This is a genomic window from Citrobacter sp. Awk 2 (assembly GCF_028069815.1).
In the GTDB taxonomy this organism is placed as follows: Bacteria; Pseudomonadota; Gammaproteobacteria; order Enterobacterales; family Enterobacteriaceae; genus Citrobacter.
The window spans coordinates 1-49521 of sequence record NZ_JANEWL010000025.1; the positions used below are offsets into that span (position 1 = coordinate 1).

The 49521-nt window shown below is 52.6% G+C and carries 38 protein-coding genes; 13 read left to right on the forward strand and 25 right to left on the reverse strand.

The genetic code is table 11. The features are described 5' to 3' along the window. Positions 1-142: 142 nt before the first annotated feature. From artM to NNO02_RS09020, 5 genes are all read right to left on the reverse strand, one after another. On the reverse strand, positions 143-811 hold the full coding sequence (gene artM, locus NNO02_RS09000; RefSeq protein WP_137382221.1) for an arginine ABC transporter permease ArtM: 669 nt from the start codon (positions 809-811) through the stop codon (positions 143-145). After that, complete coding sequence (artQ, locus tag NNO02_RS09005) at positions 811-1527, reverse strand: arginine ABC transporter permease ArtQ (RefSeq protein ID WP_271441341.1); 717 nt, start codon at positions 1525-1527, stop codon at positions 811-813. The genes artM and artQ overlap by 1 nt, the downstream gene beginning before the upstream one ends. 6 nt (positions 1528-1533) lie before the next feature. Continuing rightward, entirely contained in the window at positions 1534-2265 is a 732-nt protein-coding gene (artI, locus tag NNO02_RS09010) for an arginine ABC transporter substrate-binding protein ArtI (RefSeq protein ID WP_003027298.1), read from the reverse strand. 16 nt (positions 2266-2281) lie between these two features. After that, positions 2282-3010 (reverse strand): arginine ABC transporter ATP-binding protein ArtP, encoded by a 729-nt coding sequence (gene artP / locus NNO02_RS09015; RefSeq protein WP_137382222.1) that lies wholly within the window; start codon positions 3008-3010, stop codon positions 2282-2284. A 310-nt stretch (positions 3011-3320) separates the two neighbouring features. After that, positions 3321-3836 (reverse strand): lipoprotein, encoded by a 516-nt coding sequence (locus NNO02_RS09020; RefSeq protein WP_200000890.1) that lies wholly within the window; start codon positions 3834-3836, stop codon positions 3321-3323. Positions 3837-3962: 126 nt separating this feature from the next. Between NNO02_RS09020 and NNO02_RS09025 the strand changes: the two genes are divergently transcribed. Both NNO02_RS09025 and NNO02_RS09030 read left to right on the forward strand, forming a co-directional pair. Next, the gene (locus tag NNO02_RS09025; protein ID WP_108474624.1) at positions 3963-4286 is read left to right on the forward strand and encodes a heavy metal-binding domain-containing protein; all 324 of its coding nucleotides are present in this window, start codon (positions 3963-3965) and stop codon (positions 4284-4286) included. Then, positions 4283-5113, forward strand: a complete 831-nt coding sequence (locus NNO02_RS09030; RefSeq protein WP_271454615.1) for an N-acetylmuramoyl-L-alanine amidase — start codon at positions 4283-4285, stop codon at positions 5111-5113. The genes NNO02_RS09025 and NNO02_RS09030 overlap by 4 nt, the downstream gene beginning before the upstream one ends. 111 nt (positions 5114-5224) lie before the next feature. On the opposite strand, the gene NNO02_RS09035 is transcribed toward NNO02_RS09030, so the two are convergent. The 4 genes from NNO02_RS09035 to poxB all read right to left on the reverse strand — a co-directional run bounded on the left by NNO02_RS09035 (position 5225) and on the right by poxB (position 10652). Further along, positions 5225-6238, reverse strand: a complete 1014-nt coding sequence (locus NNO02_RS09035) for an NAD-dependent epimerase/dehydratase family protein (protein WP_137382225.1) — start codon at positions 6236-6238, stop codon at positions 5225-5227. Between the two features lie 97 nt (positions 6239-6335). After that, positions 6336-7766, reverse strand: a complete 1431-nt coding sequence (locus NNO02_RS09040; protein ID WP_271454616.1) for an SDR family oxidoreductase — start codon at positions 7764-7766, stop codon at positions 6336-6338. 10 nt (positions 7767-7776) lie between these two features. Beyond that, positions 7777-8778 (reverse strand): low-specificity L-threonine aldolase, encoded by a 1002-nt coding sequence (ltaE, locus tag NNO02_RS09045; RefSeq protein ID WP_271454617.1) that lies wholly within the window; start codon positions 8776-8778, stop codon positions 7777-7779. Between the two features lie 155 nt (positions 8779-8933). After that, positions 8934-10652, reverse strand: coding sequence for a ubiquinone-dependent pyruvate dehydrogenase (gene poxB, locus NNO02_RS09050; protein ID WP_271454618.1), 1719 nt, complete (start codon positions 10650-10652; stop codon positions 8934-8936). A 153-nt stretch (positions 10653-10805) separates the two neighbouring features. Between poxB and NNO02_RS09055 the strand changes: the two genes are divergently transcribed. Beyond that, a complete protein-coding gene (locus NNO02_RS09055; RefSeq protein ID WP_040231860.1) occupies positions 10806-11240 on the forward strand; it encodes a DoxX family protein in 435 nt (144 codons plus the stop codon). An 87-nt stretch (positions 11241-11327) separates the two neighbouring features. Here NNO02_RS09055 and hcr read toward each other — a convergent pair whose 3' ends face one another. The 4 genes from hcr to aqpZ all read right to left on the reverse strand — a co-directional run bounded on the left by hcr (position 11328) and on the right by aqpZ (position 15853). After that, positions 11328-12296 (reverse strand): NADH oxidoreductase, encoded by a 969-nt coding sequence (hcr, locus tag NNO02_RS09060; protein WP_202038973.1) that lies wholly within the window; start codon positions 12294-12296, stop codon positions 11328-11330. Positions 12297-12306: 10 nt separating this feature from the next. Next, on the reverse strand, positions 12307-13959 hold the full coding sequence (hcp, locus tag NNO02_RS09065) for a hydroxylamine reductase (RefSeq protein ID WP_137382230.1): 1653 nt from the start codon (positions 13957-13959) through the stop codon (positions 12307-12309). A 155-nt stretch (positions 13960-14114) separates the two neighbouring features. Continuing rightward, on the reverse strand, positions 14115-15014 hold the full coding sequence (locus NNO02_RS09070; RefSeq protein WP_271454619.1) for a lysine exporter LysO family protein: 900 nt from the start codon (positions 15012-15014) through the stop codon (positions 14115-14117). Between the two features lie 143 nt (positions 15015-15157). Next, positions 15158-15853 (reverse strand): aquaporin Z, encoded by a 696-nt coding sequence (gene aqpZ, locus NNO02_RS09075; RefSeq protein ID WP_048212061.1) that lies wholly within the window; start codon positions 15851-15853, stop codon positions 15158-15160. A gap of 363 nt (positions 15854-16216) precedes the next feature. On the opposite strand from aqpZ, the gene NNO02_RS09080 reads away from it, so the two are divergent. After that, positions 16217-17875, forward strand: coding sequence for an ATP-dependent endonuclease (locus NNO02_RS09080; RefSeq protein ID WP_271441347.1), 1659 nt, complete (start codon positions 16217-16219; stop codon positions 17873-17875). On the opposite strand, the gene NNO02_RS09085 is transcribed toward NNO02_RS09080, so the two are convergent. Further along, positions 17872-18822, reverse strand: a complete 951-nt coding sequence (locus tag NNO02_RS09085) for a VirK/YbjX family protein (protein ID WP_271441348.1) — start codon at positions 18820-18822, stop codon at positions 17872-17874. The two genes, NNO02_RS09080 and NNO02_RS09085, sit on opposite strands and share 4 nt — an antisense overlap. Positions 18823-18984: 162 nt before the next feature. Here NNO02_RS09085 and macA point away from each other — a divergent pair, with 162 nt between their 5' ends. Beyond that, a complete protein-coding gene (gene macA, locus NNO02_RS09090; protein WP_271441349.1) occupies positions 18985-20100 on the forward strand; it encodes a macrolide transporter subunit MacA in 1116 nt (371 codons plus the stop codon). Continuing rightward, positions 20097-22043 (forward strand): macrolide ABC transporter ATP-binding protein/permease MacB, encoded by a 1947-nt coding sequence (gene macB, locus NNO02_RS09095; protein WP_271454620.1) that lies wholly within the window; start codon positions 20097-20099, stop codon positions 22041-22043. Before macA ends, macB begins: the two co-directional genes overlap by 4 nt. 84 nt (positions 22044-22127) lie before the next feature. Here macB and cspD read toward each other — a convergent pair whose 3' ends face one another. Then, a complete protein-coding gene (gene cspD, locus NNO02_RS09100; RefSeq protein ID WP_005128369.1) occupies positions 22128-22352 on the reverse strand; it encodes a cold shock-like protein CspD in 225 nt (74 codons plus the stop codon). A gap of 322 nt (positions 22353-22674) precedes the next feature. On the opposite strand from cspD, the gene clpS reads away from it, so the two are divergent. Together clpS and clpA are read left to right on the forward strand one after the other, a co-directional pair. Next, positions 22675-22995, forward strand: coding sequence for an ATP-dependent Clp protease adapter ClpS (gene clpS, locus NNO02_RS09105; RefSeq protein ID WP_271441351.1), 321 nt, complete (start codon positions 22675-22677; stop codon positions 22993-22995). Positions 22996-23025: 30 nt separating this feature from the next. Beyond that, on the forward strand, positions 23026-25302 hold the full coding sequence (gene clpA / locus NNO02_RS09110) for an ATP-dependent Clp protease ATP-binding subunit ClpA (RefSeq protein ID WP_040231864.1): 2277 nt from the start codon (positions 23026-23028) through the stop codon (positions 25300-25302). Positions 25303-25571: 269 nt separating this feature from the next. On the opposite strand, the gene trhP is transcribed toward clpA, so the two are convergent. The 7 genes from trhP to NNO02_RS09145 form a co-directional block, all read right to left on the reverse strand. Next, positions 25572-26933 (reverse strand): prephenate-dependent tRNA uridine(34) hydroxylase TrhP, encoded by a 1362-nt coding sequence (gene trhP / locus NNO02_RS09115; RefSeq protein WP_271441353.1) that lies wholly within the window; start codon positions 26931-26933, stop codon positions 25572-25574. Between the two features lie 166 nt (positions 26934-27099). Further along, on the reverse strand, positions 27100-27822 hold the full coding sequence (gene baeR, locus NNO02_RS09120) for a two-component system response regulator BaeR (RefSeq protein ID WP_137382236.1): 723 nt from the start codon (positions 27820-27822) through the stop codon (positions 27100-27102). Beyond that, positions 27819-29222: a two-component system sensor histidine kinase BaeS gene (gene baeS, locus NNO02_RS09125; protein WP_137382237.1), complete on the reverse strand. Its 1404-nt coding sequence runs from the start codon at positions 29220-29222 to the stop codon at positions 27819-27821. The genes baeR and baeS overlap by 4 nt, the downstream gene beginning before the upstream one ends. Beyond that, positions 29222-30634, reverse strand: coding sequence for an MFS transporter (locus NNO02_RS09130; protein WP_271454621.1), 1413 nt, complete (start codon positions 30632-30634; stop codon positions 29222-29224). Before NNO02_RS09130 ends, baeS begins: the two co-directional genes overlap by 1 nt. Next, positions 30631-33711, reverse strand: coding sequence for a multidrug efflux RND transporter permease subunit MdtC (mdtC, locus tag NNO02_RS09135; RefSeq protein ID WP_271454622.1), 3081 nt, complete (start codon positions 33709-33711; stop codon positions 30631-30633). Before mdtC ends, NNO02_RS09130 begins: the two co-directional genes overlap by 4 nt. Further along, entirely contained in the window at positions 33712-36834 is a 3123-nt protein-coding gene (locus tag NNO02_RS09140; RefSeq protein ID WP_271454623.1) for an MdtB/MuxB family multidrug efflux RND transporter permease subunit, read from the reverse strand. It lies immediately after the preceding gene. Next, positions 36834-38081 carry an MdtA/MuxA family multidrug efflux RND transporter periplasmic adaptor subunit gene (locus NNO02_RS09145; RefSeq protein ID WP_271449361.1) on the reverse strand — a complete coding sequence of 416 codons (1248 nt, stop codon included), beginning with the start codon at positions 38079-38081 and terminating at the stop codon, positions 36834-36836. The genes NNO02_RS09140 and NNO02_RS09145 overlap by 1 nt, the downstream gene beginning before the upstream one ends. Positions 38082-38360: 279 nt before the next feature. On the opposite strand from NNO02_RS09145, the gene NNO02_RS09150 reads away from it, so the two are divergent. After that, complete coding sequence (locus NNO02_RS09150; protein ID WP_109017525.1) at positions 38361-38420, forward strand: type I toxin-antitoxin system Ibs family toxin; 60 nt, start codon at positions 38361-38363, stop codon at positions 38418-38420. 99 nt (positions 38421-38519) lie between these two features. Here the strand turns inward: NNO02_RS09150 and yegD are convergent, their stop codons facing one another. Then, a complete protein-coding gene (gene yegD / locus NNO02_RS09155) occupies positions 38520-39872 on the reverse strand; it encodes a molecular chaperone (protein ID WP_271454624.1) in 1353 nt (450 codons plus the stop codon). Between the two features lie 136 nt (positions 39873-40008). Here yegD and alkA point away from each other — a divergent pair, with 136 nt between their 5' ends. Continuing rightward, on the forward strand, positions 40009-40878 hold the full coding sequence (alkA, locus tag NNO02_RS09160) for a DNA-3-methyladenine glycosylase 2 (protein ID WP_271454625.1): 870 nt from the start codon (positions 40009-40011) through the stop codon (positions 40876-40878). Here the strand turns inward: alkA and NNO02_RS09165 are convergent. Next, on the reverse strand, positions 40846-44175 hold the full coding sequence (locus tag NNO02_RS09165) for a diguanylate cyclase (protein ID WP_271454628.1): 3330 nt from the start codon (positions 44173-44175) through the stop codon (positions 40846-40848). The two genes, alkA and NNO02_RS09165, sit on opposite strands and share 33 nt — an antisense overlap. A gap of 315 nt (positions 44176-44490) precedes the next feature. Here NNO02_RS09165 and udk point away from each other — a divergent pair, with 315 nt between their 5' ends. From udk to asmA, 3 genes are all read left to right on the forward strand, one after another. Further along, on the forward strand, positions 44491-45132 hold the full coding sequence (udk, locus tag NNO02_RS09170; protein WP_005128328.1) for a uridine kinase: 642 nt from the start codon (positions 44491-44493) through the stop codon (positions 45130-45132). Positions 45133-45223: 91 nt separating this feature from the next. Further along, complete coding sequence (dcd, locus tag NNO02_RS09175; RefSeq protein WP_003036774.1) at positions 45224-45805, forward strand: dCTP deaminase; 582 nt, start codon at positions 45224-45226, stop codon at positions 45803-45805. A gap of 26 nt (positions 45806-45831) precedes the next feature. Then, complete coding sequence (asmA, locus tag NNO02_RS09180) at positions 45832-47685, forward strand: outer membrane assembly protein AsmA (protein ID WP_271454626.1); 1854 nt, start codon at positions 45832-45834, stop codon at positions 47683-47685. Between the two features lie 43 nt (positions 47686-47728). On the opposite strand, the gene NNO02_RS09185 is transcribed toward asmA, so the two are convergent. Continuing rightward, entirely contained in the window at positions 47729-49312 is a 1584-nt protein-coding gene (locus NNO02_RS09185; RefSeq protein WP_271454627.1) for a TerC family protein, read from the reverse strand. Between the last annotated feature and the right edge of the window lie 209 nt (positions 49313-49521).

The window sequence follows — 49521 nt, forward strand, 5'->3', positions numbered from 1 at the left end:
AAATATTTTTATTGGCATAAAAAAAGACGGACAATTTAGAATGTTGTCCGTCTTTATGTTTTTGCATTATGCACATTCTTCGGATGACGGCGCTGGCACCTTATCCGGCCGACATCGGCGCAAAAACCGCAGCGGCATCGACTTAATTCCGGTGTTCAAACGCCAGGGCTTTACGTTCGATCAAGCGCATCATCAACGTCAGCAAGCCATTGACGATCAGGTAAATCACGCCAGCTGCACCAAAGACCATGACGTCATAGGTACGGCCGTACAGCAGTTGGCTGTAGCCCATGACTTCCATCAGTGTGATGGTGTACGCCAGTGATGTACTTTTAAAGACCAGTACCACTTCGTTGGAATACGAGGAGAGGGCGCGTTTGAAAGCATACGGCAGCAGAATGGCCAGCGTATCCTTTTTGCTCATCCCCAGCGCACCACAGGACTGCCACTGGCCTTCCGGGATTGCTCGAATCGCACCATAAAACAGTTGCGTGGTATAGGCCGCGCTGTTTAAGGACAGTGCGATTAACGCGCACAGCCATGGTTCGGACAGCAAATGCCAGAGCACTGGATATTCCTGCAGCGCAGGGAACTGCCCTGGACCGTAGTAGATCAGGAATATTTGCACCAGCAGCGGTGTACCGGTAAACAACGTGATATAGGCGCGAACCAGCCACACCAGTACCGGCGTTTTCAGTGTCAGGATAACAGTGAAAACCAGCGCCAGAACCAGTGCCACCACAATCGAGGCGACCGTCAGCGTCAGGCTGGTGTGCAGCCCTTTCAGTAGTTCAGGTAAATACTCAAGCATTAGCCTGGTCTCCGCTCAAAACGTGTCGCGCGCAGGTCAATGCGTTTGAGAATGTACTGACTCACCAGCGTAATCACCAGGTAAATAGCCGCCGCGACGATGTACCAGGTAAAGGGTTCCTGAGTACGGGTCGCAATGCTCTTGGTTTGTAGCATCAGATCGTTCACGCTGATGAGGCTAACCAGTGCGGTATCTTTCAGCAACACCAGCCACTGGTTACCCAGACCCGGCAGGGCATGGCGCCACATTTGCGGCATCACCAGGCGAAAGAAAATCGCGGTTTTAGATAAACCCAGCGCCTGGCCTGATTCCCATTGTCCAAGCGGAACCGCTTTCAACGCACCGCGCAGCGTTTGTGAGGCATAGGCTGCATAAAGCAATGACAGTGCAATCACACCGCACAGGAACGGGCTGACGTCGAAGTTTTCAATCTGCATCTGAACGGGAATTTGCACGAACCCGAGATTGATCGTAAACCCATCGGCCAGCGTCAGCAGCAGTTGAGAGGAACCGAAATAGATAAACAGAACGACCAGAATTTCTGGTAACCCGCGCAGGATAGTGACCAGCCCTGAACCTGCCCATGCCACTGGACGCCATTTTACAGACTCCCAGACGGCAAAGAACATGGCGAGTGCAAGGCCAATAATCAGCGCACAAACGGCAAGGCCGACGGTCATCCCGGCGGCGCTTGCTAAAGGAAAAAATTCATTCATCAAATATTACTTCTGGAACCATTTGTTATAGATGGTCTCGTAAGTCCCATCTTTCTTCACTTTTTCCAGCGCAGCGTTAAATTTCTGCTGCAGCTCGGTATTACCCTGGCGCACAGCAATGCCCAGACCGGTACCGAAGTAATCTTTATCCGTCACTTTATCGCCAACGGCAGCCAGTTTCGGATTGTCTTTCAGCCATTCCGTTACCACTGCGGTATCACCAAAGACGCCATCAATACGACCGTTTTGCAGATCCAGTTTGGCATTCTGATAGCTGTCATATGGCACGGTAGTCACTTCCGGGTGTTTATCCATGATGAATTTTTGGTGCGTGGTACCGTTCTGTACGCCGACTTTTTTGCCTTTCAGCTGGTCGATGCTGGTGTATTTACCCTGCTGGCCGACAAACAGTGCCGAGTTGTCGTAGTAAGGCGTCGTGAACAGTACCTGCTTTTCACGTTCTGGTGTGATGTCCATACCGGCCATTACCGCGTCAAAGCGGCGGAACTTCAGGCTGGGGATCAGGCTGTCGAAGGCCTGATTGGTAAACGTACAGGTAGCGTCAATCTCTTTACACAGCGCATTCGCCAAATCAACGTCAAAGCCTACGATCTTGTTATTAGCATCGATGGATTCAAACGGAGGATAGGACGCTTCGGTAGCGAAACGAATGGTTTGGGCTGCGGTAGCGGAAAGACTAAAACCTGCGATTAGCGCGGCAATCAGAACTTTTTTCATTGTATTGTCCCGAATCTTAGTGAGAAAGATAGTTTTTAAACGCTTCGGTTTGCGGGTTGGCAAAGCAGCTCGCATCCCCAAACTCGACGATATGACCGTTTTCCATATACACCACACGACTGGCTGTTTTACGTGCAACTTCCACTTCGTGGGTGACGATCACCTGAGTAATTTTAGTTTCCGCCAGCTCACGAATGATGCTGACGATTTGGGCCGTGATTTCCGGGTCAAGCGCTGCGGTAGGTTCGTCAAACAGCAGTACCTGCGGTTCCATCATCAACGCACGGGCAATCGCCACACGCTGCTGTTGACCGCCGGACAAATGCAGTGGGTAGCGATCGCTGTAAGGCTTCAGGCGCAGACGCTCAAGCAGTTTTTCAGCACGCGCCAGTGCTTGTTCTTTCGTCAGACCAAGTACGCGGCAGGGCGCTTCAATCAGGTTTTGCTGTACCGTCAGGTGCGGCCAAAGATTGTATTGCTGGAAGACCATGCCCACGTTTTGACGCAGCTCACGAATAGCTTTATCTGATGGGGTTTTCGTGAAGTCGAAACGGTTACCTGCAATAGAGAGCGTGCCCGAGCGCGGCATCTCAAGCAGATTGAGTACACGCAGTAGCGAGCTTTTCCCGGCTCCACTTGGGCCAAGTAACACCAGTGTTTCACCCTGAGGGCAATCCAGCGTGATATCGAACAGCGCCTGATGTGCGCCGTAGAAGCAGTTAATGCCGTTTAATTGAATACTCATTGATTCTCGTATGCTGGCAGTCTGATAGCTATACACTTCATCCTTCAAGCTGCCTCTTTGTTGGCTGCGTTCATTCACTTGCCGCCTCGACGCATCATGAATGATTTTGTGTATATTGAAGCCGCAGATACTACCTTTGGCAGAATAGTTATGCAATATTTATGCGTTAAAAGTTAAATGCAAACCGCATTCTTATCTAAACATAGCACAAAATAGCGGGGCCACCAGTGGGCAAGAATAATTGTCGGCATTCTATGCAGAATGCCAGACAATTTATGGGGGTTATGATTTGATGAGATGAATGGGGAGATTAGCGGTTTTCGACAGACTGGCGCAGTGTCCCGGCTGGCGCGTGTACGCTGCCGCCCAGATAACGCACATCGTCAACTACCCAGCACTGGCCTTCGCGGATCATCAGCACTTCATCACGCCAGCTTTGGTCGCCCTGTTTAAGCTCTACACGCAGCGGAATATTGCGTGCATCACTATTCGGAATAGTCGATGCGCTGGCGACGCTGGCGCTGTCCGGTAACGTGGCACGACTGGAGAACGGATCGCTGTTAAACAGTTCGCGATGCGCGTTATCACGGCTGGCATCATTCAGCAGTTTCGCCAGGTTGTCGCTTAAGTACGGGCGCAGGGCGGTGATGTCATTGTTACGATGCTGAATGCGGTAATCATAGAATTGCTGGGCCACGCTGTCTGGCCCGCCTTCTACGCATGAACCGCTACGCGTGCCGTTATCTTTATAGACCGGCGTCACGGTAGTACAGGCGCTGAGAAGAAGTGCACAGGGAACCAGCAGAGAGAGTTTCGAGTAGCGCATAATGATTTCCTTATTAGCTTTCTACGATTAGTGTTCTACGTTGATAGAATATATCCTTTCAATGATAGTGGATCGGTTCGATAATGCTTTTGAGATCGTGCTCTTAGCGCAACAAGGAGATTAACCATGCAGTTTTCGACTACCCCTACGCTTGAAGGGCAGACCATCGTGGAATACTGCGGTGTGGTAACCGGCGAAGCTATTTTAGGCGCAAATATCTTCCGCGATTTCTTTGCGGGTATCCGTGATATCGTCGGTGGGCGCTCCGGCGCGTATGAAAAAGAATTACGTAAAGCGCGTGAAATTGCCTTCCAGGAACTCGGCGAACAAGCCAAAGCATTGGGCGCTGATGCGGTTGTCGGTATCGATATTGATTACGAGACCGTCGGGAAAGATAGCAGTATGCTGATGGTCAGCGTCAGCGGTACCGCGGTAAAAACTCGCCGATGAAGCGTCTGCTGTGGTTGCTGGCGTTCACGCTGCTGTTGGCCGGGTGTGCCGGCGAGAAAGGGATTATCGATAAAGACGGGTATCAGTTAGATACCCGCCGTCAGGCTCAGGCTGCCTATCCCCGCATTAAGGTGTTGGTTATTCATTACACCGCAGATGATTTTGATTCATCACTGGCTACGCTGACGGATAAAAACGTCAGTTCGCATTATTTGATCCCGGCGGTGCCGCCGTTGTATCACGGTAAGCCGCGTATCTGGCAACTGGTCCCGGAAAAACATTTGGCCTGGCATGCGGGGATTAGCTTCTGGCGTGGCGCCACGCGCATCAACGACACATCGATTGGTATTGAGCTGGAAAATCGCGGCTGGCAAACGTCGGCGGGAACGAAATATTTCACCCCGTTTGAAGCAACACAGATTCAGGCGTTGATCCCGCTGGCAAAGGATATTATTGCCCGTTACGACATCAAGCCACAAAACGTCGTGGCTCATGCGGATATCGCGCCACAGCGTAAAGACGATCCCGGCCCCCTGTTCCCGTGGCGTGAGCTGGCGGCACAAGGTATTGGCGCGTGGCCGGATGCGCAGCGCGTCACGTTTTATCTCGCCGGGCGTGCGCCTCATACGCCGGTAGACACCGCCTCGTTGCTTGATGTGTTGTCGCGCTATGGCTATGACGTTAAACCTGAAATGACGCCACGTGAACAACAACGGGTGATTATGGCGTTCCAGATGCACTTCCGTCCTGCGTTGTGGAACGGCGTGGCGGATGCTGAAACCCTGGCGATTGCCGAGGCGTTACTGGAGAAATACGGGCAGGGCTAACGCAGATCACCGATGCCTGATGGCGCTTCGCTTATCAGGCCAACGGATATTTCGGGCAGGAATGTAGGCCGGATAAGGCGCTTGCGCCGCTATCCGGCAATGGCAACCCGCTTAACGTGGCAGTTTGCCGTGGTCGCGTAACCAGGCCGCGGTACGTTCAATCCCTTCGTCCAGTGTGACTACGGGCTGATAGCCTAACTCTTCCTGAGCGCGCGTTGTATCCAGCGTAAAATCAAAATTAAGCTTCGACACACCGTAATGCGTGAGCTTGGGTTCTTTAGCCGATTTATTACCAAGACGTTCCATGCTGCGGGCGATCATGTCCAGCATCGGATAAGGAACCGAACGAATACGGCAATCAATATTCAGCTCATCAATGAGCTTCTGCACGATGCTGCGCAGGGTGCGATGCTCGCCGTTGGTAATGTTATAGGCACGACCTGACGGCAGTTTATCGCAGGTTGTCTGGCTTGCCAGCCACATCGCATGCACCGCGTTCTCGTAGTAGGTCATATCTACCAGCGCACTTCCGCCGTGCGGCAACAGAATGCTGCCGTAGTGATGCATCATATGCGCCAGACGCGGGATAAACACTTTATCATGAGGGCCGAACAGACTTTGCGGACGCAAGACCGTAAAACGGGTCTGCGGGTTGGCCTGAGCTAACAGTGCAATAACCTCTTCACCAGCGGCTTTGCTGCGGGCGAATTCGTTGGCAAAGCGATGTGGGCGGAAGTCCTCTTTGATATCACGATGGTGGTGATAGTCAAAATACAGTGAGGGAGAGGAGATATGAATAAAGTTACGCACGCCCCAGGCAACGGCCCACTCGCCCAGACGACGGGTAGCACGAACGTTGGCCAGATCGAAGGCTTCCTGCGTGCCCCACGGTGAGGTGAAACTGGAGCAGTGCCATAGTGTGTCGATACCTGCGAGCATCACTTTTGCCTGCGAAGAGACCAGCTCGGTCAGATCCGCATGGACAAATTCTGCCCCCATTTTTTCCAGCAGCTTACCCATCGCTTCGTTGCGACCGGTGGCTCTGACGCTGATGCCTTTTCTGCACAAAAACTCAACCGCGTTTCGGCCCAAGCCGCTGGTGGCTCCGGTAACCAGTACCTTCATATCAATCCACTGTGTTTAAAAAACGTCGTGCGCATTCTTCCGTGAAATACGCTCGTATGCAATGGGAAACATGAAAGAATACAGTCTCTTTTTATCATTAGTTTGTGATTTGTTCTGCAAGTTTGGCAATACGCTTCGCCATCCCTCTGAAAATGAACAAGTGCGCTGGGATCATCAACAACCAATAGAAGAGACCGGGCATCCCGTGCGGGTGCCACCATGCCCGGACATCAATACGTCGGTGATCGCCTTTTTCTTCCAGCGTAAAGCTCAGGCGGCCGAGACCAGGGGCCTTCATGCCAAACAGCAGAGTGAGCTGTTTTTCCGGTTCAACGATGATGACTTTCCAGCTATCAACGGTATCACCAACCTGCAATAATGGGTGTTGGGGCCGACCTTTTGCCAGCTTGTGACCTACCAACAGGTCCAACGCCGCACGAGTCTTCCACAAAATGTTGCCAAAGAAATAACCTTCTTTGCCCCCGAGGCGGTTCACGACCTGCCACAACGCTTTCCGGCTGGCGGAGGTCTCCACACTAAAGCCGGCTTGTTTGGCAAAATACCCATATTCAGGACGCCAGCGTGCAAAAGCCTGAGCGTCATACCCCCAGTCGCTGGAGTTAACCAGCTTTTCCTCTTCTTTCAGCGTACTGCGAACCGCGTCGTCGAAGGCAATCAGCGGTTGTGGGATCAGCGTCCGTAGTTCTGTGTCATCAGCCAACAGATCGTGCTTAAGCCCCTGGATTAGCGCTTTAGCCGTAGTCGGCGGAACCGAAGTGATGACATTTAAAAACCAGACGGAGATCCAGCGGGTCGGAAAGGGGATAGGGACCAACAGCCGATGCTTACCGCTGACTGTCATAAAGTGCTCAAACTGCTCCTGGTAGCTTAATACCTGCGGGCCTGCTGCTTCGAGTACGCGGTGTTTGCTTGCCGGATGGTCCAGCAACGCCACCAGGTAATACATCAGGTTTTCCAGCGCGATAGGCGTGGTGCGAGAACGTACCCAGCGTGGCGGGGTTAACACAGGTAGGTTATAGACCATGTCGCGCATGACTTCAAACGCAGCGGAACCGGCGCCAACGATAATGCCTGCACGTAGCTCAGTCACCGGTACACCGGATTCGCGCAGCGTATCTGCGGTAATCTGGCGCGCACGCAGGTGATCGGACTGCTCATGTCTGGGAGCCTGCAATGAGCTCAGGAAGATCAGTTGTTTGACCGGGGTCGTACGCAGCGCATCGCGCACGTTTTCTGCGACCAGGCGCTCATGGGCAATAAAGTCGCCCCCTTCGCCCATGCCATGAACCAGATAGTAAACGGTATCAATACCCGCCAGCAGCGGCGGCAAAGTATCCGGTACATTTAAATCGATCTTATGACAGTTAACGTTGGTCAGTTGCTGCTTTTCCAGCCGTTCAATGCGACGTGCCGCAGCCAGCACCTGATGCCCTTGCTGGCTGAGCGCCTGAACCAGATGCTGACCAATGTAGCCACTGGCGCCAAGAACTAAAATCCGTTGCGGCACGCCTGACTCCTTAGCGGGTTAAAAAAGCGCGCCAGTGGGCGACGACTTCAGCAAGCTGTGCACGTGACACGTCCAGATGCATCACCAGACGTACAATCGGGGAGGCGTTAATCAGCACGCCATGCGCCTTCATATACTCGCCCAGTGCTGCAGCATGTTCTTCACCAACACGGATAAACAGCATGTTGGTGTCGTGACGCATGACGTCCGCTCCCGCTTCACGCAACTGTTCTGCCATCCAGGCCGCGTTGTCGTGGTCGTCTTGTAAGCGCGCGACGTTATTTTTCAGCGCATACAGTCCGGCTGCCGCCAGAATCCCGGCCTGGCGCATCCCGCCGCCGGTCATTTTGCGCCAGCGAATCGCGCGTTTGATGTAGTCATGGCTGCCAACCAACAGTGAACCCACCGGCGTTCCCAGACCTTTGGAGAGACAAATTGTGAACGAGTCGCAGTATTGGGTAACGTCTTTTAACTCACAGCCGTAGGCGACGATGGCGTTAAAAATACGTGCGCCATCAACGTGCAGGGCAAGGTTTCGCTCACGGGTAAATTCCCAGGCATCCTTCAGGTACTCACGTGGCAACACTTTACCGTTGTGGGTGTTTTCCAGACTGAGCAGGCGTGTGCGAGCAAAATGGATATCATCCGCTTTGATTTTTGCCGCCACTTTATCCAGTGGCAGAGAACCATCTGGCGCAGCATCAATAGGTTGGGGTTGGATACTCCCGAGCACTGCAGCGCCGCCAGCTTCATACAAGTAGTTATGAGCCCCCTGACCGGCGATATATTCCTCGCCGCGCTGGCAATGGCTGAGTAACGCAACCAGATTAGCCTGAGTGCCGGTAGGCAGGAAAATAGCCGCTTCTTTACCAGAAAGTTCAGCGGCGTATTGCTGAAGGGCGTTAACGGTAGGGTCATCTCCGTAAACGTCGTCCCCGACCGGGGCTGCCATCATCTCTTCCAGCATGACGCGACTGGGTCGGGTGACGGTATCACTGCGTAAATCAATCATGGTATCTCCTTATTACACTTCATCCTTCAAGCTGCCTCGGCGTTGGCCGCACCCTTAAACCCCAGTCACATAGTATACCTATGCTCCTGGGGATTTTCGGGCTAGCCGTCTTGATGCATCATGAATGATATTGTGTGTGATTTAATAAGGATGTTTTACCTGAGCCAGTTCGTTTTCGCCAGTTCGATCACTTCATCACCGCGTCCACTGATGATCGCGCGCAGCATATACAGGCTAAATCCCTTCGCTTGTTCGAGTTTTATTTGTGGTGGAATGGCGAGCTCTTCTTTCGCCACAACGACATCGACCAGCACTGGACCATCGATTGACATGGCGCGTTGCAGGGCCTCATCGACCTCAGAGGATTTCTCTACGCGGATGCCGGTAATACCGCAGGCTTCGGCAATACGTGCGAAGTTGGTATCGTGTAGTTCCGTCCCGTCTGTCAGATAACCGCCTGCCTTCATCTCCATCGCCACAAAACCCAGTACGCTGTTGTTGAACACGATTATCTTCACCGGGAGCTTCATTTGTACAACCGAGAGAAAATCGCCCATTAACATGCTGAAGCCACCATCGCCGCACATCGCGATGACCTGACGACCTGGTTCAGTCGCCTGCGCACCCAGCGCTTGTGGCATGGCGTTTGCCATTGAACCGTGGTTAAACGATCCTAGCAGGCGGCGTTTACCGTTCATTTTCAGATAGCGTGCGGCCCACACTGTTGGTGTGCCTACATCACAGGTAAAGATTGCGTCGTCCGCGGCGAAATGGCTGATTTGTTGTGCCAGATATTGTGGATGAATGGCTTTATCGCTGGGCTTGGCTAAATCATCCAGCCCTTTGCGTGCATCGCGATAGTGCTCCAGCGCTTTGTCCAAAAACTGCCGATCGGTTTTTTCTTCTAGCTGTGGAATCAGGGCGAGAAGCGTGGATTTAATATCGCCCACCAGCGCCATATCCACTTTGCTGTGTGCGCCAATGCTCGCCGGGTTGATATCAATCTGGATAATTTTGGCATCGGTAGGGTAGAACGGACGATAAGGGAACTGAGTGCCGAGCAAGATCAGCGTGTCGGCATTCATCATGGTATGGAATCCGGAAGAAAAGCCGATTAATCCGGTCATGCCGACGTCGTAAGGGTTGTCGTATTCAACGTACTCTTTACCACGCAGGGCGTGAACAATCGGGGCTTTGATTTTAGCGGCAAATTCGACCAACTCTTTATGTGCCCCGGCACAACCGCTGCCGCACATCAGGGCAATGTTGCGGGAATAACGCAGCAGTTGCGCCAGCTTTTTAATTTCTTCTTCTGCTGGCGTAACTATCGGCAGCGGTGCGTGATACCAGTGCGTACTGGCGTTTTCCGGCGCGGGTTTCAGCGCGACGTCGCCAGGTAAGACGACAACTGAGACACCGCGGTTTAATACGGCTTTTCGCATCGCAATCGCCAGTACCTGGGGGATCTGCTCAGGACTGGAAACCAGCTCGCAATAATGGCTACATTCGCGGAACAACTCCTGCGGGTGAGTCTCCTGAAAATAACCACTGCCTATCTCACTGGAAGGAATATGTGCAGCAATTGCCAGCACCGGGACATGGTTGCGGTGGCAATCAAACAGGCCGTTAATCAGGTGCAGGTTTCCCGGTCCGCATGAACCGGCACAGACAGCCAGCTCACCGGTCAGTTGGGCTTCTGCGCCTGCGGCAAAAGCGGCAACCTCTTCATGACGGGTTGGCATCCAGTCAATCGTTCCCATACGATTCAGACTGTCACTAAGACCATTCAGTGAGTCACCCGTCACACCCCAAATACGTTTAACGCCAGCTTGTTCAAGGGTTTTAGCAATAAAAGCGGCAACCGTTTGTTTCATGGTTTTCCATCTCCTTTAATGTGATACCGGTTACAAGTTTAGATGAAGATAATAGTTATGCTTCTCATTACCCCCTTATTTTCGGCAGCTTACATTTCACGAAGATAAAGCGTAGTTTGGCAGAAGATATGGTAAAACAAGGAATGAATTCAAATGGTTACAAAACTATTAAATGCAGTTAACCGGACGCTGACGCACGAAGATTTTGGCAAGTTTTTGTTACGCCTCGCTGTTGGGGGGCTGATGCTGTTTCATGGGCTGCATAAACTGTTTGCGGGTATTGATGGCATCAGTGGCATGCTGATAGCCAAAGGATTCCCCGGCTTTATTGCTTACGGTGTCTTGCTGGGAGAGGTTGTTGCGCCTTGCCTGATTATCCTTGGGATCCTGACACGCCCGGCGGCATTAGGGCTGGCGTTTACAATGATTGTGGCGTGGCTGATGGTCGGGATGGGAGAAACCTGGTCTCTGGACAAAACCGGCGCCTGGGCGATTGAGAGTCTGGTGTACTTTTTTGTTGGCGCGATGGCGGTGGCGTTTCTGGGCGCAGGTAAATATGCCCTGGGTGGCAATTCAGCCTGGCGGTGATAAATGACCGGATGACGGTATTAGTACTTTGTCCGGCCTACAACGGTTCTTGTAGGCCGGATAAGTATGCCATCCGGCAATGACTATTTACGCAAGTACCAGATCGCCCTGCGGATGACAGGAACAAGCCAGAACGTAACCTTCCGCAATTTCTGCATCGGTCAGCGTCATGGTGCTGCTGACCGTGTAGTTACCATCAACCACTTTGGTTTTGCAGCAACCGCACACGCCTGCGCGACAGGCGGCAACGACCGGAACCTTATTGCTTTCCAGCGCTTCCAGTAGCGTTGTGCCAACCGGCGCATAGAACTCTTGTGCGGGTTGCAGTTTGGTGAACTTCAGGCCGCTGGTTGCCGCTTCGGCTACCGGAGTGAAGAACTGCTCTTTAAAGAAGCGTGTTACGCCAAGCGCTTTCACTTCTTTTTCGACCAGATCCATATACGGGGCCGGGCCACAGGTCATCACGGTACGTGAGGTCAGATCCGGGACGCTCTTCAGCAGTTCGGTGGTCAGTCGGCCAGAAACAAAACCCTGAGTGGCATTGTTTTCAGCGACTAATGTCACCGGATACTCACGCCATTCATCGGCAAAGATGACATCTTCTGGCGAGCGAACGTTGAAAATCACCTGCACGTCGGCTTGTGGACGGTACTTCGCCAACCAGCGACGCATCGACATGATTGGCGTTACGCCACAGCCGGCAGCCAGCATCAGGAACTTGTCTTCCGCTTTATCTTCACAGGTAAATTCACCCATGGCATCGGACAGCCAGATGTAGTCGCCGCGCTTCACGTCGCGGGTTAACCACTGAGAACCTGCACCGTCGTCAATGCGGCGGATGGTCAGCGTGATGTACTCGCTAACACCCGGCGTTGAAGAGATAGTGTAAGCACGCAGCGTATCCGCTGAGTTACGTACGCTGACCAGTGCATACTGCCCGGCACGATAGGGATAATAGTCGTGGCATAGCAACGAAATTGTCCACACATCCGGCGTTTCCTGATGGATGTGATGAACCTGCATCCGCCACGGGCACTGATGGGTTGGCATTGTCATTCTTTACTCCTTACGCGCTCAGCAGCTGCTTCATGTCTTCTTCAACGGTGGTCACGGAACGCAGACCAAATTTCTCGTTGAGTACAGCCAGCAGATCGGGTGTGAAGAAGCCAGGTGCAGTTGGGCCAGTCACGATGTTTTTCACACCCAGTGACAGCAGGGTCAGCAGGATGACAATCGCTTTCTGTTCGAACCAGGAGAGCACCAGAGACAGTGGCAGATCGTTCACGCCACAACCCAGTTTCTCAGCCAGAGTGACGGCCAGGATAATGGCAGAGTAGGCATCGTTACACTGACCGGCATCGACCAGACGCGGCAGACCTTCGATATCGCCGAATTCCAGTTTGTTGAAACGGTATTTACCACAGGCCAGAGTCAGGATCAGGCAGTCGTCTGGTACGCTGGTGGCGAAATCGGTGAAGTAGTTACGTTCACCGCGTGCGCCGTCACAACCGCCAACCAGGAAGATGTGACGCAGTTTTTCGCGGCTCACCAGGTCAATCAGGGTATCAGCTGCACCCAGCAGCGTCTGACGACCGAAACCGACGGTTATCAGATGAGGAATCTCGCTGTACGGGAAGCCAGCCATCTGCTGCGCCTGAGCAATAACCGGACCGAAATCATCACCTTCGAGGTGGCTCACACCTGGCCAACCAACGATGCTACGGGTCCAGATGCGGTCATCATATGCGCCAACGGTTGGGTCGATGATGCAGTTAGAGGTCATGACGATTGGGCCAGGGAAACGAGCAAATTCAACCTGCTGGTTCTGCCAGCCGCTGCCGTAGTTACCGATCAGGTGTTTGAACTTACGCAGTTCCGGGTAGCCATGTGCTGGCAGCATTTCACCGTGGGTATAAACGTTAACGCCGGTGCCTTCAGTCTGCTCAAGCAGATTGTACAAATCTTTCAGGTCGTGACCGGAGATCAGAATGCACTTCCCTTCGGTTGCTTTCACGTTGACCTGGGTTGGGGTTGGGTGACCGTATTTTGTGGTTTCACCGGCATCCAGAATGCTCATCACTTTAAAGTTCATCTGGCCGATTTCCATTGAACACTCCAGCAGAGCGTTCATATCGGAAGGCCAGGTACCCAGCCACGCCATGATTTTGTGGTATTGCGCGTAGATATCGTTGTCGTACTGACCGAGAACGTGTGCGTGCTCCATGTAAGCTGCCGCACCTTTCAGACCGTACAGACACAGCAGACGCAGACCGAGGATATTCTCGCCGATGGTCGCTTTGTCTTTATTCGGGGTGAATTCAGCGGCCTGACGTTGCAGGTCGCCCAGATCGTCGCTGACCAGTTGCAGGTCGGCCATCGGGTTTTCAACAGTTGCGTTAGCATCAATGTTCAGGCATTGCGCTTTCAGTGCATCGCGCATGGCGATAGCTTCACGAGCATAGCCAACAATACGCGGGGAGTCGAAGTTAACGTTGGTCAGCGTGGAGAAGAATGCACGCGGCGCGAAGTTATCAACTTCATGGTCGATGATGCCGTATTCACGCGCTTTAACAGCCCATGCAGACAGACCTTGTAGGGAAGCAATCAGCAGATCCTGCAGATCGGAGGTTTCAGCTGTTTTACCGCACATACCCTGCGCGTAAGAGCAGCCGTTTCCTGCCGGAGTACGGATGGTTTGTTCACATTGCACACAAAACATGGTCACACCTTTTAAAGTTATATTTGATATACATGTTTAAGGTTATGCCTGCGCGCGAAGGGATTAAAGGGATTTCTGCTACAACTTGCAGGGAGATTGATTTAGCGCAATTTTGGCGGTAGCTGACTACCGCCAGAGAGGTATTTGTCTGTGTATCAGGCGGAGAAAAAGGCCATTAACAGTGGTACTAACAGGCTAAGAATAAAGCCGTGCACAATGGCTGCGGGCACCATCTCCAGACCGCCACTGCGTTGCAAGACGGGCAGCGTGAAATCCATAGATGTCGCCCCGCAAAGACCCAATGCGGTTGAACGGCTGCGGACCACCAGTCCAGGGATCAGCATAATGGCAATCAACTCACGTGCCAGGTCGTTAAAGAAGGCGGCGCTACCAATTACTGGACCGAATGATTCAGTCAACAAAATGCCTGACAGGGAATACCAGCCAAAACCCGATGCCATCGCCAGTGCTGTTTTCAACGGCAGGCCGAGGATCAGCGCATTAATGACGCCGCCCAGCAGAGAACTGGCCACGACGACGACGGCAACAATCATGCCCCGACGGTTCAGTACGATCTGCTTTAATGTCATACCACTGTTTCGCAGTTGGATCCCAACCAGGAATAATAAAAAGATCAGCGTATATTCGCTGGCTTCGGTCGCGTGCTGCAGTATCGACAATCCGGTAAGACCCAACAGAAAACCCAGTACCACGACGCCGCAAAGCTGTAGCGACTCAAGCGCCATCGCGATTCGGGAGGGGAGTTTCTCTTGCTGGTGGCTGTGTCGCCAGGGGAGTGAGCGCTCCAGCCACAGCAGCGCTGCGATATTACACAGCAGAATGACCGTCACACTGACGGAAGAATAATAAAGAATGGATAACAGATTACTGGCTAGATTATCCAGAAACGCCAGACTGATCCCCATAAAAAAGAGAATAAGGTAGACGATCCAACTCAACAGCCGATTGATAAGTTTTAATGCGGCTCTGTGTCGAAGCGGAATGAGGTAACCCACAATAAGGGGTACCAGAATGATTAACAGCCCTGAAAACATGAAACCCCGATCCTTGCTGAGAAGTAAGACGAAATGCGCCTGCACACACTACTGAAAGCAAAGAGGGGAGTAAAGTTGCAAATAAAAGGAAATATCGCGAGGAAAAAAAGGCCTGACAGTTCATCAGGCCTTTTTGCTATCGATTAATCGCGTTTTTCCAGCAGGGTGCGGTAAATAAGACCACCGACGATCCCGCCGATAATCGGCATAACCCAGAACAACCAAAGCTGTTGCAATGCCCAACCACCCTGGAAGATAGCAACCGCAGTACTACGAGCCGGGTTTACGGATGTATTGGTGACCGGGATACTGATCAGGTGAATCAACGTTAATGCAAGACCGATGGCAATTGGCGCAAAACCTGCCGGAGCATGTTTATCGGTCGCACCGTGGATCACTAATAAGAAACCTGCGGTCAGAACGATTTCAATTACGATGGCAGAAAGCATGGAATATCCGCCAGGTGAATGCTCGCCGTAACCGTTTGAGGCGAAGCCACTGGCTGCTGCATCAAAACCGGCTTTGCCGCTGGCAATAAGATAAAGTACCGCTGCTGCTACAATACCGCCCACAACCTGAGCAATAACATAACCAATAACGTCTTTCGCTGGGAAGCGACCACCAGCCCATAAACCGAATGTCACTGCAGGGTTAAAATGGCCACCTGAAATATGACCCACAGCGAATGCCATGGTTAATACTGTTAGACCAAACGCCAGGGCGACACCGGCAAACCCAATACCTAACTCTGGGAAAGCCGCGGCCAGAACGGCACTACCACACCCGCCAAAAACAAGCCAAAACGTGCCGAAGAACTCGGCTGCTAATTTCCTGAACATAACCACCTCAATTAAAAGTTCCGGGTTAGTTTTTCTATCCCGGTATTTCATCGCTAAAAGGGACGATGATTAAAGCGCGCTTATTTTAGAAAAAAATCTCATCCCTTCGCCACTTAAATTAATAAAAAAATTTGATTTAAGGCAATGTGATGCGAATCCTTTTTGGAGTTCAGGTGAATAAAGCATAGTTCAGTTATCAGAAATCTGATGATTGCGTATGAAATTATATTCAAAAGTAATTTTTAAAGAGAATATTCTTAACTCTTTCGATTTATCTGCGGATGAGATCGGGTGTTCTGAGCGCTCGCTTACCGTTATACTCCTGATAACTTGAAGGAAAAAGTGAGCATTTCCGGAGGCTATATGATTCTCGAACGCGTTGAGATTGTTGGGTTTCGTGGTATTAATCGGCTGTCGTTGATGCTGGAGCAAAACAACGTGCTGATTGGGGAGAACGCGTGGGGTAAGTCCAGCCTGCTGGATGCGTTAACCTTGCTGTTGTCGCCAGAGTCGGATTTGTACCACTTTGACCGCGAAGATTTCTGGTTCCCGCCGGGTGACATCCAGGGCCGGGAACATCATCTGCATATTGTCCTGACGTTTCGTGAATCTCAACCGGGTCGCCATCGTGTGCGCCGATATCGCCCGTTAGAAGCGTGCTGGTCGCCGTGCTCCGATAACTATCACCGTATTTTCTATCGTCTGGAAGGCGAGTGTGCTGATGACGGCAGCGTCCTGACATTACGCAGTTTTCTTGATGGCGAAGGCCACCCGTTACCCATCGACAATATTAACGAACAGGCGCGTCATCTGGTGCGTTTGATGCCAGTACTGCGTTTACGTGATGCGCGTTTTATGCGGCGGATCCGTAATGGAACGGTGCCGGATTCCGCGGATGTTGAGGTGACTGCGCGTCAACTGGATTTTATGGCGCGTGAGTTGGCCACCCGACCGCAGAATCTGACGGATGGGCAGATTCGCCAGGGGCTGTCAGCGATGGTTCAACTGCTGGAGCACTACTTTTCGGAACAAGGTTCGGGTCAGTCGCGCTATCGTCTGATGCGCCGGCGCTCCAACAACGAGCAACGCAGCTGGCGTTATCTGGATATTATCAACCGTATGATTGATAAACCTGGGGGGCGCACGCACCGTGTGATTCTGCTGGGGCTGTTTTCCACGCTATTACAGGCCAAAGGGTCACTAAGACTGGATAAAGACGCTCGTCCGTTGCTACTGGTAGAAGATCCTGAAACGCGCTTACACCCCATTATGTTGTCCGTTGCCTGGCAATTGTTGAACCTGCTTCCCCTCCAGCGCGTGACGACGACCAACTCTGGTGAATTGTTGTCGCTCACGCCCGTAGAGCATGTTGTCCGACTGGTACGAGAATCTTCCCGCGTCGCCGCCTGGCGACTGGGACCGGGAGGACTCAATGCGGAAGACGGGCGGCGCATTGCCTTCCATATCCGTTTTAATCGGGCGTCTTCACTGTTTGCCCGTTGCTGGCTGTTGGTGGAGGGAGAAACAGAAACATGGGTCATCAACGAGCTGGCTCGTCAGTGTGGGCATCACTTTGATGCCGAAGGGATTAAAGTCATTGAATTTGCCCAGTCTGGGCTTAAACCCCTGGTGAAGTTTGCCCGCCGGATGGGAATTGAGTGGCATGTGCTGGTCGATGGCGATGAGGCGGGGAAAAAGTATGCGGCCACGGTACGCAGTCTATTGAACGATGACAAAGAGGAAGAGCGCGAGCATTTGACCATGTTACCTGCGTTGGACATGGAACACTTTATGTACCGCCAGGGGTTCTCGGATGTTTTTCATCGGGTGGCGCAAATACCGGAAAATGTGCCGATGAATATGCGGAAAATTATAGCGAAGGCGATCCATCGCTCGTCAAAACCGGATTTGGCGATTGAAGTGGCAATGGAAGCGGGGCGACGCGGTGTTGAAGCGGTGCCAACGTTGCTGCGGAAAATGTTTTCCCGCGTGCTGTGGTTAGCACGCGGGCGAGCGGATTAGCGGCGGAACATGACTGATAACTGCGAGTGGATACTGTCGAGTAACTGATAGCGGCGGCGATATTCCGCGCGCTTCTTACTGGCAATATCTGCTTCGCTTTTACGCGCTAGCGTACGCGGAATATGATAGTAGCCATTGCTGTCACATTCGCCGCCCACTGACTCCCAAAATGAATTGTAGTCAGAATGAATAACCTTGTTTTTATCATGGTAGCGCTGGCTGCGAAAAATATGCTGGTCATTGCTGACGGCCAGTACTTGTTCAATATTCAATTGTTCTGCAAAACGACAAATAGCTTCCATTACAATACGTTTAGGGAACAAACCATGGCATGATTTTGTCGCTTTTTGAATTTCTTCGTGCGGCATTAATCGGTTACCCCCCTGCAAGCCGCCAATAAAAAGCGCGCTGCGCCCTTCATAGTTGCACAGGGTGAAGGTCATTTCTGCTAATGTCTCGCCCTCACTATTACGGACAAGAATTGTACTTTCACCTTCTTTATCCAGGGCAATAAATGATGACATTATAATGGTGTATATTGCGCTGTCTTTGCCTTCAATTTGTGCCAGTTGTAGCCCATCTGCACTTAAATAATCATTAAATTCTGTCGATGAAAAAGCGTTGCGGATAACATTGTAATGAAAACGCACAGCATCGAGTTTTGCTTTACGGTCAAGGTTGACTGCGAGATATGCGCGATGCAGGCGAACCGGTATACGGGGTTGGATCGCGAGAATTTTCTCGAGATCCGGCCATTGCGCCAGCTCAGCCATCCATTCACGTGTTAATCGTGGCATCAGCAATGAGCGCCATACAAACTTACGGCGAAAGCTTCGTTGATGCCAAAATTTACCTGGCCGCCATTGTCCGGTTGTCAGACGACAAAAAAGACTAAAACTTGTGGCGGGTCTGGAAGAATGAAAAGTGCTTTCTGTTAGCTGGCTCATAATAACAATCCAATAGATACTCTGATACTAATTTCAGCACAGCGGACCTTAACGGTTCATCAATAACTCTGTTATTCTTTGCACTTTTCAACGCCTGTTAATTTATCGTTGATGTTTATCACTCCACTCTGGTGGGCGTATTGGGGGACACTGGGACATTTTATGAAGCTCAAGGGAAAAATTAAAAAACGTTATTTTCTCCTCGCCATCATCATTATTGTGGCGATGATTTCACTTTGGCGAACGCTTAATGCGCCACTACCTCAGTATCAAACGTTAATTGTACGTCCAGGCGATCTCCAGCAAAGTGTGCTGGCCACCGGGAAACTGGATGCGTTACGCAAAGTTGATGTTGGTGCACAGGTGAGTGGGCAGTTAAAAACGCTGTCAGTAGCCATTGGCGATAAAGTTAAAAAAGATCAGTTGCTCGGCGTTATCGATCCTGAGCAGGCACAAAACCAAATCAAAGAAGTTGAAGCGACACTCATGGAGCTGCGGGCTCAGCGTTTGCAGGCTGAAGCTGAGTGGAAACTGGCGCGCGTAACGCTTTCTCGTCAGCAACAACTGGCGAAAACGCAGGCGGTTTCGCAGCAGGATCTCGACACAGCAGCGACCGAATTGGCGGTCAAGCAGGCACAGATTGGCACTATTGATGCGCAAATTAAGCGTAATCAGGCTTCCCTTGATACGGCAAAAACGAACCTCGACTACACGCGAATCGTCGCGCCAATGGCGGGTGAAGTGACGCAAATCACCACCCTCCAGGGACAAACCGTGATTGCCGCCCAACAGGCACCCAACATTTTGACGTTGGCAGATATGAGCACCATGCTGGTAAAAGCGCAGGTCTCCGAGGCCGATGTTATTCACCTGCAGCCGGGCCAAAAAGCCTGGTTCACTGTGCTGGGCGATCCGCAGACACGGTACGAAGGCGTGCTCAAAGATGTCCTTCCGACGCCTGAGAAGGTGAATGACGCCATTTTCTACTATGCGCGCTTCGAAGTGCCTAACCCGAAAGGGATCCTGCGCCTTGATATGACCGCACAGGTGCACATCCAGCTCACCGACGTTAAAAATGTGCTGACGATCCCGTTGTCGGCGTTGGGCGATCCTATTGGCAACAACCGCTATAACGTCAGGCTGCTGCGCAATGGTGAAACTCGCGAGCGCGAAGTGGTCATCGGAGCCCGTAATGATACCGACGTAGAAATTGTGAAAGGGTTGGAAGAGGGGGATGAAGTGATCACCGGTGAGGGTAAAGCGGGAGTAGCACAATGACGGCGTTGCTTGAGTTGAGCAATATCCGCCGCAGTTACCCGTCAGGCGAGGGACAGGTCGAGGTTTTAAAGGACGTTTCCTTGCGTATTCAGGCCGGGGAAATGGTGGCGATTGTCGGGGCGTCTGGCTCGGGTAAATCGACGCTGATGAACATTCTGGGATGTCTGGACAAGCCAACCAGTGGAACCTATCGGGTTGCGGGGCGGGATGTTTCTACACTGGATAGCGATGCGTTAGCACAACTGCGGCGTGAGCATTTTGGCTTTATCTTCCAGCGTTATCATTTGCTGTCACATTTAACGGCGGCACAAAACGTTGAAGTCCCGGCGGTGTATGCCGGGACTGAACGCAAGCAGCGTCTGGCTCGTGCTCAGGAATTACTTCAGCGTCTGGGATTGGGTGACCGGGTTGATTATCAGCCTTCCCAGCTTTCCGGAGGCCAGCAGCAACGTGTCAGTATTGCACGTGCGTTGATGAACGGTGGTCAGGTTATTCTGGCCGATGAACCCACTGGCGCGTTGGACAGCCGCTCCGGCGAAGAGGTGATGGCTATTCTGCATCAGCTACGCGATCGCGGGCATACGGTCATTATCGTCACGCACGACAGCCAGGTTGCCGCCCAGGCAGAACGCGTCATTGAAATTCGTGATGGCGAGATTGTGCGTAATCCGCCACCACAAAAGCCCGCTGCCGGACGTGATATTGATGAACCAACGGTGACGACGGCTTCTGGCTGGAGCCAGTTTGTCAGCGGTTTTCGTGAAGCATTGACCATGGCCTGGCTGGCCATGGCCGCCAACAAGATGCGTACACTGCTCACCATGCTGGGTATTATCATCGGCATCGCGTCGGTGGTATCGATTGTGGTGGTGGGCGATGCGGCAAAACAACTGGTGCTGGCAGACATCCGAGCGATTGGTACGAATACTATCGATATCTATCCAGGCAAGGATTTCGGTGATGACGATCCACAATATCAGCAGGCGCTGAAGTATGACGATTTAGTGGCGATTCAGAAGCAACCCTGGGTCAGTTCCGTTACGCCTGCGGTATCAAAGAACCTACGCCTGCGCTATGGCAATATTGATGTCGCCGCCAGCGCGAATGGCGTTAGCGGTGATTACTTCAACGTCTATGGCATGACGTTCAGTGAAGGCGCCACCTTTAATGCAGAGCAACTGGCGGGGCGGGCACAGGTGGTGGTGCTCGACAGCAATACCCGACGTCAGTTGTTCCCCAGCAAAGCGAAAGTGGTGGGTGAAGTTATTCTGGTGGGAAATATGCCAGCCACCGTCATTGGCGTTGCGGAAGAAAAACAATCGATGTTTGGCAGCAGTAAGATCCTGCGCGTCTGGTTGCCCTACAGCACTATGTCAGGACGGATCATGGGGCAATCGTGGTTAAACTCTATTACCGTGCGGGTAAAAGAGGGTTTTGATAGCGCCCAGGCCGAGCAGCAACTCACCCGTCTGTTATCGCTGCGTCATGGCAAAAAAGATTTCTTCACCTGGAACATGGATGGCATCTTGAAAACCGCCGAAAAAACCACACGTACATTACAGCTCTTTCTGACGCTGGTAGCGGTGATTTCGCTGGTGGTAGGCGGGATCGGCGTGATGAACATTATGCTGGTTTCGGTGACAGAGCGTACGCGTGAAATCGGCATTAGGATGGCAGTGGGGGCGCGGGCCAGTGATGTGCTACAGCAGTTCTTAATTGAGGCTGTGCTGGTGTGCCTGGTGGGAGGCGCGCTCGGTATCAGTTTGTCGATGTTAATTGCCTTTACGCTACAACTGTTCCTGCCCGGGTGGGAAATTGGTTTCTCTCCTGTCGCGCTGTTAACGGCTTTCTTGTGTTCAACCGCCACCGGAATTTTGTTTGGCTGGCTTCCGGCCCGTAATGCAGCGCGTCTGGATCCCGTGGATGCTTTGGCGCGAGAATAACGCGTTGTATTGCATAAGAAATAAAAATGCCAGCCTCAGGGGCTGGCATTTTGTCTGCGGGATGTACACAATGAGACAGAAGAGCTATGCGACAGCTTCTGCTTCAATGACGGGCACGATAAGACTGGCATGATTGCCTTTTGGCCCCTGGTGGACATCAAACTGGACAGACTGTCCGGCTTTTAGCGTTCTGTAACCATCCATCTGAATGGTGGAGTAATGGGCGAAGATATCTTCACCACCGCCTTCGGGGCAGATGAAACCAAACCCTTTGGCATTATTGAACCACTTAACAGTACCCGTTTCCATACTTCGACATCCTTCGTAAATCTTATATAAGTAAGATGGAATGAACCGGTGGCGGAGTGGGGGCTGTTCAAAACCTCGCCAACTCTCGAAACTACAATTTAGAGAAATCAGGCGAGGCGTCAAGCGCCAGGCAGGTGGAATAGGGTAAAAATGCATCAAAATTTGAAGCAGTTAACGCTATTGTCGGATATGTGACAGATGTCGCGGATGACACTGATAGATGATAGTTATCTAATACTTGAGGTAGATTGATTGTGCGCATAGGCTCTTGTCAGCGGCAAGTTATTCTGCCGGTAACCGTAACTGAAGATGACGACTGACAATGAGTAAGACGAACGACTGGCTGGATTTCGAACAGCTGGCGGAAGACAAATTGCGCGACGCGCTAAAACCGCCATCTATGTATAAAGTGATATTAGTCAATGATGATTACACTCCGATGGAGTTTGTTATTGACGTGTTACAAAAATTCTTTTCTTATGATGTAGAACGTGCAACGCAACTGATGCTTGCCGTTCACTATCAAGGTAAAGCCATCTGCGGCGTATTTACCGCCGAGGTTGCTGAAACCAAAGTGGCGATGGTGAACAAATATGCGAGGGAAAACGAGCATCCGTTGCTGTGTACGCTGGAAAAAGCCTGAATGCAGGCATAAATATTGGGGGAGGTGCCTATGCTCAATCAAGAACTGGAACTCAGTTTAAACATGGCTTTCGCCAGAGCGCGCGAGCACCGACATGAGTTTATGACCGTCGAGCACTTGTTACTGGCGTTGCTCAGTAACCCATCGGCCCGCGAAGCGCTGGAAGCGTGTTCTGTGGATCTGGTGGCGCTCCGTCAGGAACTCGAAGCCTTCATTGAACAAACCACACCCGTATTGCCTGCCAGCGAAGAAGAGCGCGACACGCAGCCGACGCTGAGTTTTCAGCGTGTTTTGCAACGTGCTGTCTTTCATGTTCAGTCCTCCGGGCGCAATGAAGTGACTGGCGCTAATGTGCTGGTTGCTATCTTCAGCGAGCAGGAATCACAGGCGGCCTATCTGCTGCGTAAGCATGAAGTCAGTCGCCTGGACGTGGTGAATTTCATTTCTCATGGCACGCGTAAAGACGAACCGAGTCAGTCTTCTGACTCCGGGAATCAGCCAAATAACGAAGAGCAAGCTGGCGGGGAGGACCGTATGGAGAACTTCACGACTAACCTTAACCAGCTGGCTCGCGTGGGCGGGATTGATCCGCTTATTGGCCGCGAAAAAGAGCTGGAGCGCGCTATTCAGGTACTGTGTCGTCGCCGTAAAAATAACCCACTGCTGGTGGGGGAATCCGGCGTGGGGAAAACGGCGATTGCCGAAGGTCTCGCCTGGCGTATTGTCCAGGGGGATGTGCCGGAAGTGATGGCTGATTGTACGCTGTACTCTCTGGATATCGGTTCATTGCTGGCGGGTACCAAATACCGCGGTGATTTTGAGAAACGCTTTAAGGCGCTGCTGAAGCAACTGGAGCAGGATACTAACAGCATCCTGTTTATCGATGAGATCCACACTATTATCGGTGCGGGTGCGGCATCGGGCGGCCAGGTGGATGCCGCTAACCTGATCAAGCCGCTGCTCTCCAGCGGGAAAATTCGTGTGATAGGTTCAACCACCTATCAGGAATTCAGCAATATCTTTGAGAAAGACCGTGCGTTAGCGCGTCGCTTCCAGAAGATCGATATCACTGAGCCGTCAGTGGAAGAGACCGTGCAGATCATCAACGGTCTGAAACCGAAGTACGAAGCGCACCATGACGTTCGCTACACTGCCAAAGCGGTACGTGCAGCGGTCGAACTGGCGGTGAAATACATTAACGATCGTCATCTGCCGGATAAAGCGATTGACGTGATTGATGAAGCGGGCGCACGTGCGCGTCTGATGCCGGTCAGCAAGCGCAAGAAAACCGTCAACGTGGCAGATATCGAGTCCGTCGTGGCCCGTATTGCACGTATCCCAGAGAAGAGCGTGTCGCAGAGCGATCGTGATACGCTGAAAAATCTGGGCAACCGCCTGAAAATGCTGGTATTTGGGCAGGATAAAGCCATTGAAGCACTGACCGAAGCGATCAAAATGAGCCGTGCCGGTCTGGGTCATGAGCATAAACCTGTCGGTTCGTTCCTGTTCGCTGGACCGACTGGCGTTGGTAAGACCGAAGTCACGGTGCAGTTGTCTAAAGCGCTGGGCATCGAACTGCTGCGTTTTGATATGTCCGAATATATGGAACGTCATACTGTCAGCCGCTTGATTGGTGCGCCTCCAGGGTATGTCGGTTTCGACCAGGGCGGTTTACTGACCGATGCGGTGATTAAACATCCGCATGCTGTACTGCTGCTGGATGAAATTGAAAAAGCGCACCCGGATGTCTTTAACCTGCTGCTGCAGGTTATGGATAACGGTACGCTGACTGACAATAACGGGCGCAAAGCAGATTTCCGCAACGTAGTGCTGGTGATGACGACCAACGCCGGGGTACGTGAAACTGAGCGTAAATCGATTGGGCTTATTCATCAGGACAACAGTACTGATGCGATGGGCGAAATCAAAAAAGTGTTTACGCCGGAATTCCGTAACCGCCTCGACAACATTATCTGGTTCGATCATCTCTCTACTGAGGTGATTCATCAGGTGGTGGATAAATTTATTGTCGAGCTGCAGGTTCAGCTGGATCAGAAAGGTGTCTCTCTGGAAGTGAGTCAGGAAGCACGTAACTGGCTGGCGGAAAAAGGTTACGACCGCGCAATGGGCGCACGCCCGATGACGCGAGTGGTTCAGGACAACCTGAAAAAACCATTGGCCAACGAATTGTTGTTTGGTTCGCTGGTGGATGGCGGTCAGGTTACCGTCGCGCTGGATAAAGAAAAAAATGAGCTGACCTATGGTTTCCAGAGTGCGCAAAAGCACAAGCCAGAAGCTGCACATTAATTTCTAATCACATGATAAACCGGGCGTAATGCCCGGTTTTTTTTTGCCTGAAAGTCGTGATTTGAATGGGGGGAGCTCAAAGAGTTTAAACGGCAGGCAAAAAATAAGCCTGCGTAAGGGAGATTACGCAGGCTAAGGAGGTGGTTCCTGGTACAGCTAGCATTTATGGGTTATGTTTTTCAGCGGGTGGGATAATACCCTTAATGAACGAAACGGTATGTGATCGATTTCTAAGAATCTTCCGAACGCTGAAAAATAACCGTAATTAACTACTTAGCATGTGGGTTGCGCGTGGACTCACCGGCAAAATTACGCATCAGTAATGCATAATTCAGATCGATATCCTGCGGTACGGGCATCCATACGGTATAACCATCACCAGGCGCAACTGGCATAGCTTCGCCTTTGGCGTTTTCCATCTGCTCAAGGGTGAAATTGACGTTACCCTGTGGCGTCATCAGCTCCAGACTGTCACCGACGGTGAATTTGTTTTTCACCAGTACAGCAGCCAGATCGCCTTTGCGTTCGCCAGTGAATTCACCGACAAACTGCTGACGTTCGGAAACAGAAAAACCGTATTCGTAGTTCTGATAGTCGTCATGCGTATGGCGGCGCAGGAATCCTTCCGTATAACCACGGTGCGCCAGGCCTTCCAGTGTTTCCAGCAGTTGCGGATCGAACGGTTTACCGGCTGCAGCATCGTCAATGGCTTTACGATAGACCTGTGCGGTACGGGCGCAGTAATAGTAAGACTTGGTGCGGCCTTCGATTTTCAGCGAATGCACGCCCATCTGGGTCAGGCGCTCAACGTGGGCAATTGCGCGTAAATCTTTTGAGTTCATGATGTAAGTGCCGTGTTCGTCTTCGAACGCGGTCATGTATTCACCCGGACGCTGGGCTTCTTCAATCATAAACACTTTGTCCGTAGGTGCGCCGATCCCAAGCGTTGGTTCCACGTTTTGTACCGGGATGGGTTCGTATTTGTGCACGATATTACCCACCACATCTTCTTTGCCTTCCTGCACGTTGTATTCCCAGCGGCAGGCATTGGTACAGGTACCCTGGTTAGGGTCGCGCTTGTTGATGTAGCCGGAGAGCAGGCAGCGGCCGGAGTAGGCCATGCACAGCGCACCGTGAACGAAGATTTCAATCTCCATATCCGGAACCTGGGTGCGGATCTCTTCAATTTCTTCCAGCGACAGTTCGCGGGACAGGATAACGCGGGTCAGGCCCATTTGTTTCCAGAACTTCACCGTTGCCCAGTTTACCGCGTTAGCCTGTACTGACAGATGAATATCCATATCAGGGAAGTGTTCACGTACCAGCATGATCAGGCCTGGATCGGACATAATCAGTGCATCCGGCCCCATTTCCACAACGGGTTTCAGGTCACGAATGAAGGTTTTCAGCTTGGCATTATGCGGGGCAATGTTAACCACCACATAGAATTTTTTACCCAGTTCATGGGCCTCATTAATGCCGAGCTGCAGGTTTTCGTGATTGAATTCGTTGTTGCGCACACGCAAAGAGTAACGCGGTTGACCCGCATACACAGCATCTGCGCCATAGGCGAAAGCGTAACGCATATTTTTCAGCGTTCCCGCCGGGGAAAGGAGTTCCGGTTTAAACATAATTTTCTCGTTCTGATGACAGGTCAGACTCGCTTCACTGAATGAAGCGGTTGGGGGAGTGCCCCCATATTAAGGGCGGGCATTGTATCGCTGCGTGACGGGCAGGTAAAGTTATTGTGCCGGGTGGGCGTTTTGCCTTACCCGGCCTTGATTGACGTCTGGTAGATTAAGCAATCCGACAGGCATCGGCTTCCCAGCGATATCCTACGCCATAGACCGCGCGGATAAACGACTGCTCTGCATCCAGCGATTCCAGTTTGCGGCGCAGGTTCTTGATATGGCTGTCGATGGTGCGGTCGGTAACGACGCGGTAGTCATCGTAGAGATGGTTGAGCAATTGCTCGCGGGAGAACACTTTTCCCGGTTCATGCGACAGCGTTTTGAGTAAGCGAAATTCAGCGGGCGTCAGGTCGAGCATTTTTCCACGCCACGATGCCTGAAAACGGCCTTCATCGACGATCAGAGGACTTTCTGCATCCATCTGTTGCAACTCGCGCTGTGGTTTACAACGGCGCAGGATCGTTTTCACTCGTGCGACGACTTCCCGCGGGCTGTATGGTTTACAAATGTAGTCATCTGCACCGATCTCCAGCCCCAGCAGGCGGTCAATCTCTTCGATTTTGGCGGTCACCATCATAATCGGGACATCAGAGAAACGACGAATTTCCCGGCACAGAGTCAGACCGTCGGTACCTGGCAACATCAGATCTAACAAGATAAGATCGGGCGGCGTCTGGCGTACGTAAGGCAACACCTGATCGCCGTGATTGATGAGCGTAGGGGCATAGCTTGCCGCACGCAGGTAGTCGATGAGCAGTTGCCCCAGCTTGGGCTCGTCTTCCACGATCAGAATACGCGGCGTGTTTTCATCAATAGGTAACTCAGTCATACATCTCTCTGTAAGTCGCGTTCCAGCGGTAACTCTACTGTAATGCTAACCCCGCCAAAAGGCGAATGGGCGGCGCGGATCAGACCATTATGCGCCTGGACAATGTTGACGCAAATCGCCAGCCCCAGCCCGGACCCTCCGCTGGCCCGGTTACGGGACCCTTCGGTGCGATAAAAGCGTTCGAATAGTTTCTGTAGCTGTTCGTCGCTAACGCCGGGGGCGGAATCGGCGAAGGTTAATAACACCATTCGCTCGCGCTGTTCGGCGCTGATATGCAGACCGCCACCGCTGTCGGTGTAGCGTAGGCTGTTTTCTAGTAGGTTGTTAAACAGTTGCATCAGGCGATCCCTGTCGCCAAAGACCGTCATGCTGTCCGGGAGTGAAAGTTGGATCGTCAGTCCACGACTGGCGAAGCGTTCGCGAAACGCGCCGCTCGCCACTTCCAGCAGAGGGATCAGGTCCAGCGAGGTTTTCTGGTAGGCCAACGCACCTTCATCAGACATAGAAAGCTGGTGGAGATCGTCTACCAGTTTGGTGAGCGTACCCACTTCGGCCTGCAATGAGGCTACCGAATCCGGGGTGAACTGACGTACACCATCCTGAATAGCTTCGAGTTCGCCGCGTAAAACTGCCAGCGGCGTGCGCAGTTCGTGAGAGATATCAGCCATAAAGTCCCGGCGCATCTGCTGGTTTTTTTCCAGCGTACTGGCGAGCTGGTTGAAATCCTGCGCCAGTTTGCCCAGTTCATCGGTACTGGTGGGGACCACGCGGGTGGTAAAATCGCCGGCAGCCAGTTTGTGTGTGCCTTCCACCAACCGCTTAACCGGGGCCAGCAGGCTGCGCGCTAGCGTAAACGTCGCCAGCGCGGCAAGGATCGTGGAGAGCGCCACGATAAGCCAACTGGATCGTCTTTGCTGCATGTCGAAATTGATATCCGTATTCCGCGTTAAACGTTCTACGGGCGAGGCGATCACGGCACCCACTTCGCTGCCGTTAACGCGTATGGGATGGCGCATGCCGTCGCGAGGAACTGGGCCGCGTGGGCCGACCAGCACGCGGGCACTTTGATCGACCACCCAAAATTGCGTACGCCAGCCGTGCGGCGGCATGCCGGGTCCCGGTTTATCATCGTCATTGTCGTGTTCAAAAGAGCGCAGGATCTGGAAAACAAAACGATCGTTATTGCGTAAGAATCGCCAGTTGCCGTGCTGCTCGTACTGCTCGCTTAACGCATCGCTGAGCATTTGCAGCCGCTGTTCGTTGCCGTGCTTGATATAGTCAATAAAACCACGTTCGAAGCTAATACGGACGGCCCAGTGCATGCTGATCAGCAACACAATGCAGGTGGCGAAAATAGCCAGAAAGAGTTTGCCGGTGATACCGGGCCGCCAGAACTTCATCAGGTGCTCCTTTTGCGCCGTGAAATCACCGCGTTGGTCTGCGTGTCGTTCGGCACGCGGGCAAAAATGATGGCTGGTAGTGCAATAAGAAACGCAATGCACAGCCAGGTGTACATAAAGACGGTATGCGTAGACGCGCTGTCGATGGCGATATGCTGCTGCCCGAACATGCCTAACAACAGACCGGCGATGGTTACCCCGATACTCATCGACAGTTGCATGATCATCGACAGCAGGCTGTTGCCGCTGCTTGCGAGTTCATCCGGCAGGTCTTTTAGCGTCAGCGTGTTCATTGAGGAGAAGCGGGTAGAATTGACCATTCCCTGTAAGAACAGTATGAACGGCAGGGCGTAATACCAACCGAGTAACGCGGTGCTCATCAGCAACAGGCTGACCATCGACAGGGCAAGCGTGGTGGTGACCAGTACGCGACGGTAGCCAAACCGGTTGACGACCTGAACCACGATGCGTTTCATTCCCATACTGCCCAGCACCATCGGGATCATCATCAATCCGGCATGAAATGGTGAAAAGCCCAATCCAATCTGCAGGAAAACCGGGGTCATGAACGGTAACATTCCGCTACCAATCCGCCCGGCAAAGCTGCCGAACAGGCCTAACGAGAAGGTGTGTGTACGAAACAGATGCAGGCTAAACAGTGCACGAGGGTTGTTGTGGGCATGTTTCAGATACAGCAGGATCGCCAGTACGCCACAGATTACCAGCGCTGCCAGCGTGATGTGGGAAATGCCGGTTCCCTTACTACCATCGAGCGCTAACGTGAGTACCGCCATGCCGACAGCCAGCATTATGAATCCAGAAAGATCGAAACGGCGAGTTTGCATGGTGTAGTTGGGCATCAGCATTAACGTCGCTATTGCCCCGACAATGCCAACCGGAATGTTAATCAGAAATATCCAGTGCCAGGAGGCATATTCCACCAGAATACCACCTAATGCCGGGCCCAGAAGAGGACCAATCTGACCGGGCAAGGTGACGAATGTCATTGCCGCCATGTATTGCTCGCGTGGGACGATTTTCATCACCGTCAACCTGCCGACGGGTACCATCATCGCGCCGCCTACACCTTGTAACACGCGAGCCATCACCAGTTCATCCAGTGTTCCGGACCAGGCACAAAAAAGCGATCCCAGCGTAAACAGAATGATTGCGGTGAAGAATATATTGCGCACACCGATTTTATCGGCCAGCCAACCGCTGGCAGGGAGCATTACGGCGACGGTAAGTACATACGACACAATGACCATGTGCATATGCAGTGGACTTTCCCCGAGACTTTTGGCCATCGAGGGAAGCGCGGTGTTGACGATGGTGGTATCCAGCGACTGCATAAAAAAGCCAAATGCCACAATCCAAAGTTGCCAGCGGGTGCTGTCGGGAAGTTCTGTCATAACTCTGCTACCGGTTTGCTGTTTTTACGCGAAAAACGCAGACGCAGACGGTCGAAAAAGAGATAGACCACCGGAGTGGTGTACAGCGTCAGTAGCTGACTGACAACCAGCCCGCCAACAATGGTTATCCCCAATGGTTGACGCAGTTCAGAGCCGTCACCTGCGGATAATACCAGCGGCAGCGCACCAAACAGGGCCGCCAGCGTGGTCATCATTATTGGGCGAAAGCGCAGCAGGCAGGCCTGGAAAATCGCTTCTTCGGGCTGCAACTTGCCATTTCTCTGCGCTTCCAGCGCAAAATCGACCATCATGATGGCGTTTTTCTTCACAATGCCAATTAATAGCATGATCCCTATCAGGGCGATTAGGCTGAACGGGGCATTGAACAGCTCCAGCGCCAGTAAGGCCCCAACGCCAGCAGAAGGCAGCGTGGAGAGAATAGTCAGCGGGTGAACATAGCTTTCATACAGCATACCCAGCACGATATAGACGGTGGCGATGGCGGCGATAATCAGGATCACCTGTGAGTTCATGGTGTCCTGAAATACCTGTGCGGTACCCGCAAAGCTACCGCGTACCGTCGACGGTACTCCAAGCTGGGTCATGGTTCGGTTGATGGCCTCCGTTGCTTCAGAGAGTGAAGAACCGGTCGGCAGGTTAAATGATACGGTTGAGGCGGCAGACAACCCCTGGTGATTCACCGATAGCGGCGCATTTGCCGGTTGCCATTTGGCAAAGTATGACAACGGTATTGCTTTGCCATCGCTGTTGATGACGAACATTTTGTCCAGGGCGCTGATATCCTGGGTGTAGCGTGGGTCGACTTCCATCACCACTTTGTACTGGTTCATCGGCTGATAGATGGTTGAAATTTGCCGCTGACCAAAGGCGTTATTCAGCAGGCTGTTGGCAGCTTCAACGTCGATTCCCAGACGTGACATGGTGTCACGATCGTAGGTCAGATTCATTTCTGCGCCGTTGTCCTGCTGATCGGAGTTAACGTCCGCCAACTGGGGCAGGGCGGCCAGCGCCTTACGAATTTTCGGTTCCCATTCGCGTAGTGCGGCGAGGTCATCTGACAACAGAGTGTATTGGTAGCTGGCATTAGCTTGACGACCGCCGACGCGAATATCCTGCACCGCCATTAGAAACAGGTTTGCGCCGGGTTCTTTGGCAAGCTTCACACGCAGGCGGTCGATCACCTGTTGCGCTGTTTCGTGACGTTCTCCACGTGGCTTCAGGGTGATAAACATCATCCCACTGTTGACGCGTGAGCCGCCGGTAAACCCGGTGACGTTATTCACCGCAGGATCGTCGCGGATGATCTTCATAAAGTCCTGCAGTTTGCCCCGCATCGCCTGAAACGAAATGCTCTGATCGGCCTGGATTCCGCCCATGAGCACGCCAGTATCCTGCTCCGGGAAGAAGGTTTTGGGGATTGAAATATAGAGCCAGACGTTCAGGGCAATGGTTGCGAGTAGCACCACGCCCACCATGCGTGTGTGGCGTAGCACCCACTTCAGCGAGGTGGCGTAGCTTTGTTGTAATGCCACCAGTACACGGCCAAATCCCCGCTTACGCGATTGTTCGCGTGGCGTGCTGGATTTGAGCATCCAGCCACACATCATCGGCGTCAACGTCAGCGATACCAGCAATGAAATACCGATAGCCACCGACAGGGTGACGGCAAACTCGCGTAACAGACGGCCTGGCAGCCCGCCCATTAACAGCAGTGGCAGAAACACCGCCACCAGCGACAGGCTCATGGAGAGAACCGTGAAACCCACCTCGCGCGTGCCCCGTAGCGCCGCCTGTAACGGTTTCATTCCTGCTTCGAGGTGGCGAGCAATGTTCTCCAGTACCACAATGGCATCATCGACGACAAAACCCGTCGCGATGGTTAGGGCCATTAACGACAGATTGTTGAGGCTAAACCCACACAGATACATCGCGGCAAACGTACCAATCAGCGAGACCGGAACCGCAACGGCGGGGATCAGGGTGGCACGCCCGGAGCGCAGGAAGACAAACACCACCAGGATAACCAACGCTACGGAGATAATCAGCGTTTGTTCTACTTCAGCCAGCGAAGCGCGGATAGTGGGTGAACGATCCTGGGCGATTTGTAGATCGATAGCGGCAGGAACCAGGGTTTGTAACTCCGGTAGTTTGGCGCGAATGCTGTCGACCGTCTGAATAATATTGGCTTCCGGCAGTTTGCGGATCATCAACAGAATGGCCGGTTTGGCATTGGTCATCCCCGCATTGCGTACGTCCTGCACTGAATCACTGACAGATGCAACATCCCCCAGTCGCACAGCTGCACCGTTGTTATAGTGGATGATAACTGGCTTATATTCCGCCGCGGTTTTTAGCTCATCGTTGGTTTGTACCTGCCAGCGATGGGTTTTATCTTCGATAGCACCCTGTGGTTTACGCACGTTGGCGTTATCGATAGCGCTACGCACCGCGTCCAGCGATACACCCTGGTTAAACAGCGCCTGCGGATTAAGCCCCACACGCACGGCGGGAAGAGAGCTTCCTCCGACATCCACATCACCGACACCGTTGATTTGTGCGATGGTCTGCGCCAGTTGCGTCGATGCGAAATCGTATAATTCACCTTGCGAGTACGTGTCCGATGTTAGCGTCAGGATCATGATTGGCGCATCGGAAGGGTTGGCTTTGCGATACGTTGGTCGGCTCGGCATCCCGCTGGGTAGCAGACTTTGCGCGGCGTTAATCGCGGCCTGAACGTCCCGCGCCGCGCCATTGATGTCACGGTCGAATTTGAATTCGAGAATAATACGCGTACTGCCAAGCGAACTGCTTGATGTCATTTCGTTCACGCCCGCAATGCGCCCCAGCGAGCGTTCCAGTGGGGTTGCTACAGATGACGCCATTGTTTCTGGTGATGCTCCCGGTAGTGATGCACTGACCATGATTACCGGGAAATCAACCTGCGGCAGGGGGGCCACTGGCAACAGGCGAAAGCCAAGAATCCCGCACAGGGTAATCGCCACCGAAATGAGAATGGTCGCGACCGGGCGATGGATGAAAAGCGCAAAAAATTTCATTTACGCTTCCTCTTCCTGGCGTGGGAAGCGGTTCCTGACGTACAGCGATAAACGGTCAAAAAGCAGATAGATGACGGGCGTGGTAAACAACGTCAGGACCTGGCTTACCAGCAGACCGCCAACCATGCCAATACCTAATGGACGGCGTAACTCTGCACCTACACCGGTGCTTAGCATCAGTGGCAACGCACCCAGTAGCGCTGCCAGCGTGGTCATCAGGATAGGGCGAAAACGCAGCAGACAGGCCTGGAAAATGGCATCGCGGGGTGACATTCCCTGCTCACGTTCCGCAGCAAGGGCAAAGTCGATCATCATGATGGCGTTTTTCTTCACGATCCCGATGAGCAAAATAATGCCGATGATCGCGATCACGTCCAGTTCGCTGCCGGCAATCATGAGCGCCAGCAACGCCCCGACACCCGCAGTGGGAAGTGTAGAGAGAATCGTAATCGGGTGAATAAAGCTTTCGTACAATACGCCGAGCACGATATACATCGCGACCACTGCCGCCACAATCAGCCAGATGGTGTTGCCCAGAGCAGCCTGGAAGGCCAGCGTACTGCCCTGGAACTGAGTGGTGATATTTGCGGGCAGGTTAAGTGTTTTTTCGGCATCCTGAATCGCCTGTACCGCATCGCCCAACGACTGGTTATCTGGCACATTGAACGAGATAGTCGTCACCGGGAATTGATCGAGATGGTTAATCGATAGCGGGGCAAAACGCTGCTCAATGCTGGCGATAGCGCTGAGCGGTACGATCCCGCCATCGCTACTGGTCAGACGAATGGTATCCAGTGCTGCAAGTCCAGGTGTGCTGTCAGTGTTATGCTCTAACACCACGCGATACTGGTTTGCCTGCGTGTAGATAGTCGAAATTAAACGCTGTCCAAAGGCGTTATACAGGGCGTTATCGACATCCGCCATACTGATCCCTAAACGGCTGGCGCTGTCACGATTGACGTTCACATACGCGACCAACCCTTGATCCTGCCAGTCGCTGCTAACATCAGACAATTGTGGTAACTGCTGCAGTTTTTCAAGTAGCTGTGGGACCCACGTGCTGAGGGCGTCAAGAGAGTTAGCTTGTAACGTAAACTGGTATTGCGTTCGGCTGACCTGGGTATCAATCGTCAGATCCTGCGTGGGTTGTAGATAAAGGTCAACGCCAGGGACTCTGTCTACCTCATCCTGCAATCGGGCGATCACCTTCTGAACGCGGTCGTCGCGCTCATCCAACGGTTTAAGATTAATTTGCAGACGAGCACTGTTCAGCGCGGGGTTAGTGCCGTCAACACCCACGAAGGCCGTCAGGCTTTCTACCGCAGGATCGTTGAGGATCACATCGGAAACCTGGCGTTGACGCTGGGCCATGCTGGCAAATGAACTGGATTGCGGAGCCTGCAGCGTACCCTGAATAATGCCGTTATCCTGAATCGGGAAGAAACCTTTTGGGATAAACACCCACAGCATGACACTCAGGGCCAACGTACCGAGGGCTACGCTAAGCGTCAACCACGGGTGGTTAAGTACTTTTGCCAGCCAGTGGCCGTATCCGGCAATCACCCGATCGAACATTTTTTCTGAGGCGCGGGAGAAGCGGTTTTGCTTACGCAATGACGCCTGACTGAGCATGCGCGCGCACATCATCGGTGTAAGGGTGAGCGATACGACGGCGGAAATCAGAATCGCCACTGCCAGCGTAACGGCGAATTCACGGAACAAGCGCCCGACGATATCGCCCATGAATAGCAGTGGGATCAATACTGCAATCAATGAAAACGTCAGGGAGATGATGGTAAAACCAATCTCGCCTGCACCTTTCAGGGCTGCGGTCAGTGGCTTTTCCCCTTTTTCGATATAGCGCGAAATATTCTCGATAACCACAATGGCATCATCCACCACAAAACCCGTGGCGATGGTCAGCGCCATCAATGTCAGATTGTTGATGGAGAAATCAAGAAACACCATTACCGCGAAGGTCCCGATCAGCGATAGCGGAACGGCAACCGCAGGAATGATGGTGGCAGGAATATTGCGCAGAAACAGGTAGATAATCATGACGACCAACGCAATCGCCAGCATCAGTTCGAACTGAGTGTCGGCAACGGAAGCGCGAATATTGGTCGTACGATCCGAAAGTACAGTTACCTTCACCGATTTCGGCAGGCTTTCCGTCAGTTGCGGCAGCATTTGCCGAATACTGTCCGCCGTGGAGATAATATTTGCGCCTGGTTGACGTTGTACGTTCATCACGATGGCTTGTTGTTTGTTGGCCCATGCCCCAAGCCAGCTGTTTTCTGCACCTTGTTCGACGGTTGCGACATCACCCAGTCGTACCGGTGCACCATTTTTATAGGCAACGATTAACTGGCGATACTCATCGGCAGACTGCATCTGGTCATTAGCGGAAAGTGTAACGGCGCGCGTTGGCCCATCAAGACTCCCTTTGGCGGAATTGACGTTGGCGCCGGTAATCGCCGTACGGATGGTTTCGCTGGTCAGGCCGAGCGCTGCAATCGCCTGGGCATTAAGCTTCACGCGGACCGCCGGACGCTGGCCGCCAGAAAGTGTCACCAGGCCAACACCAGATACCTGGGAGATTTTCTGCGCGACGCGGGTTTCCACCATATCTTCCACTTGCGTCATCGGCATGGCGCTCGAGGTGACGGCCAGCGTCATGATCGGCGGATCCGCTGGATTAACTTTGCTGTAGACCGGTGGGTTAGGCAGGTCACTCGGTAATAAGTTGGTGGCGGCATTGATGGCGGCCTGAACTTCCTGCTCAGCAACATCCAGTGGCAGGGTCAGTTGAAACTGCAACGTGACGACCGATGCACCACCGGAACTTTGGGAGGACATTTGTTTCAGGCCGGACATCTGCCCGAACTGGCGTTCAAGCGGAGCGGTAACCGCCGACGTCATGACATCCGGGCTGGCTCCGGGATAGAGCGTTATGACCTGAATGGTGGGGTAATCCACTTCTGGTAATGCAGCAATGGGCAGGAAACGATAGCCGATAATACCGGCAAGCAAAATCGCGACCATCAGTAACGTGGTGGCGACAGGGCGCAGAATGAACAGGCGGGACGGGCCGCCTGTATTGCCGGGAGGTAACACCTGCATCAGGAGCTCGCTCCTTTTTTGCCATACCCGCGCGGTGCGGTTTTGTCGTCGCTGCCAGTGGCGGCGTGAGCCTCCACGACCTCGACTTTAGCCCCTTCCGTCAGACGATCAATACCGTCGGTTACGACGCGATCGCCCGCGGACAGCCCGGCGGAGATAACGACATTCTGGCTGTCCTGAATACCCGGTTTAACCAGATGTTTGCTGACTTTGTTGTCGTTGTTCAGTACCCAGACAAAGTGGCCTTCGTTACCCATTTGTAGTGCGGCAGTCGGGATCACGACGGCATTATGTTCCGTATCGACGAGCATGCGAGCGTTAACAAACTGATTCGGGAACAAGGCATCGTCCTGGTTGTTAAAGCGGGCCTTTGCTTTGATGGTGCCGGTGGTAGCGTCAATCTGGTTGTCGAGGCTCAGCAGCACACCTTCGCTCAGTTTTTTCGAGTTGGTACGGTCCCAGGCCTCAACTTTTAGTGGCGTCCCCGATTTCTGTGCCTGTACTACGGTCGCGATATCGTTCTCTGGCAGAGTGAAAACCAGATCAATAGGATGGGTTTGTGTAATGACGACAATCCCGGTGGTATCGCTGCTGGATATCTGGTTACCCACATCCACAAGCTTCAGGCCCACCCGACCATCAACAGGAGCCGTTATCCGGCTCCAGTCGAGTTGTAATTGCGCGCTGGCGACGCTGGCTTCATCGGCTTTTATCGTCCCTTGTGTTTCGTTGACCAGCGCCTGTTGTGCATCCAGTTCCTGACGAGAGACCAGATTCGTTTTGACCAATTGCTGATAGCGGGCGAGGTCGCGACGAGCATTGGCTAGCGTGGCTTTATCTTTCGCTAGCTGTCCCTGCGCCTGAGCCAACGCAACGTTAAACTGGCTCGGGTCGATCTCGGCCAGCAGATCGCCGGCTTTCACCTGTTGCCCTTCCTGAAAGTGTATGGCGATGAGTTGGCCGTCCACGCGACTGCGTACCGTCGCGGTGTTCGCGGCAGTAATGGTACCCAGCCCGGTCAGATAGCGTGGAACCGCTTGTTCGACTGCCGTCGCCGCCTGAACCGGAGCCAACGGACCGGAACGCATTCCTCGCCGTCCCGTTGCCGGAGCGGGTTGTGTCTGACGGGTCGCGCCGGGGGCTGTTCCCTGAGGTTCGCTGCGACTTTGCCAGAACCAGAAGGCGGCGATGGCGGCCACGACGATCACGATTACTATCACCCAGCGGGATTTGTTACGGCCTTTCATTGTTATGAGTTTCTCATCCTGAAACGTTTCGCGGAATGATACTAGTTTAGCCAGTGAACAAGGGAGAAAAATGGAGGAATTATGAAACACTGTCGGGATTCGTCTGAATGACGGCGCGGCTTTGCGAGGCATTACGCAACAATCAGCAGCGAAAATCGCCAATGCGAAATAGTGTGTCAGAGTGTGGTCAAGGCAATAAGGAGGTAAGCCAGAGATTTCAGCGGGACGCTGGAACGGGAAAACCCCTCCCGAGGAAGGGGCCAAAAAAAGGAAAGGGTTATGATGAAGCAGGTCATCATACTGGTGATACTCTTAGTCATTAGCTTACCGGCTTACTAAGACACCAGGGGGAGGGTAAAACCTCCCTAACCCTCACTCCTGAAAGTAATCCACAGTAACGATGATGTCAATACGTACGCTTTTCAGCCTGCGAGCGACTTAGCGGAAAACCACTTCCGCCCAGCGAGCCAGCCCTGCGGTGACAGAGCCAAAGTCATCGCCACCGGCGATAGGGATCCCCGGAAGCTGTTCAGCAAGGGCTTTTTTGATCAGCGGTGAACGGGCGCTACCGCCGGTCAGATAAATGACATCCGGTTTTTCCTGCGCGTTATCCAGCGCTAACTGAACCTGCTCAAGAATACGTGCCAGCGGTTGATTTAACGCCGCTTCCAGTCCTTGCTGGCTGATAGCGGTGGCCAGCGCATCGCTGATAAATGGCAGTGCCGCGGTAACGTTTGTCTGGTCAGAAAGCGCAATTTTGCTCTCTTCTGCGCTGCGTACCAGGCGATAACTCAGGCGTTCACGCCAGACTTTAAGCAGCAGCGCCACTTTGTCTGCTTCACGTGCATCGCGGATCAGATCGTTGAGTAAACGTCCGTTGGCGGTGCTGTAGAAATCACTTTGTGCTGGAACATCGTTGATCGCGACCGCGTTCCACCAGGGTAAAATCGGCAATGCGATGCCTTTTTCCGTTTCGCCGCCCATACCCAGCAGTGGCATCAGATGTTTAAAGGCTAACGCAATATCCAGATCGTTACCGCCCACGCGGCAACCGCTGTGTCCCAGCAGGCTGTTTTCGCGATCGGCGCGCTGATGCCATTGCGGTCCCATTAGCAGTAGCGAACAGTCAGTGGTACCACCGCCGATGTCCACCACCAGTACGCGTTTTTCTTCCTGCAAGGTTGCTTCAAAATCCAGACCCGCGGCTACCGGTTCGTACTGAAAAACAACATCCTGAAAACCAGCACGCTTTGCCGCACGCGCAAGGATACCCTGCGCCTGGGCGTTGGCATCATCACCGCCTAACCCCTGGAAGTTGATCGGGCGACCGATAACGGCCTGGGTGATCGCTTCCGGTAGCTGGTTTTGCGCCTGATTGCGAATATGCAGCATCATCGCGCAGACCAAATCCTCAAATAGCGCAACCTGCTGCGGCTTCAGGCCGCTGGCACCCAGGAATGATTTTGGCGATTTAACAAAGTAAACCTCTTCCGGATCGTCAATGTATTGCGCCAGTGATGCCAGACCAAACTGCACGCTATTGGCGCTAACATCGATGTCTTCATCGCGGTTATAACGCATCGCACGACTCAGTAGCGCCTGTGTTTCGGCATCCGTCGTGGGGACATCATGATGGCGATACAGCCATTCGCTCACCGCTTCACGCGTAGGCGCACAAAGCATTGAGGGCAGTAACGTGCTGTTATTTTCCATTTTGAGCAGGTGTGGCTGCCCGTCACGCATTACGGCTACTGAACAGTTTGCCGTACCGTAGTCAAAACCAATAAACACCGTAAAAATCCCCATGCCCGTGAAGAAGGGGCGTGACTTTAGCGAAATGTTGCCGCCCCGACAACTGGAATATGAAAGCAAGGCGTATCGATTGAATACCGTTTATGCTGTAGGTTTAACTAAAAAGGGAACCTGAATGTTAACACTGAGCTGGCAGCCGCCTTATGACTGGTCCTGGATGCTAGGGTTTCTTGCCGCCCGTGCGGTGGAGGGGGTCGAAACCGTCGGGGAGTTGTATTACGCCAGGAGCCTGGCAATCGGTGAGTATCGCGGGCTGGTGAGTGTAGTGCCTGACCTGAAGACACACCAGCTTCAGGTCAGGTTAAGTCCAGGTTTACAGCCCGTTGCGCCAGAATGCCTGGCTAAAATTGAGCGGTTGTTCGATCTTGGCTGCTGTCCACAGCATATTGTTAACGCTCTGGGCAGCCTGGGCGCAGCGCGTCCTGGCTTGCGGCTACCCGGCTCTGTCGATGCTTTTGAACAAGGTGTGAGGGCGATATTAGGCCAGTTAGTGAGCGTTGCCATGGCGGCAAAACTGACCGCGAAAGTTGTACACGCCTACGGTGACAGGCTTGATGACGCGCCTGAGTATGTGTGTTTTCCCACACCACAAGCGCTGGCTGCTGCTGATCCTTTGCACCTGAAAGCCTTAGGGATGCCGCTCAAACGCGCCGAAGCGCTCATTCATCTGGCACGAGCAGCGCTTACCGGAAGGCTTGCATCGGTTGCACCAGCCGATATTGAGCAAGGCGTAAAGTACCTACAAACGTTTCCCGGTATAGGGCGCTGGACTGCCAATTATTTCGCGCTACGCGGTTGGCAGGCGAAAGATGTTTTTCTCCCTGACGATTATTTGATTAAACAACGCTTTCCGGGCATGACGCCAGCCCAGATCCGGCGTTATGCCGAGCGCTGGAAGCCGTGGCGCTCCTATGCGTTATTGCATATCTGGTATACGGAAGGGTGGCAGCCGTCAGTTGATAGCGAAGTTGCTGGTATTGAGTAGCAGATCCAACGGCTGAGCATCAGCAATGATGTCGCCGTAGATCATATCGATACCGATACCAGAAAGTGCGTCCATAATCAGCGGCATTTGCACGGGGCCGGCGATCGTTTTGATATCCAGACGCTGTGCATGGCCCTGGATAATAGAAACCCACATTTCATCCATCAGGTTGCCGTGAACACTGGCGCTGATATCACTATCGAGTAACAGGTAATCGACGGTGTGAAACTTCAGGTTTTCAAAGATCTCTAAGTCGCGCCCAACCTGGCTTAAAATAATCCGACAACCCGCGTGACGAAGCCGCTGAATGGCCGATAGGCTCTGAGCTGGATGCGATTTCATCACTCCGGCTGGAATGGTCAGGTGTAATAATCGTGGTGGTAGCGGGCTACGTTGCAACTGTTCTAGCAGTTCATCCACAAGTTCGGTACTCAACAGTCCGGCGGCAGAAAGGGGAAGGGCAATACTGAGTCCCTTACTGGCAATCGCCGTCGCTGCATGCTGGAAAAATTCGTTAAAAACCCGGCGGTCAAGCGCATGATTAAGCGCAGGGTCAACAAGTCCGGTACGGAAGATATGCTCTTCGATAACATCACCGTCCTCTGTTCCCAGACGCAGTGAGAGTAGCCAGAAGCTGAATGTCTCAGGAATGCGTGGAGAGGCCACACCCCGGGCGATCATGAGCATCGGGTTGTGCGCAATAATGTGCTTCTGTTCATCAAACGACAGCAGTTCCCGTGAGGTGTGCGTCTGACTTTGCTGAGGCTCATACACGCAGACCCGGCCACGTCCGCTGTTTTTGGCGGCATAGCAGGCGATATCCGCCTGGGACATAACCTCAGTCGCGACATGATTTTTCTCATCGATCAGCGTAATACCCGCACTGGCACCTATGCGGTGCAGACGGCCGTCCCACATGAACTGATACTCGTTGATGGCGCTGATAATACGGCCAGAGATAAAGCGTGCGCTTTCGATGTTGCAATCTGGCAGCAACAGGCCGAATTCATCGCCACCGAGACGCGCCAGTACATCGCTGGTACGTAGCATGCTGAGCATCAGAGAAGCCAGTTCGCGCAGCAGGGCATCGCCTGCAGCATGGCCCGCGCTATCGTTCACGGCTTTAAACCGATCCAGATCGATAAAGACCAGAACATGACGTTGATGCGTATCGTGTACGGCTTGCAGCAATTGTTTCAGATGGTTTTCAAAGCTGACCCGGTTAGCAAGATGGGTGAGATCATCGTGCGACGCGCTGTAGCTCAGTTGGCGTAACATCTTACGCGACTCGGTGACATCCTGAATGACCAGCACGGAGCCAATGCTGCCGCCGTCAAGGGTACTGAGTGGCGTAATGCTGTACTGAATGTCGTAACTGCTGCCGTTACGGCAATGCAGAACCACCTCCTGCTCTATGGCAGTACGCGACATATCGGCACTGTAGATGTTTTCCATCAACGGGCCGTTATCGCCAAAGGTAATACGCAGCACTGTCAGTAACGGAATACCTATCGCGTCGTCCTGCTGCCAGCCGCTCATCTTCTCGGCAACCGGGTTCATAAAGGTCACGTTCATGTCGACATCAATACAAATCACCGCTTCGCCGATCGAGTCCAGCGTGATGTGCAGGCGCTCTTTTTCCTGGTACAACGCTTCGTTGAGTTGCTTCACTTCGGTCATATCCAAATTGATGCCGAGTAAGCGTTCAACTTCTCCGTCTTTATTCAGTACCCGGTTAGCCAACGAGCGGATGTGTCGCACGCCGTCACGTACTGCAATACGAAATTCGAGCTTAAAGGGAATTCGTGCGGCCAGAGAGTCGCGAATCACATTTTCAGCATGCTCGCGATCTTCTGGTACGACGCACTCGTACCAGACTTGCCAACTGGGTTTGATATGCGGCGGGACTTCATAGAGATCGAACATGCGCTTATCCCAACTGATCACATCGGGTTGCAGTTCCCACTCCCAGATACCGATACCGCCCGCTTCGTTGGCGAGGGTGATGCGCTCCATCAGCCGCTTATTCATCCACTCGGTGTGTTTCAGGTCGTTTATGTCTTCGACCTGAGCAATAAAGTAGAGCGGGGTGTTGTCGCTGTGGCGTACCAGCGAAACGGCCAGCAATGCCCAGACGACTTCGCCTGCGCGCGTGTAATAGCGCTTTTCCATGGAGTAGCTATTGATTTCACCACGGGCCAACATGCCGAGTTGTTCGAGGTCGTTATTCAGATCTTCTGGCCAGGTGAGTTGCTGGAAGGTCAGCGCTCTCAGTTCATCCTGACTGTAGCCAAGAAACTGACACAGCGCCTTGTTTGCCTGTAACCACTGCCCTTCGGTACCGACCAGCGCCATGCCAATCGCGGAATATTCCATTGCATTACGAAAACGTGATTCGCTTTCAGAAATGTGTTTTCGCTCGGCCCGAAATGCGTACATCACCATAGTCATCATGTTGGCTGGCAACAGAATCATCAGAAACGGCAGCCACGGAATACTGGTCATCACATTCGTTTTTGGGGCGTAGAGCAGCGATGGGTTGGCAGCCAGCATCAGAGAGACCATCATGACGGTACTGAGGAAAATTAAAAATGCTTCCATACGCGGCAAACGGACGGCGCTCCACATCAGCAACACAATGACGCAGGTAAACGGCCACGGCACGTACATCATGGAGAGCCAACTGAACGTTAAAGTGATGAGCAGCGTGATGAGGGTCTCAAGCAGTAAGCGTGGATCGCGGTGGCGCAGCAGATAATGAGGCTTGAATAACAGACCCAATGGCACCAGCGCCAGCGCGCCGATGGATTCGGAAAGCACCCAAATGAGAAACGTATTTAACGAGGTTCCCTCCGGGAGCAGTAGCCACATCAGTACACCACCTAACAGCGGTGGAATGACGGCGCTACCCAACGCCAATCGCGCCCAGTCATTCAGATTCTGTAAGGGATTGTACCAGGGTAGCAGCTTGCGCAACAACATCGCGCCGGCGACCGCTTCAAGAATGTTGATGGTCGTATAAGTGTAGTTAAGCGAACCTCCAGGAAAAAACAGCAAAGACGCGCCGATACTGCCGAATGAGCATGCCAGCGCGATCCCAGGCCACATTTTCCCCGCATGGCGGTAAAACGCCACCATCATAATTGAGGTTGGAAACCAAAGCGGTGCCAGTTGAGTACCGAAACGCGACAGTTCCAGCGAGAATAGCGTAAAGATAAATGCTACCAGACCTAAACTGGCCAGGCGCAGCAGAGGATGGGGTAGGGTAACTAAAACATGTTGGAATTGTTTACTCATTACCACTTTACCCAAATAGCCGATGTCGGCCAGCAGAGTTACCAGCCGCATCACGTTTAATCTTCGTTTATGCTAGTACAAATAATTTACAATTTATACGCCAGTTGCTCATAAATTAACACGCTCAAGCCATTAATTCCTAAGGCGGGTGAATAAAACTTGAGCCTGCTTTAAAATTAACCGTTTTAATTTGCGACAGGGAAAGCATTGGTGCAGCCTGGGCTGGCATCGCGCTGCTGAAATCCCTATAATTGCCGCGTTTGGCGTTTCGACGCCGCCCTTCCTTACATCCAGGTTAATCAGGTCGCTAAATTTATGACTGATCAGTCCCATCAGTGCGTCATTATCGGCATTGCCGGCGCATCGGCTTCCGGCAAGAGTCTTATTGCCAGCACCCTTTATCGCGAATTGCGTGAACAAGTCGGTGACGAACATATTGGCGTTATTCCCGAAGACAGCTATTACAAAGATCAAAGCCATCTGTCGATGGAAGAACGCGTAAAAACGAACTACGACCATCCGAACGCGATGGATCACAGTTTGCTGTTTCAGCATCTGCAAACACTTAAACGTGGTTCCGCCATTGAATTGCCCGTTTATAGCTATGTTGAACACACGCGCACACAAGAAACTATTCATATTGAACCCAAGAAAGTCATTATTCTGGAAGGTATTTTGTTGCTGACGGATGCGCGTTTGCGTGATGAAATGAACTTCTCTATTTTTGTTGATACGCCGTTGGATATTTGCCTGATGCGCCGTATCAAGCGGGATGTGAATGAACGTGGTCGTTCAATGGATTCGGTGATGGCGCAATACCAAAAAACCGTACGTCCGATGTTCCTGCAATTTATTGAGCCTTCAAAACAATACGCCGATATCATCGTGCCTCGCGGGGGTAAAAATCGCATTGCTATCGATATTCTGAAGGCGAAAATCAGTCAGTTCTTTGAATAAGTTCAGCGAATTGTGTACCGTTCAGTGATAACCTGGTTCACCCTTAACGCGCCTGGCATTAAGGGGTTGAAGCACGAAAGGAGAAAGTGCCATGCGTTTATGTGACCGAGATATTGAAGCCTGGTTGGATGAAGGTCGTCTGTCGATCAATCCACGTCCTCCTGTCGAGCGTATCAACGGCGCAACGGTAGATGTGCGTCTTGGAAACAAATTTCGTACGTTCCGCGGTCATACGGCGGCGTATATTGATTTGAGCGGGCCGAAGGATGAGGTCAGCGCTGCGCTTGACCGCGTAATGAGTGATGAAATTGTCCTCAAAGACGGTGAAGCGTTTTTCCTGCACCCGGGTGAATTAGCGCTGGCGGTAACGTTCGAATCCGTAACGCTGCCTTCCGACCTTGTTGGCTGGTTAGACGGCCGTTCTTCGCTGGCACGTCTGGGCCTGATGGTACACGTTACGGCACACCGTATTGATCCGGGTTGGTCGGGGTGCATCGTGCTGGAATTTTACAACTCAGGAAAATTACCGTTGGCGCTGCGCCCCGGTATGCCGATTGGTGCACTGAGCTTCGAACCGCTTTCCGGCCCGGCAGCGCGACCTTACAACCGTCGCCAGGATGCGAAGTATCGCGATCAGCAGGGCGCGGTAGCCAGCCGGATCGATAAAGACTGAGTGTTTTTCAGTCCATTGGGGATAGCATGAGACGATTTCTGACGACGCTGATGATTCTTCTGGTCGTGCTGGTGGCCGGTTTCTCTGCGTTAGTATTGTTGGTGAATCCGAACGATTTCCGCGCATACATGGTGAAGCAAGTTGCTGCGCGTAGCGGATATCAACTGCAGTTGGATGGTCCTCTGCGCTGGCACGTATGGCCCCAGTTGAGCATTCTCTCCGGGCGCATGGTGCTAACGGCCGAAGGTGCCAGCGAACCTCTGGTTCGTGCCGACAATATGCGTCTGGACGTCGCCTTGTGGCCGTTGTTGAGCCACCAACTCAGCGTAAAGCAAGTCATGCTCAAAGGCGCGGTGATTCAACTTATACCTGAAACCGAGGCTGTGCGCGGAGTCGATGCCCCTGTTGCGCCAAAAGATAATACACTGCCGGATCTGGCAGAAGATCGTGGATGGTCGTTCGATATCGCTCGCCTGCGCGTGGCTGACAGCGTTCTGGTATTCCAGCATGAAGACGATGAACAGATAACGGTTCGTGATATTCACCTGAATATGGAACAGGATGCCCAGCATCGCGGAACGTTCGATTTCACCGGTCGCGTTAACCGCGACCAGCGCGACCTGACGTTGTCCATCAGCGGTGCTGTCGATGCGTCTGACTATCCGCATGATTTAGTCGCTAACATTGAGCAGCTAAGCTGGCAGTTACAGGGCGCTGACTTGCCGCCGCAGGGGATCCACGGCCAGGGTCAGCTTCAGGCTCGGTGGCAGGAAGAGAAAAAACAGCTCGCTTTTACTCAGATTAACTTAACGGCGAATGACAGTTCACTCGCCGGGCAAGCTCAGGTAACGCTGGCGGAGAAACCTGCATGGGACGTCGATCTGAAATTCGGCCAGCTCAACCTGGATAACCTGATCGTACAGCATGACGCTCTGGCGGCGACAGATACCGGGGCACAGCAGAGTCAGAGCCAGTCGACGCTGGCGCGGCCGGTCATTGCCTCGCAGGTTGATGCCGTCTCTTATCAGGGGCTGCAAGGATTTTCCGCCAATATTGCACTACAGGCGGATAAAGTTCTCTGGCGGAAAATGGCATTTGATAATGTTTCTGCAAAAATCGTCAATCAGGCTGGCTTGTTGAATATCAATGAGTTGCAGGGAAAAAGTGACGGTGGATTGATCTCGCTTCCTGGCTCGTTGGACGCCAGAAAAGGCTCACCACGGGCAGTCTTTCATCCACGGCTGGAAGGCGTAGAAATTGGCACTATCCTGAAAGCCTTTGACTATCCGATAGCCCTTACTGGCAAGTTGTCACTGACTGGCGATTTTTCGGGCTCTGACATTGATGCGCAGGCATTTCGTCACAGCTGGCAAGGACAGGCCAATGTTGAGATGAGCGGCACGCGTATGGAAGGCATGAACTTCCAGCAACTGGTGCAACAGGCGGTTGAACGTAGCGGCGGCAGTGCAAGTTCACAACAGGATTTGGATAATGCGACGCGGCTGGATCGCTTTGTGACCGATCTGACTCTGGATAACGGCAAGGTTACGCTGGATAACATGGAAGGGCAGTCCGCCATGCTGGCGCTTTCGGGTAAGGGCACGTTAGATCTGGTTGAGCAAAATTGTGATACTCAGTTTAACGTACGTGTGCTGGGCGGATGGAATGGGGAAAGCAAATTGATCGATTTCCTCAAAGCGACTCCGGTTCCGCTCAGGGTCTATGGCAAGTGGCAGTCGTTAAACTATAACCTGCAGGTGGACCAACTCTTGCGTAAGCATATGCAGGATGAAGCAAAACGTCGATTGAACGACTGGGCCGATCGCAACAAAGACTCTCGCAACGGCAAAGATGTTAAAAAGCTGCTGGATAAACTCTGATCTCTATTGCCGGATGTCGCTTTAGCGCCATCCGGCATATCGCTTATACCTCGTAATCCATCTCTTCTTCACTGCGCAGTGGTATCAACTGGACTTTCTGCACCCGATGGTTTTCTACTTGCAAGGTTTTCAGCAAATAGTCTCCAACCTGTACTTCCTCTCCGGTTTTCGGGATGCGCTGCAGATACTCCATTAACAACCCGGCGATGGTGTGATACTCACGTTTCTCATCTAATGGGATCGGGACATACTGCACCAGGTCTTCCAGCGGCATATGACCGTTTGCCGTCCACGACCCATCGGCATTTTTCTGAATATCATGACGAGCGTCGATCTCTTCAACTTCATTTGGCAAGTTACCCGCGATGGTTTCCATCACGTCGCTCAGCGTCACGATGCCTTCCACCGAACCAAACTCATCGGCCACAAAAGCGAAGTGCGTACGGGCATTACGGAACTGCTCCAGCGCCGGAAGGAGCGGCAGGGTTTCCGGGAATACCAACGGCTGGCGAAGTAAGACGCGCAAATCGAGTGGTTCGCCACGCAGCGACTGTTGCAGAAGGTCAATCACATGCACCACACCGAGCAGTTCTTCCTGTTCATCTTCTCCGGTTACGACCAGACGCGTATGCTGGTTTTTCTCCAGTAGTGTGCGAATTTCTGCTTCCGGCGCATTGAGATCAATATGCTCGATATCATGGCGTGACGTCATGATGCTACTGACGGTTCGCTGATTGAGGTTCAGTACGCGCTCAACCATCCGCCGTTCCTGTGGTGCAAAAATCTGGCCTTCATGATGATCCGCCAACATGGCGGCAGTTTCGGCATCCAGCTCGGCATCTTCTTTTTGACCACTTATCAGGCGCATCACCGCCTCGGCGGTACGCTGGCGTAACGTGTGGTTAGCCGACAGAAAACGACGACGGTTAAAAATAGCCAGCTGGTTCAGGGCTTCTATCATGACCGAGAAGCCGATAGCCGCGTACAGATAGCCTTTCGGTATGCGAAAACCAAAGCCTTCCGCGACCAGGCTGAAACCAATCATCAGCAGGAAGCTCAGGCACAGGATAACGATCGTTGGGTGGCTGTTAACAAAGCGGGTCAACGATTTACTGGCCAGCATCATCAGGCTGATGGCAATAATCACCGCCGCCATCATGACGGCCAGATGATCAACCATGCCAACCGCGGTGATCACCGAGTCCAGTGAGAAAATGGCATCCAGTACCACTATTTGCGCGACCACGCCCCAAAATTTCGCACCCCGACGCTGGGTGGGATTGTCGCTGTCTTTCCCTTCCAGCCTTTCGTTAAGCTCCATCGTCGCTTTGAACAGCAGGAAGAAGCCGCCAAATAGCATAATCAGGTCGCGGGCACTGAAGCTGAAGTCCCGAATGCTGAACAGAGGTGTGGTCAGCGTCACCAGCCATGATATTGACGCCAATAGCAGCAGGCGCATAACCATCGCCAGTAGTAGCCCGGTAATACGCGCCTTATCCCGCTGGGCTGGAGGGAGTTTCTCCGCGAGGATGGCAATAAAAACAAGATTATCAATGCCAAGAACGAGTTCTATCACGATTAGCGTGACGAGTCCGGCCCAGATTGACGGATCGGCAATCCATTCCATAGTAAATGCTATACCTATAGTTATATGACAATTGTCACAATTCGATCATGGGTAAAATCGACGAAAAATGCAATGGCGAGAAGGGATTTCTCTTCCGTTTATATCAGGATAGGAGGGAGAGAGTAGCCTGAAGGTAACTGCAAGAAATGGTTTTATTTATCCACTTATATTTAGGAAATATCGCAGGCTGGATATTTATATATTAACAT

What these genes read in the sequence shown, in the direction of transcription:
- baeR (WP_137382236.1), bottom strand. Translation starts at nt 27,822, where the DNA reads ATGACTGAGTTACCTATTGATGAAAACACGCCGCGTATTCTGATCGTG.
- macA (WP_271441349.1), top strand. Translation starts at nt 18,985, where the DNA reads ATGAAGCTCAAGGGAAAAATTAAAAAACGTTATTTTCTCCTCGCCATC.
- NNO02_RS09030 (WP_271454615.1), top strand. Translation starts at nt 4,283, where the DNA reads ATGAAGCGTCTGCTGTGGTTGCTGGCGTTCACGCTGCTGTTGGCCGGG.
- clpS (WP_271441351.1), top strand. Translation starts at nt 22,675, where the DNA reads ATGAGTAAGACGAACGACTGGCTGGATTTCGAACAGCTGGCGGAAGAC.
- NNO02_RS09080 (WP_271441347.1), top strand. Translation starts at nt 16,217, where the DNA reads ATGATTCTCGAACGCGTTGAGATTGTTGGGTTTCGTGGTATTAATCGG.
- NNO02_RS09145 (WP_271449361.1), bottom strand. Translation starts at nt 38,081, where the DNA reads ATGAAAGGCCGTAACAAATCCCGCTGGGTGATAGTAATCGTGATCGTC.
- NNO02_RS09070 (WP_271454619.1), bottom strand. Translation starts at nt 15,014, where the DNA reads ATGTTTTCAGGGCTGTTAATCATTCTGGTACCCCTTATTGTGGGTTAC.
- NNO02_RS09085 (WP_271441348.1), bottom strand. Translation starts at nt 18,822, where the DNA reads ATGAGCCAGCTAACAGAAAGCACTTTTCATTCTTCCAGACCCGCCACA.
- artI (WP_003027298.1), bottom strand. Translation starts at nt 2,265, where the DNA reads ATGAAAAAAGTTCTGATTGCCGCGCTAATCGCAGGTTTTAGTCTTTCC.
- ltaE (WP_271454617.1), bottom strand. Translation starts at nt 8,778, where the DNA reads ATGATTGATTTACGCAGTGATACCGTCACCCGACCCAGTCGCGTCATG.
- hcp (WP_137382230.1), bottom strand. Translation starts at nt 13,959, where the DNA reads ATGTTTTGTGTGCAATGTGAACAAACCATCCGTACTCCGGCAGGAAAC.
- mdtC (WP_271454622.1), bottom strand. Translation starts at nt 33,711, where the DNA reads ATGAAATTTTTTGCGCTTTTCATCCATCGCCCGGTCGCGACCATTCTC.
- NNO02_RS09165 (WP_271454628.1), bottom strand. Translation starts at nt 44,175, where the DNA reads ATGAGTAAACAATTCCAACATGTTTTAGTTACCCTACCCCATCCTCTG.
- clpA (WP_040231864.1), top strand. Translation starts at nt 23,026, where the DNA reads ATGCTCAATCAAGAACTGGAACTCAGTTTAAACATGGCTTTCGCCAGA.
- alkA (WP_271454625.1), top strand. Translation starts at nt 40,009, where the DNA reads ATGTTAACACTGAGCTGGCAGCCGCCTTATGACTGGTCCTGGATGCTA.
- NNO02_RS09185 (WP_271454627.1), bottom strand. Translation starts at nt 49,312, where the DNA reads ATGGAATGGATTGCCGATCCGTCAATCTGGGCCGGACTCGTCACGCTA.
- hcr (WP_202038973.1), bottom strand. Translation starts at nt 12,296, where the DNA reads ATGACAATGCCAACCCATCAGTGCCCGTGGCGGATGCAGGTTCATCAC.
- macB (WP_271454620.1), top strand. Translation starts at nt 20,097, where the DNA reads ATGACGGCGTTGCTTGAGTTGAGCAATATCCGCCGCAGTTACCCGTCA.
- NNO02_RS09025 (WP_108474624.1), top strand. Translation starts at nt 3,963, where the DNA reads ATGCAGTTTTCGACTACCCCTACGCTTGAAGGGCAGACCATCGTGGAA.
- baeS (WP_137382237.1), bottom strand. Translation starts at nt 29,222, where the DNA reads ATGAAGTTCTGGCGGCCCGGTATCACCGGCAAACTCTTTCTGGCTATT.
- asmA (WP_271454626.1), top strand. Translation starts at nt 45,832, where the DNA reads ATGAGACGATTTCTGACGACGCTGATGATTCTTCTGGTCGTGCTGGTG.
- NNO02_RS09140 (WP_271454623.1), bottom strand. Translation starts at nt 36,834, where the DNA reads ATGCAGGTGTTACCTCCCGGCAATACAGGCGGCCCGTCCCGCCTGTTC.
- dcd (WP_003036774.1), top strand. Translation starts at nt 45,224, where the DNA reads ATGCGTTTATGTGACCGAGATATTGAAGCCTGGTTGGATGAAGGTCGT.
- artM (WP_137382221.1), bottom strand. Translation starts at nt 811, where the DNA reads ATGCTTGAGTATTTACCTGAACTACTGAAAGGGCTGCACACCAGCCTG.
- cspD (WP_005128369.1), bottom strand. Translation starts at nt 22,352, where the DNA reads ATGGAAACGGGTACTGTTAAGTGGTTCAATAATGCCAAAGGGTTTGGT.
- NNO02_RS09035 (WP_137382225.1), bottom strand. Translation starts at nt 6,238, where the DNA reads ATGAAGGTACTGGTTACCGGAGCCACCAGCGGCTTGGGCCGAAACGCG.
- trhP (WP_271441353.1), bottom strand. Translation starts at nt 26,933, where the DNA reads ATGTTTAAACCGGAACTCCTTTCCCCGGCGGGAACGCTGAAAAATATG.
- udk (WP_005128328.1), top strand. Translation starts at nt 44,491, where the DNA reads ATGACTGATCAGTCCCATCAGTGCGTCATTATCGGCATTGCCGGCGCA.
- poxB (WP_271454618.1), bottom strand. Translation starts at nt 10,652, where the DNA reads ATGAAACAAACGGTTGCCGCTTTTATTGCTAAAACCCTTGAACAAGCT.
- NNO02_RS09055 (WP_040231860.1), top strand. Translation starts at nt 10,806, where the DNA reads ATGGTTACAAAACTATTAAATGCAGTTAACCGGACGCTGACGCACGAA.
- aqpZ (WP_048212061.1), bottom strand. Translation starts at nt 15,853, where the DNA reads ATGTTCAGGAAATTAGCAGCCGAGTTCTTCGGCACGTTTTGGCTTGTT.
- NNO02_RS09020 (WP_200000890.1), bottom strand. Translation starts at nt 3,836, where the DNA reads ATGCGCTACTCGAAACTCTCTCTGCTGGTTCCCTGTGCACTTCTTCTC.
- artP (WP_137382222.1), bottom strand. Translation starts at nt 3,010, where the DNA reads ATGAGTATTCAATTAAACGGCATTAACTGCTTCTACGGCGCACATCAG.
- artQ (WP_271441341.1), bottom strand. Translation starts at nt 1,527, where the DNA reads ATGAATGAATTTTTTCCTTTAGCAAGCGCCGCCGGGATGACCGTCGGC.
- NNO02_RS09130 (WP_271454621.1), bottom strand. Translation starts at nt 30,634, where the DNA reads ATGACAGAACTTCCCGACAGCACCCGCTGGCAACTTTGGATTGTGGCA.